Source organism: Pectobacterium cacticida, assembly GCF_036885195.1.
Classification (GTDB): Bacteria; Pseudomonadota; Gammaproteobacteria; order Enterobacterales; family Enterobacteriaceae; genus Pectobacterium; species Pectobacterium cacticida.
The window spans coordinates 1-57671 of the sequence record NZ_CP133656.1 but is presented as its reverse complement, the minus strand read 5'-3'; the positions used below and the strand labels follow the sequence as shown (position 1 = coordinate 57671).

Sequence of the window (57671 nt, the reverse complement as noted above, 5' to 3'; positions counted from 1 at the left end):
GATACACCGCCTCGATGATGGCAGACTTGTTGACCGCATAGTTCAGCGCCTGGCGAATCTTAACGTTATCCAGCGGTTTCTTTTCCACATTGTAAGACAGATAGCCGACGTTCAAGCCGGGCTTTTCCATCAACGTGATATCTTTGTCTTCTTTCATACGAGCAAGATCGGCCGGGTTTGGATACGGCATAATCTGGCATTCATTTTTTTGCAACTTGGCGTAACGCACGGATGCGTCAGGGGTGATCGAGAAGACCAGACGATCAACGCCCGGCTTACTGCCCCAATAGCCATCAAAAGCTTTGTACAAAATACGGGAGTCTTTCTGGTATTGCTGTAACTGGAACGGCCCGGTGCCAATAGGATTCAAGTCGATCTTCTCTGGCGTCCCAGCTTTCAGCATATTATCCGCGTACTCCGCTGACATGATAGAAGCGAAGTCCATCGCCAGATCGGCCAGGAACGGCGCTTCGGGGCGATTCAGCACAAAGCGCACCGTATAATCGTCGACTTTTTCGATTTTGCTGATTAAATCCGGCATGCCCATACCTTGATAGTATTCGTAGCTGCCGCCAGACACTTTATGGTACGGGTGGTTAACGTCTTGCTGACGCATGAAGGAGAAAATCACGTCATCGGCGTTGAATTCACGCGAAGGTTTGAAATCCTTGCTGGATTGCCATTTCACGCCTTTACGCAGATGGAAGGTATAGGTTTTACCGTCTTCGCTAATATCCCATTTTTCAGCCAAACCTGGGATGGTATCCGTAGTGCCGTCTTTAAATTCCACCAGGCGGTTATAGATTGGAACCGAGCTGGCATCAAACGTTGTGCCCGAAGTGAACAACTGCGGGTTAAAACCTTCCGGGGAGCCTTCTGAACAGTAAACCAGCGTTTTGGCCTGAACACCTGCCGCGACGGACATCGCGAGCAAGCCTAAGCTGAGCCTCAGCACCCTTGATTTAAATAGGGATTTTTCCATTATATGCTCCATTGTGGATGATGTTGTGTGCTATACCGATTAATTCCAGACAGCGGAGGCGTTTTCACACTGCGGCATGAACACAGTGGACGTAGTGCCTGTTCCGCATTTTGTAATCAACGAGGTAGAGATGGTCAGATCGTTATTTTACGTGCGGCGATCTGTACCCGGCGGCCCGAAGGCAAAATCAAAATAAGAGCGAGAGAAAGGGCAATTGCTACAACCAAGCGGCACCACACCGTTATTAGCGTGATAACCACAACCGCATGGACCTTGCAGCACCCTACCCCATTCACAGACGCTAAATGAAGATGCGATCCTTCAACCACATCGCACTTTCCGCGTTAGTTTCTCTCTATGACGCTCTCAATTTCTCAACTGATGGCTGTAACGTCAATATAAGCTGTAAGGATTTACAAAATTTCCTTACACTTATCAACAAAACAAAAAACCATTAAAACACAAAAATTTAGATTTATATGCTATTTGTGTCATCGTTATTGGTTTAATTTCAACAAACAAAGCAAAAAAAATAGATATTACGACCGATAAAAAAACTATTGAAAACTGGTCTCGGATGTTCAGGATATGAGCACTATTCTTTGTTATAAACGTTAAGAACAGGTGAAAATCCTGATTAGGGATAAGAAATTATAATATTTGACGCAATGCCATAAGAAAACCCATAACTATCTACGCTACATAAAAAAACATCACTTTTCCCTTTCACTGACGTCAAAAGCGTACACTGAGTAACGGATTTTGCAGGAGCAGACGCATAACCAGCGATTTCACTAATGAATAACGAATAAAAAACCGAGAAAACAGGAACGAGGTAAATTCTCGCTGCGATATATTCATCACAGCATTAACCGAAAAATAAGCAGGTCTTCCGACGTTTAACTAATTAAGTTAATTAATGATTTTTTTAAATTAAATAAACCATTAATTAAGGAAATATATAAATAATTAACCAACTAATAAAATGAGCATATTCCATGCTGACATTATCTTCACTCTCTCTGTCACTTTAAGAAGGTAATTTTAATTACAAAATAATAATACAAGTTATTTAAAATAGAGTTGCTAATAAGTTCACAAATACACAAATAACATATTATTTTTAACATTCACTCATGTTAGATTACTTCCTACCGAGATTCATTATCAAATCATCTCCGCCTTCTTTTGTTTTTTATTACTGATTGATAAAAGGCGCTTTTTTATGATTTTGACAATCAATCCTCGCGATTATTGACACAGTTGATACCCAATAAGCATACCAACGTCGATAAAAACAGAGCACTAAAACACGTCGACAAGGATGCACCATCTAAATCGCAATGGCATTACGCAGCATGTGGGCAATGTCTTTTTTATAATCATCATGGCTGAGTGAAAATAATGAAAAAAGTTGAAACAACGCTTCTATGTGAGAATGACCTTACGTCGGAAACGCAAACATCCTTTGTCAGAGATTTCTTTAAAAAGAAAATCGGCGCCGTTCCGATTGCGCTTTTCATCGCGATTGCCGCCATTGTCGCTCTCGCCGCCTATAAAGGATATTTACCTAAAAATATGATTGGTGGATTTGCCATCATCATGACAATGGGGTTTTTACTGGCGCACATTGGCAGCACCATTCCCGTATTTAAGGACATTGGCGGGCCGGCAATTCTATGCCTGATGGTGCCTTCCGTCATGGTGTACTTCAATCTATTCAACGATAACACCTTGAACACCGTTGACCTGCTGATGAAAGAAGCGAATTTTCTGTATTTTGTTATCGCTTGTCTGGTTGTCGGCAGCATTCTGGGCATGAATCGTAAAATCCTGGTGCAGGGGATGATACGCATGTTCGTGCCATTGGTCATCGGCACCATTACAGCGGTCGCCATCGGCTTACTGGTAGGTAAACTGTGTGGCTATAGCGTCTATCACACCTTTTTCTTCATCGTTGTGCCTATCATCGGCGGCGGCATCGGTGAAGGTATCCTGCCATTATCCCTCGCCTATTCGGCAATCCTGGGGCAGACGCCGGATACCTATGTCGCTCAGTTAGCGCCCGCGGCGGTAGTCGGCAATATCTTTGCCATTTTATGTGCCGGTATGCTGTCTCGTCTTGGCATGCGACGTCACGATCTGACCGGTGGAGGCCGGCTGATTCGTAGTGATGAAGATAATAAGATGTTTACCGAAAATGACGGGCCAAAACCCATTGATTTTCACGTGATGGGCGGTGGGCTACTGATGATTTGCGCCTTCTTCATCGTAGGTGGGCTGGTTGAGAAGCTGGTACACATCCCCGGTCCGGTCCTAATGATTCTGATCGCCGTCTTGTGTAAATACGGGCGCATTCTTCCTACTATTATGGAAACGGGCGCGCACAGTGTTTACAAATTTGTGTCCAGCTCTCTGGTTTGGCCGTTAATGATTGGGCTGGGCATGTTATACATCCCTCTGGAGAGCGTCGTTGCGGTATTCTCTGTGGGCTATATCATCGTCTGTGGTTCCGTGGTGTTATCCATGACGCTGGTGAGTTTCCTGGTGGCTCCTTACCTGAACATGTATCCGATCGAAGCTTCCATTGTGACCACCTGCCATAGCGGGCTGGGCGGCACGGGTGATGTGGCTATTCTGTCGGCGTCTAACCGGATGTCTCTCATGCCGTTTGCACAGATCGCGACCCGGATCGGCGGCGCCACCACTGTTATTGCCGCGGCACTATTGCTAAGTTGGGTTGTTTGATTGCTCGCGCCGCGCTTTAGGTTTCCTCGCTGTTAGAGGAAACCTTATCGATCATAGCGGGACTGCGCCAATAATACCTCTTCGATGTTTCTTTCCGCCCATGTGGCCAGCGGCTCGATGGCATCCGATAACGTTTTACCTAATGGGGTCAACGCATATTCTACCGTCACAGGCACGGTTGGGAATGCCTTGCGGGAAAGCAGACCATCTCGCTCAAGCCGCTTTAACGTTTGGCTTAACGCCTTCTGCGACACGCCCTCAATGCCTCGTCGCAGTTGATTAAATCTCATCGGCCCGGTTTTCAGCAAACCAACTATCAATAACGCCCATTTATCAGCCAAACGTTCGAGAATCATTCTCGCCGGACAATGTTGTAGATAAACGTTATAACGCGGCTCGTCTACCACTTGCTCGCCTTCAGCCACTGATATTGTATTCATAGTATATTCGGGTAAACCTAGTATATTAGGGGTAACTTCTTGTTATGTAGGTTTATAATATATACTTTATTACCACTAAAGCCTAACCTGAATCTGAATAAGGAAATGCCATGACGAATATTGCCGTTGTTTACTTCTCTGGATACGGACATACCAAACGCATCGCCGAAAACGTTGCCGAAGGTGCGAATGCCGTGCTCGTTGCCATTGATGCGGAGGGGAATGTCGATGAACAAGGATGGGAAACGCTGAATGCGGCGGACGCCATCATTTTTGGCGCGCCCACGTATATGGGTTCCGTGCCCTGGCAATTCAAGAAATTTGCCGATGCAACGTCCAAAGCGTGGTTTACACGTGCGTGGGAAGATAAGATTTTTGGTGGTTTTACTAACAGCGCGAGTCTAAATGGCGACAAGCAAGTCACGTTAATTTACCTGCAAACACTCGCGTCGCAACATGGTGGGATCTGGGTTAGCCTGGGGTTTGCGCCATCGAATACGCTTGCCGCTACGCGCAATGACGTTAATAACCTCGGCGGATCCGTCGGTCTCCTCGCTCAATCCCCATCGGATGCCGGTGCAGAGGCCATCCCTTCAGGCGATCTGGATACGGCGAAACAGTACGGCGCTCGTGTCGCAGAGATTACCCGTCGTTTCAAAGGCGAATAACACACCACAACGCCAACCTGAGATATCAGGGGCAAAAAAGCACGGTTTATTTATTACTGAGCGGCCTGCTGGTTTACATCACCACGGTTGCCGCTTAACAGGCCGTGTTCAATACGACTCAGCAAACGACCGAAATGAAATTACCCGGCGCACTCTATCATTTGTCTACTGGAACAGACGTTTATTCACAGTATTGGCGTAGTGAGTCCTGCTTTTCCGGTAACAGACGATACAGGTAAACCGGTCGCCCCGTTGAACCGTACAAAATATTGGTGGTTAGAATACGCGTATCAGAGAGGTAGATCAGATACTTACGGCAGGAAACACGGGAAATGCCAATCGCATTCGCCAACATTTCGGTAGAAAATTCGATCCCCTGATTACCTTCAATCCATTCGCAGACGGTACGCAACGTCAAACTCGTCAGCCCCTTTGGTAATTTTTTACGCTCACTCACGGTGTTACCGCCAGTACGGCGGATCAGATTATCAATATCCGATTGGGCGACAAAATCGCGATGATTGAACAATTGGGCCTCTTCGCGATAGGCCGTCAGCGCCTGCTCAAAACGCGAGAATTGGAAAGGCTTTATCAGATAGTCCACGACGCCATAATGGAGCGCTTTTTGATGGTATAGACGTCACTGGCGGAAGAGATAATGATAACGTCCGTCTTCTCACTAAATTCACGGATGGTCGGCAGCAGATCCAACCCATTATCCTGCTGCATGTAGATGTCCAGCAGAACTAAATCGATTTCCAGGTCGGGTTGCATCAGCAGGTTACGCGCCTGCTGCAACGTGGGAACGGTCGCATAGCAGCTAAACCCGGAAACCTGGTTCAGATAAGATTTGTTAAGCTCCGCCACCATGGCATCGTCATCAACAATCAGTACATTAATCATGGTCAAACAGCCTTGCTTACTTGATAAGGAATAGTGACGAAAAACTGGGTGTACACTTCCGGTTCCGATTCAAACTCGATAGTGCCGCCAATCTTCTCCAGACTCTGTTTAGTGAGGTATAGACCAATACCACGCCCACTGCCTTTGGTTGAGAACCCCTGCTCATAAATACGCGCCTGATTCTCCAGAGAAATACCTGGGCCGTCATCGCCCACGGTACAGTGAAGGCGGCCATGCTGGTGATGAAAACTGACGCTGATTTCGCCGTTTTCCTGCCCATCTATCGCGTCCATCGCATTCTCAATCAGGTTACCCAATACGGTAATCAACTCATTCGTGGCATCAATGTCATCGGTATCCGGCAATAGGCTATCCTCACTGATAGTGAGCGTAATACCGAGATCGCGAGCGCGGTTGATTTTACCTAGCAGGAAACCCGCAATGACCGGCGATTTCACCCGGCGAATAATCGAGCCAATCTCCGCCTGATAATTATTGGCGGTCTTCAGAATATAATCTTCCAGTTGCGAGTAATACTTTAGGTGTAACATTCCCAGTATGACATGGAGTTTGTTCATGAACTCGTGCGACTGCGCACGCAGGGCATCCGCATAATAGGACATCCCGCTCAACCTTTGCAGCAACTGGCTGATCTCCGTCTTATCACGGAACGTCGCAATCGCACCTATGATATTGCCTTTGACAAAAACCGGCACGGTATTGGTCAGCAACAGGTGACCATTAACGTTAATCTCTTCATCGCGCCGCGGCATACCGCTCTCCAACACCTGTTTCAGATGCAAATGTTCTAGCCACTGCTCGCCGACGCATTCGGCTGGTTTTGACGCCGATGATTCATCGCTTCTGCCCCTGTTCTGGCGAAATAACCGTTGCGCCTCATCATTGATTACCGTCATACGCCCATTGTGGTCGACAGCGATAACGCCCTCTTTAATGTGTTTCAGCATCGCGTTACGCTGTTCAAACAGGTTCGAGATTTCAAACGGCTCGAATCCCAACATGATACGTTTAAGCACTTTTACCAAAATCAATGTACCCAGCCAGCCGACCAACGCTCCGGCTAGCAACGGCCACGGGATCATCCAGCGATTATCGCTGATCACCTTCTGTACGCTGGTCAAGGCAATCCCCAACGCGACAACGCCAATCTGCCTGTGGTTGTTGTCAAATACCGGGGTGAACACTCTCAGGGCGGGATCGAGCGTCCCCCTGTTGATGGACGAGTTTTCCATGCCTAGCAGCGCCGGGTAAATATCCCGCCCGGCAAAACGTTCGCCAATTCTTTCTGGTTCAGGGTGGCTATGACGTACCGCATCCATATCCGTAACGGTGACAAAGAGCAATTGATTACGTAGCCGGATGGTTTCCGCAGCGCGTTGCACCGCTTGCGGCTGACCAATGCCTTTCAGTTCATCAATAACCACGGGAGAGGCGGCAAACGTGCGAGCGATGGCAAAGGCTTTTTCTCGCAGGTGATCCTCTGAGAGCTGATTAATACGGAAAAACAGGAGGGAATACACCACCAGCAGCACCGCACCCAGCACAACAGACACCATCAGAAACATCGAGGTGCCCAGCTTTAGCGGTGTCTTTTTTTTACCCATGTCATTCTCCGAAGCCACCATAATCATACCGCCATCTTATACTGTTTCATTACGTGCTGTGAGGCTTCGACCCTGTCATAAGGGCAGGGTCGGTGTATGAACGAAGGGATCGGGATTCAATTTTCCGTCTCAGTAAAGCCTGATTTACCAGAAACCCAGCAGTTTCCACCACAGACTGCCTACGCCAAGCCAAATAGGGATGACGACCAGGCTGGACAAGAAGCCGATCTTCCACCAGGTTCCCAACGACATATAGCCCGTACCGAACAATATTGGGGCCGGGCCACCGGAATAGTGCGTCGTGGACATAAACAGGCTACTAAAGATACCGAATACCAGTACCGTCAGCATCGGGGGCGCGCCGGCAGCTAGCGCAATAGAGACGAAAATAGCGTACATCGCGCTAATATGGGCAACCGCACTCGCCATCATATAGTGACTGTAGTAGTAAACCAGCAACAGCAGACCCAACATCGGTAGCCAGTACATTCCGCTAACCGCATTAGCGGCCAGCCCGCCAAACCAGGCAATCAGACCCATCTTGTTAAGCTGACCGGCTAGCGTCATCAGCACAGCAAACCACACTACCGTGTGCCAGGCTTCTTTCTCTCCGATCACATCGTCCCAGGTCAATACGCGACTAAGCAACAGTAAGCTCAAACCGGCCAGCGCGGTCAAGGTAGCGTCGATATTCAGGGTTGAGCCCAAAACCCAGAACGTCACGAGCCCTAAAAACACGATCAATACTATCCACTCATCGCGGGTCATTTTGCCCATCTCATGTAACCTTTCGATGGCAATCGCCCGCATTTCTGATGTTTTCTTAAGTTCTGGCGGGTAAAAACGGTAGAGCAAATAGGGGATCAGCGCCAAAGACAACACGCCCGGCAGCAATGCTGCCAGCGCCCAACTCGTCCAACTGATATGAACACCAAACTGAGAAGCCAGTTTCACCACCATGGGATTACCCGCCATGGAGGTCATGAACATCGCCGAGGTCACGGCGTTACACTGGAAAATGGTCTGCACCAGAAATGCACCAATGCGATTCTGTGTGCCTTTCTCCGGTGTAGAGTCATAGGCTTCAGCAATCGACCGAAATAGCGGCGTGATGATCCCGCCGCATCGGGCGGAGGTAGACGGCATCGCTGGAGCAAAGAGCAGGTCGGTAAACACCAAACCATACGCCAGGCCGAGAGAGCTATTCCCCAGTTTGCTAATGAACAATAGGCCGATACGTCGACCAAAACCGGTTTTAATGAAGCCGCGCGAGATAAAGAAAGCACAGGCGATCATCCAAATGGTGGGGTCGCTAAACCCCGCGAGCACCTCTTTTATGGATAGCAGACCTAATAGGGCGACCGAGGTGAGGCTGAACATCGCCACCGCGCCAAGCGGATAAGGAGAGAGAATCAGACCGACAACCGTAGCAATAAAAATCGCCATGAGGTGCCAGGCATCGGGTTTAACGCCATCGGGAACCGGCAGTAACCATAATCCGCCAGCGATACAAAAGATAATCAAAAGCTTCAGCAACCTGCTGTTATTCGCAGACATAAAAACACCACTCTACATTAAAACGGAATACTCATTTACGACGGATGATCTGGCGGAAGCGTTGGGGCGGTAATATTCTTCCTTCACTACCCTGCTGAAACAACGCAACAGAAATCATCTGCGGGGAAAAGACAAGAAAACAAGAACGCAGGATGGCTCTCGTTGGTTAATATCAAGAGATTGATATATAAATAGTATTATATTATGCAGGGAAAATAGCATTAGTTTAGTTACTAAAGTGGTTCATTAACTTATTTAAATAGCTATCTCGAACGAAACATGCCGTTAAACATTTGATTAGATTTAATAACAACTGACGCTTATCGAACATGAAATTAACGAAAAGCACTAATAATAAATATCCGTGATTAATGATAATATTCTTATTTAGTGCGTGGCGAATTACCTATTCCTGATTTATTTACTCGGGTATTTCTCTATTCATAGGCAAACCACTATTAGCCAATGATGAATTATATTTTTCATTTAACTGATAACATATTGCGCGGTGAGGACGTCAATTAAAAAAAACCGCGCCCGTCTTGAAACGAGCGCGGAGGAGAATCAGGTTAAGATGGCGTTATGATGCATCTTCAGCAGGTTCCTGGCTCAATGCCGGACGACCACCGCCAATGGCAATACGTTGCGGCTGCAGCGCTTCCGGCACTTCGCGGATCAGATCAATATGCAGCAGACCATTTTCAAAATGCGCCTCGGATACATGCAGATGCTCGGCCAGCGTAAAGCTTAGCGTGAAAGGTTTAAACACCAGCCCTTGGTGCAGATATTCTACGTCTTTATCCGTCGGCGCAGGCGTCCCTTTTACGTTCAGACGCGGGCCTTCTACTTCAATGTCCAGATCGCTCTGACGGAACCCGGCCAACGCAAGCGTAATGCGATAGTGGTTATCGTCTTTCTTTTCAATATTATACGGAGGAAAATCAATCGATTCCTGGCCGCCTTGCATTGAGCTGGCTAATTTGTCAAAACCGATCCATTGACGCAATAAAGGTGATAAATCGTAGTTACGCATGATATGACTCCTTCTAAGAAGCGAGATAATAATGCCCATGCGGGCGTACTCTATGCCAGCCACGGCAAGCTGGCTGGCATCGTCCCCATTCGGCAGACGAGATTTTCATTCGCAGTGCTGCCGTTCAGCCTTGTACGCATGTCACGGCGTTGATTTACTTAATTTCAATCCGGCGCGGTTTCATCTCTTCCGGCACGATGCGCTCAAGATCGATGTACAGCAGCCCGTTTTCCAAATTAGCGCCTTTTACCTGAATATGTTCAGCAAGTTGGAATTTGCGCTCGAAATTACGTTCGGCAATCCCCTGATAGAGATAGTTACGGGCAACCGGTTCGCCGGCATGAGCGCCTTTCACACTCAAGAGGTTATCGTGTGCAGTAATGTCCAGTTCCTGCTCGGAGAAACCTGCCACGGCAATCGTAATACGGTATTGGTTCTCGTCAATTCGTTCGACGTTATAGGGAGGATAGCCGCCGTTACTCTGTGTCTGCCCGGCTTCCAGCAGATTAAACAGGCGATCAAAACCAATAGCAGAACGGTACAGGGGCGAAAAGTCGGGGTTACGCATAAAAAAGCCTCCTAAATATGCAGCGAGGATTTACTTTACCTTCCCTAAGGACAGGCTCACTGCCGGAAGAGACACCCTGACGGCGTATCCTTTTCTTCCGGCTTACCATTCATATGGTGACCCTTCTCAGACTTTCAAGACGCAAAAAATGAAAAAAATTTGCGTTTCATGCAATATTCACTCACGCGACAGGCGTTATCACACACACTCAAGAAAGGTGAATTCTGGAACCCGCGATGGCAGCAGGTTATTAATGGATAGGTCATATGGCTATACTAAAGAGCGCATTGTTGTCATTCATCATTACCAGTAGCGGCGCGGCCATGACCAGCGGCTGCTCCAGCGTCATGACGCACACCGGAGGGGATCAGGGCTACTATTCCGGCACACGAGCCAGCGTAGATATGCTGCATGACGACGGTACGAGTTGGGCAATGATGCCGTTAGTCGCTATTGACCTACCGTTTTCAGCCGTTGCCGATACATTACTGCTGCCGTATGACTACTATCGTGCAAAGCGCGGCGAGAATAACTTGTCAACGCGCGACCGTGTTGCACGCAGCGAAGAACAAAATCAGACGGTCAGTACCCAGCTAGCTACTATGCCGACGCCAAAAACGCAGTAAACCGTTCGTTCTCTCGTCAATATGTGCACCCGTCGCAAAACGACGGCATCCACAAACGCCCTCTATTTATCCCTTTCCTCATTAACCGTCAGTTCTGTAAATAGAGATTGATAAGTTTTTATAGCAATAAACGGCCTTTATTTATTTCTATAAAGATTATTATTCTTTATTTTAAACCATATGTGGTGTTTTATTTCATAAATTTTTGCAAGAAAGACATACAACACCAGATATTCAAATTTAGTCAACAGTTCGTAAATAAATATCAGATATCTGTATAACGCATTGTTTAATAATGTGAAAATTAATAATTACACGAATATTTTTATTCAAAAAAATAGAAAGAGTCTCTCAATAACATCCGTTTTTTAATTAATTAGCATAGGTGTAACATTCTTGTCATCGAAAGGGCAATCCCTTTCACCTATCAATTAGTAAAGGATAAGACATCATGAAAAACGTAAAAACCATCGCCGCTGCTATCGTTCTTGCTACCGCTACTTTTGGTGCTTCTGCTGCTGAATATGTGTCTCCTTCTCAGGCATACAATCTGGAAAAAGCGGGCGTCATTACCGCGACGGCCAACTCTCTGGATTCACTGCAAGCGAAACTGGCGCAGAAAGCAGATAAAGCAGGCGCCAAAGCGTATACCATCACGACAGCAACCGGTAACAACCAGTTGCGTGGTTCCGCGGTAATCTATAATTAATTATTCCTAATAGAGCACGTTGTAAGTGCCCCTGTGTTACCCTCTTTCCGGCTTGCCTCTTCATCAGGGCACGCCGGTTTTTTTTTATTTCACTATGACGCCAGCATTTAAACTTCTCTGGACTGAGCCAAGACTCGATACAGCAGTTTTATCAATAAATTAGGCGAGTTCATCATATGCCGGTGCTTTCCGAAACTTGACCCGGCCCAACCTTAACATCCAGCCCACGCTGACACTTTTCTACAACAAGGGGACTTCACGATGACGAGCGCAAGCTGTGGTTGGGACCGCCCCCGAAAACAGAATCCACGAAACTGACCTTTGCCTGCCCGATCAGCCTGAAAGACGACCTTGATCGCTATGCGCAGCTTCATTCGCAGACCCATAGCGAGGCGGTCGATGCGGTAACGCTGATCCCACACTTGCTGGAGACATTCATGACAGGAAAGGGGATTCAAGAGGAAGGATGTAGCTCGCACTGTTCCGCACGTATAGCGCGGACCATACCTGGCAGATGCACCGCTCCTAGGAGGTAGGGACATCAGTCCGATCGTTGGAATAGGTGAAACCTGGATTCAGAGGTCGGGACCAAACCCGCTCAAGCACGGTGCAGAACAGGCTTTAGCCAGCACTACATACAGGTGCCAGGAACCCCATACAATTCCGGTTGATCCAACATTTCTTGCAGGCGTTATCATCAACGATGATGCATTCATTCTATTATGATCAAATTCTGGTTAACGCTGAGGCAAACCGCTCCGCCAGCCATTGTGTGAAGACACGCACTCGCAACGATAACTGACGACTCTGTGGGTATAACACCGAGACAGGCAATGGTGCTGGCGGGTACTCAGCGAGCAGGACCACCAGCCGCCCTTCCGCGATTTCCTGGCTGATCCGATAGCGTGGTACTTGGACCAATCCAAGCCCCGACAGTGCAGCTCCGGTATATAAGTCCGCGCCAGTGACCGAAACCCTTGAAGCTAACGGGCATTCGATCCATTCCTTCCCAACACGGAATTCGAGGCTTGAGACCCGTCCATGCGGGCGAGCGATGTAGTCCACGGCCCAATGGCCCTTCAAATCGGACAGGTCTCTGGGCACTCCATGTTGATTCAAATAGGCTGGGCTGGCCACGGTAACCTGTTCAAGCTCGGCGACACGGCGCGCGATCAAGGAAGAGCTTTCTAGATTCCCAGCGCGCAGCACGCAATCGACACCTTCCCTGACCAAATCCACAAGTCGGTCATCTTCTTCCAGGTGCAGAGAAAGTTCGGGATATCGGGACAAGAATTGATCCAGTGCCGGTACAACAAAATGCTTTGCGAGCGTGCCTTGCAGATTAGCCCGCAGTACGCCTTTGGGTTGCGCCTCTCGAAAGGCGCTGTCTGCCTCTTCCAAGTCTGCAAGCAGACGTACACAGCGCTGGTAATAGGCTTCACCGTCATGCGTAAGACGAACTTGTCTCGTCGTGCGCTCCAAAAGCCGTGCGCCTAGCCGTCTCTCCAATCGCTTGATGAGATTGGTGACGGTAGCTCGCGGTATTTGCAGGTCATCGGCAGCCAGCGAGAAGCTGTGCCGCTCAGCGATCCGCACGAAAACTTGCATTTCCTGGAAGCGATCCATTGGCTAATTATTAATGTGAATGGAATAGTTATGGCAATTTACGCTGGATTATCTTTTATTTCAATTAATGCAAAGTAGCGCCTTCACATCAAAAGGAGTCAGCCATGAACAATTCAACCAAAGTCGCTCTGGTGACGGGCGCGTCGCGCGGTATCGGTGCAGCAATCACCCGTCAGCTTTCGCGCGACGGTTTCGCCGTCGCCATCAACTACGCGTCCAACCAAGCCGAAGCCGAATCGCTAGCGGAGGACATCAAGCAGCTTGGAGGAGCGGCGATCGCTATCCGGGCCGATGTCTCCAAGTCAGACCAGGTGCGCGGCATGTTTGATGCGGTAGAACAGCAGCTTGGAAAGGTGGACGTACTGGTCAACAACGCGGGCATCCTCAAAACCGTGCCTCTGGCACAAGCCAGCGACGAACTGTATGCCCAACACTTTGCCATCAACACCCAAGGCGTGTTCAACACCTTGCGCGAAGCCAGCACGCGGTTGAACTCAGATGGCCGCATCATCAATGTCTCGAGTACGACGCTGGCGCTGAACATGCCTGGTTACGCCATCTACAACGGCACCAAGGCAGCAGTGGAAGCGTTCACCCGTGTCTTTGCCAAGGAACTGCGAGGCCGGAATATTTCCGTCAACGCTGTGGCACCAGGGCCGGTGGCAACCGAGTTGTTCTTGCATGGCAAGAGCGATGCACAAATTCAGACATTCGCCAATATGCCGCCCCTCGAACGCCTTGGGCAGCCAGATGATATCGCTGCGGTGGTTGCCTTCCTGGCCAGCGCGGGTGGTGCTTGGATCAATGGCCAAGTCTTGCGTGCTAACGGCGGCATTGCCTGATTGGAGAAATCATCATGACCACACCTTCTCAAAACCAGCACCGTGCCGGGCACATATCGCCTCGCTATTTGACCGTCACCTTCATCGCTGCGGCGACTGCATCTATCGCTGCGGGCGTTTCATTGGCTCTACAACTGCCTATTTGGGCCATGTTCATTGGCTGGATTGCCTTCTTCTCTCGAGGGCTGGACACGCGCTCAGCGTTCGAAAACTTCGGTTGTGTATGGCTGGGGCTGGTGATCGGAGCGTTAGCAGCGACAGGCATCGCTAGTTTGGTGCCAGCTATGGGTTTAATGATTGCGATGCCGGCGGTGGTATTCGTGGTCGCACTCATCGTCGTGAGTTTGCGCGGCTTGCCCCCGCTCAATAATTTGTTGGGCTACTTCCTGGGGCTCGTCGCCTGGTTCGCTGCGCATCTGGAGCCTTCAGTTGCTGCGGTAGGCCAACTGGCAGGTGCAAGCGCTATTGGCTCGTTGGCGGGCTGGATATCACACCATCTGCCGCGTCGTATGAGCGCCAGTTGAAGCCCAATACTCAGATCCGTCCTAGGGTGTGTCCCGTAACTGTTTTTGTACAATCGGGGACATGATTTCACCACAAAAGGTTCTTTCATTTGGCTCGTTACGATTTCCCCGATGAAGCATGGATGCTGATTCCTCCTATGCTGCCACCTGAAAGGGGTTATTCCACAGGCGGTCGTCCTTACTTTGCGCATAGGCGTGTCATGAATGGTATATTCTGGGTGCTTTGCTCTGGTGCGCCGTGGCGGGATTTACCTGAGCGTTATGGTCATTGGAAAACCATTTACAACCGCTTTAACCGGTGGTCTAAAACCGGAGTGATGAACAGTATTTTCAATAAATTACTTCAGATTTTGGACGAAAAAGCGTTGATTGACTGGGATGTTATCGCGCTGGATGGCAGTAACGTTCGCGCCCGAAAGCAGTGCTGGCGGATAAGGGTTACTCAAGTAACAGCCTCCGTATTCGTTTGAAAAAAAGAATAAAAGTGGTAATTCCGTTTAAATCGAATGAGAAAGCCAGTCAGGACAGACGTCGGTGCCTCAATAGGGCTTGTACAAAAAACGCAATGTCGTGGAGCGTTGCTTTGCGATACTTAAAGAAAATCGTCGTATCGCTACATGATCGGAAAAAACAGCCAGAAACTACCTGAACATGCTAAAGCTGGGGCGATCAGGAGACTGTAATTTAGATTGTGTATCTGCCTGTTTTTGATATGTTCACTCCAACAACAGAGACAGGCTAATTATGGACGAAAAGAAACTCAAAGCACTCGCTGCTGAACTGGCTAAAGGCCTTAAAACCGAAGCTGACCTGAATGCGTTTTCTCGTATGCTGACAAAGCTTACCGTCGAAACAGCACTCAATGCTGAGTTAACCGAGCACCTCGGGCACGAGAAAAATGCCCCAAAATCAGGCTCGAATACCCGCAACGGCTATTCATCTAAAACCCTGCTGTGCGATGACGGCGAGCTTGAAATCAACACGCCACGTGACCGTGAAAGCACCTTTGAACCGCAGTTAATAAAGAAAAATCAGACTCGCATCACGCAGATGGACAGCCAGATTTTATCCCTCTATGCCAAGGGCATGACCACGCGGGAAATTGTCGCCACGTTCAAAGAAATGTACGATGCCGATGTCTCTCCCACGCTGATATCTAAAGTGACCGACGCCGTTAAAGAGCAGGTTACTGCATGGCAAAACCGTCCGTTAGACTCACTGTATCCCATTGTTTATCTTGACTGTATTGTGGTGAAAGTTCGTGATGGCGGCAGTGTCATCAATAAAGCGGTGTTCCTTGCGCTGGGCATCAACACCGACGGTCAGAAAGAACTGCTGGGCATGTGGCTGGCGGAAAATGAAGGGGCGAAGTTCTGGTTGAACGTGCTGACAGAGCTTAAGAACCGGGGGCTTAAGGACATTCTCATTGCCTGCGTGGACGGTCTGAAGGGCTTCCCGGAGGCCATCAACAGCGTCTATCCGCAGACCCATATTCAGTTATGCATTATCCATATGGTACGCAATAGTCTGAAATACGTCTCATGGAAGGATTACAAAGCAGTCACCAGCGGGTTGAAAGCCGTGTATCAGGCACCGACAGAGGAAGCGGCGCTGATGGCGCTGGACAAATTCTCCGGCATCTGGGATGAGAAATACCCGCAAATCAGTAAGAGTTGGCGCACGCACTGGGAAAATCTCAATACATTCTTTGGCTACCCGCCCGATATCCGTAAGGCCATCTACACGACGAATGCCATCGAATCGTTGAACAGCGTCATCCGTCAGGCGATAAAGAAACGCAAAGTGTTCCCAACGGACGATTCGGTGCGGAAAGTGATTTATCTGGCGATCGAGTCGGCCTCGAAAAAATGGAGCATGCCGATACAGAACTGGCGGCTGGCGATGAGCCGTTTTATTATCGAGTTCGGTGACCGCCTGAGCGATCACCTTTAATACGGTGGCAGTTACACAGAATTATTTACAGGGTCGCGATCAGGTTATTTTTGAAACGGTTGTTAAGTTAAGGGACACAGCCTAGTTTTTCATCAAAAATCAGATATTCATTTCTATAATAGATAGTTAATTATAAAAAATAACCCTGTAATATTTTACATACTGCTATTTTATAAACCTGAAAGAATCTTAGCTTTTATCCTATCTATTATTAACCATACGAAGATTTATTGAGTGCTCTACAAAATCACAATCCGATAAACTCGTCTTAACACCTCATGAACTGACTCCTTTCGCCTATAAAATTAGCCAGCTAACTAATTAGCCCATTGAAGACAAAAAGCATAACTATGCTGTCAAAAAACATGATTTTAGTAAAACAACCAGTAAATTTTCTCATAGAAAACTGGATTGAATGAATATTGAAAAGCTCGTCATTAATCTGTACCATTGAAACGTGAGAACCAAAGTCAATTCGCATAAACCATCAGTCCGCATTTTATACCCTATTTGGGATGGTCGATTTTAATTTAAAAACAGTGAATTAACACATGGAGAGAAAATATGGGAAGTAAAGAGGAATTAACCACTCAACTTAATGAACAATTAAAAAGTAGCCTTCTTAATAGTTCATTACCTCCGGAAGAAATATTAGCATTGATGTTGAGGTTATGTCTTTCTTTGATGCAAGTAACCCAAAATAATCTCGTTGAAATGAAAACATCAGATGGACGAAAACTTTCACTCAAGCTTGATACACCATCAATGCATTAATAAATTTACTTCTTGAGGTTATAGAAAAATGTCTAGCATTATTTATTTAGAACTTACAGGTGATAAGCAAGGATTAATTTCTTCTGGTTGTTCATCACTGCAATCAATTGGTAATAGAAGTCAACTCGGTCATGAAAACCAAATACAAGTATTGAGTCTCAATCACTCAATGAGTTATGATGATAACCTGTCTTGCCATCCTGTTGAATTAGTTAAGTTTATTGACAAGTCGTCACCTTTGCTTGGTGTTTCAACCTCTTCAAATGAACGGTTAACGGCTAATTTTTTCTTATATAGAGTAAATTCTGTTGGTCAACTGGAGCTTTTTTACGAAATTAAATTAACAGATGCGCGTATTGTTGACATCTCCTGTAATTACCCACATTCAATAAATAACAATGAAATGATGCCATATGAAAAAGTTTTATTAAAATACGGTTCTATATCATGGGAACATAAAGTAGCAGGAACATCTGGCTATAGTATCTGGAATGATAGTATTTTATAATTTTTCTGATGCATTTAGATACGGCCACCGACAATATATTTTTGTGGCCGTATTTCACCTTAATTTATCAGCCAAACAATCACCAAACCAAAATGAAAAGAGTATTCCTAATCCAACAAAAGGCAGCATAAGAGAATCGGGGAAATGAGCACTTATAAAAACAAAGATAATTGAGAAAATTAATTTAATAAAAATAGCTAAAATATCAAACAGAACAGGTTTGATAGATTTTAACATGACATCACCAGTCGTAGAAAATATCAGCAAGTACATTTATAAGATCATCGGCATTAGTGTGATCGTTTAATTTTGTCATAACAATTAAAGGATCTATTTTTCTCTACGATGAAGTAGAACATCTCAGTATTTTTTGATTAAAGAATATTATATATTGCTCGATCATTACGTCTTAATTTTCGTGCGGATTGAGCGGCTTTCTCAATATAACTATATATTTTAATTTCTGTTATTGCTCTTTTGATAATTGACTGACGGATAAATTTACATCTGGATTATTTAATATCTTTGTTTCTATGGAGACACAGGATTAATTCTGCCGGATTCATATTATTTAACAAAGAATGTGTTCTTTCATGATTATATTCCATTCTACACTGACTTTATTGGTGGCTATAGTTTATCTGATAAATACTCACTAAAAAAAATATGAATTATAATGTATATACTGGGAATAAAAACCTCATAATAGTAAATGGCGAAAAATGTAAGAAATTATAATTACCTCAGTTTATCCACTAAGTGGTGGCTTAACCAAAATGACAAAATGAATCCGATGCCAGCAAATGGCAAAACAATACTCTCTGGCATATATCCACATAAGTAAATAATAACAATTGAAAAGATACCAGTTAAAATAATAGCCAGAATATCAAAAAAAACAGACTTTACGTTTTTTAACATAATGATTACCAATCATAAAAAATATCAGCCAATACGTTGATAAAATCATCAGCATTAGTATGGTCGTTAGATCTAGTTACCACGATAAGGGGATTGATTTTTTTTGCTATAATGAAATATAACATCTCTGTACCTTGCGAATAAATCATATTATATATGACTTTGTCATCGCGCCTTAATTTTCGGGCAGCACGAGATGACTTTTCTACATAACCATATATTTGAAATGCTGTAATAACCCCTTGAGATAATCTTTTAGCTATACGGTTTACTTCTGGATCATTAAATATTCTTGACGCAATTAGTTGTGATAATGCCTCTATTAAAGCAATTTTTGTTGCTTGTTTAACTACTTGATCTGTTATAGCATTAGAAAACTTATACCCTATATCTTTAAATTTTTCCGATAATTCTTTTTTCTCTTTTTCAGGCATTTTGGAAAATAAATAATCTACAATTTCTTTCACCATGTCATAAATAATAGAGGGTTTCCTGACCAAGAAAGACAAACAGTATAGCATCCTTTTATCTTCATTAATTATCAAAGATCTGTATTCAGTCATTGCTTTTACGTAGTTAGGATTCAAATGTGCGATTGAATATGGTGATATCCACACTGACATTCTCGCTGCACCTGTGCCAATGTCTTCTGCTGTTTCCTGAATGATACCACTAGCTCGTTTAATAAAGGCATCATAATATCTGGCAAGCACTCTATCAGATGATCCGATATATTCCATTTTCACCATTCTCCATGTAAAAACAACTTCACTACTTATTGATTTCTCTATCATTGAGTACTCAGGCTAAATTATATAACACATCTCTCGGTTTTATAAAATAGTATAAATAATCAACAGAATAAATATTCATAAATAATTATTTCAATACCAATAATTAGACTGATATTTTTTCTCGATTCTAATGATTCTCTACAGCCAGCAGGAAAAACATAGAAAGGTAAAAGATTTTACTTTAATGACTCATTTATTCTCACAAAACACAACAGCGATCTTAAGCCTATCAACAGCTTGAGATAACGCCTCATAGAGATCGCCCTCCATCTCATGCTCGAACTCACCGTTCCTGAACATTACCACATAGCCATCAGTCAGATCTCGCATATGGGTAAGGTTTATCGGCTCGATAGCTATTCTGATGTCTGTACCTTTGTATTCAGCTACTGGATAGCCCATGTCAGCATGAAGTACGATACCGCCAAAGGCTTCCAATTCGGATAAGAAGATATCTTTTGTTATGACTTCACGCAGATCCTGTAGGCCAAGAGCATTCATCAATGCGGGTTAATTGATCCTTGCCTGCCCGGCCAGCTTGGAAACCGACCTAGATAGCTATGCCGCGCTAGAGGCGTTCATGGCTGGAGATTGAGGATTCAAGAAAGGGACCGCCAGCAAAACCGCGCCACCTACGCCCACATGTTGACTAACCCTTTAGCGTGAACATCGCCTGCCCATTCAGTTTTTTTTAATGGCATACCATAAAAATGGTAATAGACGCCCCGCATCAAAACCGCAACAGTATGTAGATCGGGCAGTCATCAATCCAAACGGAGACCACACCAGATGCGCGATCTCATCATGTCCCTCCCTAAAGCAGAGTTGCATATGCATATCGAGGGCTCATTACAGCCAGCGCTTTTCTTCAAGATCGCCAAGCGCAACAAGATACATTCCCGCTGGGGGAGCGTTGACGAGTTAAGCGATTCCTATCAGTTTGCAAACCTACAAGACTTCCTGAACCTCTACTACGAAGGGGCAGCTGTGTTGCAAAAGGAAGAGGATTTCTATGATTTGACGTGGGAATATCTGATTAAATGCAAAGAGCAAAACGTTGTTCATACTGAAATTTTCTTCGATCCTCAGACGCATACCCACCGTGGGATTCCCTTTGGCGTCGTGGTCGATGGCATCAGCGCAGCGCTGGAAGATGGCAGAAAAAAACTGGGTGTGTCGAGCGGGTTGATCCTAAGCTTTTTGAGACATCTTTCGGAAGAGTCCGCTTTCGAGGTGTTTGAACAAGCGCGTCCTTTTTTGGACAAGTTTGTGGCCGTGGGTTTGGATAGCTCGGAGAAAGGTTTTCCCCCACGCCTGTTTGAACGCGTGTTTGCTAAAGCGCGGGCTGAAGGTTTACCGGGCGTTGCGCATGCCGGTGAGGAAGGCCCGCCGGAGTATATCTGGGAAGCGCTGGATAAGCTCAAGGTCATTCGTATCGATCATGGCGTACGCGCTAGTGAAGATGAAACGCTCGTACAGCGGTTAATTGATTCTCAAATTCCCCTAACGGTTTGCCCTCTTTCAAACGTCAAACTGCGCGTATTCGATAATATGAATCAACATAACATACTGTCATTACTAGACAGAGGAATGAACGTCACGGTGAATTCCGACGACCCGGCGTATTTTGGCGGCTATGTTTTAGAGAATTTCATGGCATTACATGAAAGTCTGGGCATGAATGAGAACCAGGCGCGAAAACTTGCGGCAAACAGCATTAACGCCGCCATATGTCGGTAAGCAATGCAGCCAAAATCATAAATTACTCATGTTTGCTGAATGACCATCACATTATTGCTGGCCATCGTTATTAATTAAACCGCAGGTACAACAGTCATGAGCATGCCTTTGATTATCGATACCGACCCAGGGATCGACGATGCCATCGCGCTGATGGTCGCCCTGTCAGATAAAAACCTGGATGTCAGGTTAATTACCACGGTTTCAGGGAATGTAAGCGCTCACCAAGGGGCGATCAACGCACTGGCTATAGCTGAGTATTTAAACGTGAAGGTAGCCGTTGCCTGCGGGTGTGAAAGTCCCATTTTGGGGAAAACACGCAACAGCAAACATATCCATGGCACATCAGGGCTTGGCAGTGTCAATTTACCGGCACCTGCCTCCAGCTATATGAAATGCAGCGCCGTTGAAGCTATACGTCAGGCACTTGAAAACAGCGAAGAAAAAGTCACGATATTGTGCCTGGCCGCGATGACCAATATTGCCCTTTTCATCAGACAATATCCTTCACTGCTGGAAAAAATTGAGCGGATAGTTTTTATGGGCGGCAGTCTTGGGCTAGGAAATACGAACAGCGCGGTAGAGTTTAACCTGTTTGCCGATCCCTACGCCGCCCAGATGGTTATTGAGGCGCCAGTAAGAAAAGTTATGGTGGGATTAAATACCACCAATCAGGCGATTGTAAGAGCCGATACCATAAACCAAATTCGTGATTCAGGGCTTGCGGGCGACTTAATTTATCGGTTACTCGCCGGGTATAACACACGATCCGGATCGGTCATCAATGGTATGCCGATACATGATCTCTGCGCACTCTATTATGTCGTAAAACCACATAGCTTTATTGTCAGCAATTATCACGTTGACGTTGCACTGAGTGGCCCGGCAGCGGGTGCAACTGTCATCGATATCCGATCGCTTAACGCCCTATCCGCAAGCGTCAGTGTTTGTACAGAAGTAGCAAAAGTAAATTTCAATGAATGGTTTTTTACCTCGGTCAGGAATATGGGTCACTAAGCCTTCAATTTTAACGTTCATCTGAAAACCCGCCCTGCGCCTGATACGTGAAAAGAGCCACCCTCTGGTAGGCTCATGTGAGAATGAGAAGTGAGATATGAGCAATAATCAAAATACGCACCGACCTAACGCTTTATCTGTCCTTATATCTATTCTGATCGCTACCGGTCTATGGCAGGTTGTTTATCTACTGGGGATCTTCAATCCCATTTTTCTGCCATCACCGCTGGCAACCTTCAAAGCATTTTTAGTCATGGCGGAAAGTGGGGTAATGCTCAGCGATCTTTCCATTTCACTGATGCGAGTCGTTAGCGGTTTTATTCCCGGCGCATTGCTGGGTCTGATCGTTGGCCTGCTAACCTCCCGTATTCGTATCGCTAATTTATTGCTTAATCCATTACTTTCAATTCTGCGTCCTATTCCTGCTATTGCACTGGTCCCTATCGCAATTGTGTGGTTTGGCATTGGTGAAGCATCAAAATCCTTCGTCATCGGATATACCGTGTTTTTAGCCGTATGGCTCAACACTCACCATGGCATGGTGCTAGTACCGGATGTGTATATCAAGGCATCTCGAACATTCGGCGTCAGCAGGCTGACTGAATATCTTCAGGTCGTTGTACCCGCGGCGGCGCCGCATATTATGGCCGGTTTTCGTATTGCGGCGGCGGTTGCCTTTCTCAGTCTTGTTGCGGCTGAGTTAACCGGAGCCACAGGCGGCATCGGCTACAGATTACAAGAATCGCGCCAATACATCCGCGTTGACAGGATGTTTGTAAGCTTGATTGAGCTAGGCGTACTGGGCGCTCTGCTGGATGCCGCGTTTGTTTATATCGGTCGTAAGATCATTCACTGGGAATCAATCTGATGCGAGAGAAGAGTCGTAATCTGCAAGATATTATCAATATCGACCAGGCTGAAATGAGATTCACGAATAAATCAGGTTCTTTCCTGGCATTACAGCACACCAATCTGACAATCGGCGAGGGCTCTTTTACTGCACTGGTCGGCCCCTCAGGGTGTGGAAAATCCACCCTCCTGAATATGATTGCAGGCTTCCAGCCGCCATCGGAGGGACGCGTCTTAGTCAACGGTAATGAAATGAAGGCGCCGTCACCTGACGTCGGCGTTGTTTTCCAGCAGTATGCGTTATTCCCCTGGTTCAACGCGCTTGGCAATGTGATGTTTGCCATGAAGAGACTGCGTATCAGCAAGGAGCAAAAGATCAATCGTGCCTATCAGATCCTTAAAGATGTCGGGTTGGCGGGCAAGGAGAAGTTATATCCCCATCAACTTTCGGGAGGGATGCGTCAGAGGGTGGCGATCGCCAGAACCTTTGTTAATTCTCCGAGCGTGCTGCTGATGGATGAGCCTTTTGCCGCTCTTGATGCCATTACCCGTAGCGCAATGCACCAGTTATTAATGGCTATATATCAGAAATACAAAATCACCATCATTTTCGTTACGCATGACATTGATGAAGCCATCTTTCTTGCTGACAGAATCTGCGTCATGCAAAGCACGCCGGGAAGAATCGTTAAAGATATCAATATTGGCGCAATTAAAGCGCAAAACACCAACGACGCGACGCTGGAATTAATGAAGATACGTAACAAAATACTCGAAACGCTCGTTCATCTTTAATACATAACGCTCAGGAATGAAAATTTTATGAAAAAGATCAGTATGTACTTCAAAGCCATCACCATAATTTTATGCAGCTTTGGCTTTAACTCCGCGTTCGCCGATGAACCGGTGAAGCTAGCATGGACGCCCGGTCCATCCGCGCCACAGGTAGCGATTGCTACCGAGGATAATCTCTGGAAAGAAAGCGGCGTCGCGGTGACGCCGGTGTCGTTCACTTCAGGGAGAGAAGCGCTTGAGGCGCTGATTGGCCAGGGTGCTGGCTACGCCATCGTCTCTGAATTCTCCGCGGCGACAGCGCTGGCGCGAGGGCAAGATCTCGTCATTTTAGCCTCACTGGCAACGTATAACGGCAATAAAATCATCATCAATAAGAAATCTGGCGCCAATGATATTGCCGGACTAAATGGGAAAAAGGTCGGCCTCACTATTGGTACTCAGATGCAGTATATATTTGAACAAGTAATGGGAAATACCAAAGTCACTTACGTCAATGTGGCACCTTCAGATATGCCGCTGGCGCTTATTAGAGAGGATATTGATGCGGCCTTGATGTTTGATACTTTCTATAATCAGACTCAGCTAATGCTCGGTGAAGATTATGCTGAAGTCCCAATGTTGGATCAGGTAAATCAATTCCTACTCGTATCCACGTCGAATTATCTCAAAGAACATCAGGACGAAACGTTTAAACTTATTGCCGCGCTCAAAAAATCCGACGCTAAAGTTAACGATACCCATCAGGTTGCGCGTTACATCAATAGCGCTCTTCAGGATGCCGTTTCGACAGACAATATCGTTAAAATGTTACCGGCTTACCATTATGGTGTGAAATCTGCCGACAGTGCGCTTCCTATTATGTTGAAAGAGCAGAAATGGATGTCAGATAAACAACTCATAAATAATCAGGATAAAAAAGTTAATTTCGCAGATCATATTGATTCAACTTACCTTAATAGTCACTAAGAACCTATCCTATTAGGGCTATTTTACTTGCCAATAACGCCTACTTAGATAGGCTCTAAATAATATATTACAGGACGACTAATTCATGAGAAGTTTTCAGACTGGCCTTGTTTATGTTGATAAAGAGAAAGCCTTCCCAACAAATATTAACTTCAGCTCACTGGATGGAAACACGCATCTGGTGGGGTTCGACGGACAAGAGCGTCATCGCTGGAACTATCTTGGTTTGCCTGGCAATATTATTGACCCCAATCTTATTAATGGAAAGAAAGGCCATGTACTTCTGCAGAAAAAAATGGACCCAAATGAAGGGCCGGGTATTTTCAACAATATTACGGTAGGCGAATTCAACTGGGACGGCGATTGCGTCTGGGAATGGGGCGAAGAGGCGCCATTGGGCGCCGCACGGCAGAATCATGATTGGCAACGCCTCGCTAATGGCAATACGCTTTTATTGGTTACCGAGCCGGTGATCGTTAAAGATCTTTGTGATTCAGAAATCGGCGATCAGGGTATTTATGAAGTATCACCCGATGGGAAGATTGTTTGGTCTTGGATGGCTCGCGATCATTTTCACGAATTCGGTTTTTCGCCAGAAGGCGTTTCTTACCTTAAACATCTTCTCAGCAACAACGATCGCGATAGCTGGGGTTATCTCGAAATCAACCATATGCAGACCCTGGGTGAAAATAAATGGTATAGGGCAGGACACACTGCGTTCCACCCGGACAATATCATTTTGGATTCCCGCAAGGGCAATTTCATCATTATTATTGATAAACAATCCGGCAAGGTTGTCTGGCGCATCGGCCCCTACCAGGACCAGCCTTACAGCAACGCGGACCGCCGACTGGTTACTCGTCATCTCCCGCGTAAAGTGGATCAGCTTGCCGGTCAGCACCACGCCCACATGATCCCTGAGGGTTTGCCGGGAGCAGGACATATTCTGATGCTTGACGATCAAGGCGGCGGTGGTTATCCCCCCGTGCCGCTTGGCGTCTACGCTGGGTCACGCGTACTCGAAATCGATCCCATCACGCATGACATCGTCTGGCAGTACACTGCTGAGGATTCCGGGCTGCCTGTCTGGACGTTCTTTACCTCTTTTGTCGGCAGCGTCCAACGCCTCCCGAATGGCAATACCTTAATCAATGAGGGCATGAATGGAAGAATCTTTCAGGTGACAATGTCTGGAGAGATTGTCTGGGAATACATCAATCCCTTCCCCGGCGTCTTTCCCTTTGAGGATAAGCTCATGACTAATCCCATGGTCTACCGGGCACAGGCCGTACCGGATTCATGGCTTCCAGGATAAGCTTGGTCGATTCAGGCTGAAGAAGTCTAGCGCTGCTCGCGTAGAGCGGCGGCAACGTCTCTCTACGCAAGATAAAATATTATTTAAGATTTTCAATATGCTCCCCCAAAATCTTCAGAACCAGTTGCGCCGCTTGGGAAAGCTGCATTTTCGCCGCCACACAAAGCCCGATGGTCAGCGGGCGTATCGTTCTGTCCTTTAGCGGGATAAAACACAGCGAGCCATCCTTCAGTTCGTTGAGGACGTCGATCTTAGAGAGTATGGAGAGGCCATATTTAGCCTTCACCATGCTTTTTATCATTTGTGTATCATTACACTGCACGCTGACTTCGGGCTTGAAGTGGTGCCTGCGGTAAAGTTGCATAACCCTGTCATGCACGATAAGCGGGCTGGCGGGAATAATATTGCGATACTCAAGAGCCTGGCCTATCGATATCGACTCCAGCGTTGATAGCGGATTCTCTGGATGGGTGACAAACCCTACGGGCATCTGGGTAAATGCGGTCACCTCTAGCCCAAGACTTTCAAGGGGATCGATAAGAATCCCCATATCCAGATCGGCTTTTGCCGTTTTCTCTCCCACAATGTGGCTATCGTGGATCTGGACATCAAACGTGATCCAAGGATAAGTCTTCGTTATTTCCTGAATAGTATCAATGACGAGTCCCGAACTCAGAGCCTTGATGATACCAATAACCACATGGCCGCGCTTCATGCCCCTGAACTCGTCAAAGTACTCCTGCGTGATAAGGCTTTCCTTTTCCCATTTCTGTAGCGTCGTATATAAAAGCTCACCCGCTGTCGTCAACCGCATTCCCGATGAAAGGCGGTCGAAGAGTAAAACGCCATAGTGTTGTTCGCCCAATTGAATCTGTCGGTGAATGGCTGGCGTTGAAACGCAGAGGATCTCACTGGCTTTACGCAGGTTTCCCGTCCTGGCGACGGTAAGGAAATAACGGGAGAAGCGTGATAGTAAATCCATAAGTACCTAAAACTCATTGAATGGATACTGTAGCTGACCATACAGAAAACACCGCGGGCATCAACATGATTCGCATCTTCACCTTTGTCGCGCTGTGCTTTGTCGACTAACCATAACATAAACGAAGGAAACGATTGATTATCGCTGTTCTTCACTACCGCGTTGGCCCGATCTCGGCCATTTCCTCTTTTTGGCTATAAAAACGACAAATTGATATTTAAAAAGTCAGCCACCCCCCTGTAATGTTTATCTCTCAATGTTGCATTTCCTGAATGTTTTTTAAATTTTAGTTATAAGGGAGCGCGCGTAAGTATGTCGTTAATCACGAAGCGATCGATCATGGAACAGCGCGGGAAAAGTTCAGTGCGGTGGAAAAGGCTGGCAATGTGGTTACATCAACTTTCAACAGTATTGGCAGCCAGCGCCATTCTGTTTATGTCGACCGCTTATGCGCAAGATAACATCCCCTCGCAACTGCGCATTGGCTATCAGAAAGGTTCGGTCAGTCTGGTGCTGGCGAAATCGCACCAGCTACTGGAAAAACGCTTCCCTAACACCAAAATCAGTTGGGTTGAGTTCCCCGCTGGGCCACAGATGCTGGAAGCGCTAAATGTTGGCAGTATCGATCTGGGCGGTACTGGCGATATCCCGCCTATTTTTGCGCAGGCCGCCGGAGCCGATCTGCTGTATGTCGGTATGGAACCGCCTAAGCCGCAGGCCGAAGTAATTTTGGTGCCAGAAGGCAGCCAGGTGAAAACCGTTGCCGACCTGAAAGGTCGTAAGGTCGCGTTCCAGAAGGGCTCCAGCGCGCATAATACGCTATTGCGAGCACTGCAACGCGACGGCCTGAAATTCACCGATATTAAACCGACCTACCTGACTCCTGCCGATGCGCGCGCGGCTTTCCAGCAAGGTAACGTCGATGCATGGGCCATCTGGGATCCCTACTATTCCGCCGCGTTACTGGAAGGTGGCGTGCGCGTGCTGGTTGATAGTAGCGGCTTGCAAAAAACCGGTTCTTTCTATCTGGCAGGCCGTCCCTATGTTGAAGCACACGGTACCTTTATCCGCCAGGTACTGGACGATCTAACGCGAGCGGATGCCCTAACGATCGGCGACCGCGCGCAGAGCATCACACTGTTGGCCAATGCGGTAGGGCTGCCGGAGAAAGTGATTGAAACGGCGCTCGACCATCGCCCGCCGACCACCATAGAACCGCTGGATGCCGCCACGATCAAGGCACAGCAATCCACGGCCGACCTGTTTTATGAAAATCGGCTCGTGCCGGTGAAGGTCAATATCGCAGAGCGCGTTTGGCATCCTCAAACGCCTTAACGCACTCATCCTAAACCTTTTTCATCCCGAACAGCGCTATTCAAGGAGTTAACACCATGAGCCTTAACGTATTTTGGTTTTTGCCTACTCACGGAGACGGACGCTATCTCGGCAGCAGCGAAGGGGCGCGTCATGTTGATTACCACTATCTGCAACAGGTGGCGCAAGCGGCGGAACGGCAGGGATTTGGCGGCGTACTGATACCTACAGGCCGTTCCTGCGAAGACTCCTGGCTGGTCGCCGCATCGCTTATTCCTGTAACGCAGCGGCTAAAATTTCTTGTCGCTCTACGCCCCGGCGTGATATCCCCCACCATCGCCGCCCGTCAGGCCGCTACGCTGGACAGGCTGTCGAACGGTCGGGCGCTGTTTAATCTGGTGACCGGCGGCGACCCTGAAGAGTTGGCTGCGGAAGGGCTGTTCCTCAGCCATGAGGAACGCTATGAAGCCTCAGCGGAGTTCACCCATATCTGGCGCAGACTGCTGGAAGGCGATACCGTCGATTTCAACGGTAAGCATATTCAGGTAAAAGCGGCCAAATTGCTGTTTCCGCCCGTGCAGCAGCCGCGTCCGCCACTCTATTTTGGTGGGTCGTCTGAGGCGGCGCAGAACCTGGCGACAGAGCAGGTCGATCTTTATCTCACATGGGGCGAACCGCCTGAGCAGGTTAAAGCCAAGCTGGCGGAAGTCCGTGCCAAAGCGGCGGCACAGGGACGCGAAGTCCGCTTCGGCATTCGCCTGCACGTTATCGTGCGGGAAACCACAGAGGAAGCCTGGCAAGCGGCCGAGCGATTGATATCCCATCTGGATGACCAAACCATTGCCGATGCGCAGGCGGCGCTGGCGCGTTTCGATTCGGTGGGCCAACGCCGTATGGCAGAACTTCACGGCGGTAAAAAGGACAATCTGGAGATTAGCCCGAACCTGTGGGCCGGCATCGGTCTGGTACGCGGCGGCGCTGGCACCGCGCTGGTCGGCGACGGCCCGACGGTCGCCGAACGTATTCAGGAATACGCGGATCTCGGAATTGATACTTTCATCCTGTCTGGGTATCCGCATCTGGAAGAAGCCTATCGCGTAGGGGAATTACTGTTCCCGCACCTCGACCTGGCGCAGCAACCTACGCCGCTGCATGCCGTGAGCCAGGCGGGAGAAGTGGTGGCAAACAGCTATATGCCACGTAAAGTCTCGCAAAGCTGAGGAACCACGCATGGCTAACACCTACTCTTCACTGGCAATGCGATTAGCGCCCTTCCTGCTACCGGTAACATTACTCGCCGCGTGGCAGGTATCCGTCGAATTCGGCTGGCTATCCAATAGAATTCTTCCTGCACCCAGTTCGGTGATGACCGCCGCATGGTCGCTCATCATTAGCGGCGAGCTGTGGCAGCATCTGGCGATCAGCGGCTGGCGCGCCCTGATCGGGTTTGCTATCGGCGGCGGCATCGGGTTAGTGCTCGGCTTTATCACCGGGCTATCACGTTGGGGAGAACGTTTGCTGGACAGTTCGATTCAGATGATACGTAACGTCCCCCATCTGGCACTAATCCCCTTGGTGATTCTGTGGTTTGGTATTGACGAATCGGCCAAGATCTTTCTGGTCGCGCTGGGTACGCTGTTCCCGGTCTATCTCAATACCTATCACGGTATTAAAAACATCGATCGCGGGCTGCTGGAAATGGCGCGTAGTTACGGCCTGTCCGGCTTCAGCCTGTTCTCTCAGGTCGTGCTGCCTGGCGCGTTGCCATCCATTATGGTCGGCATCCGTTTTGCTTTGGGCTTTATGTGGCTGACGCTGATCGTCGCGGAAACCATTTCGGCCAACGCCGGTATCGGCTATCTCGCCATGAACGCCCGCGAGTTCCTGCAAACCGATGTGGTGGTCGTTGCCATCATCCTGTATGCCCTGCTTGGCAAACTGGCTGATGTCAGCGCTCAGGCGCTGGAGCGCTTTTGGCTACGTTGGAATCCTGCTTATCAAACCTCATTGGAGAATGCCTCATGACCGATTCCGTAATACAGGCTTATCCACCTTCACCCCTGACGAAAGGGACGCCGCTGGCGCTGAACGCCATCAGCAAACGCTACGGTCACCGCACCGTGCTGAATGACGTGCAGTTACGCATTCCCTCCGGGCAATTTGTTGCCATCGTCGGTCGCAGCGGTTGCGGGAAAAGCACGTTACTGCGCCTGCTTGCCGGGCTGGAGAGCGCCAGTAGCGGCGAACTGCGCACCGGAACGGCTCCGCTCAGTAGCGCGAAAGACGACACACGGCTGATGTTTCAGGAAGCGCGCCTGCTGCCGTGGAAAAAGGTGATCGATAATGTTGGGCTGGGGCTACGCGGCAACTGGCGTGAAAAAGCGCAGGATGCACTCACCTCCGTCGGATTAGCGGATCGTGCCAACGACTGGCCAGCGGCGCTATCCGGCGGTCAAAAACAGCGCGTGGCGCTGGCGCGTGCGCTTATTCACCAACCACGCTTACTCCTGCTGGATGAACCGCTGGGCGCGCTGGATGCCTTAACCCGTATTGAGATGCAAAGCTTGATCGAAAATCTGTGGCTCCGGCACGGCTTCACCGTGCTGCTGGTCACACACGATGTCTCCGAAGCCATTGCGCTGGCCGACAGGGTAATTCTAATCGAGGAGGGGCGCGTGGGGCTCGATATCACAGTCGATTTGCCTCGACCACGGCGGCGCGGATCGGCAAAACTGGCAGAACTGGAAGCTCGCGTGTTGGAACGCGTGTTAGCGCCTACGCCTCACCCCTTACCGCAACAGGCGGCGATATAATGTCGTACTCTGGCGATCCGAGTTGAAGCCTCCGATCGTCAGAATGTAAATCAAAAAAATTGATTGATATTCTCAAAACACTCCGTTATCTCTTCTGACTTCACCGGCGTAATATCCTTTTCATCGAAAGGCAATGACCTTTCATACCACAGAATACTGAATAGGATATCTCACATGAAAAACGTAAAAATCATCGCCGCTGCCGTTGTTCTTGCTACTACTACTGCTTTTGGTGTTTCCGCTGCTGAATATGTTGCGCCAGCACAGGCACAGGGTCTGGAAAAAGCGGGAGTTGTCACGGCTTCTGCCTACACGCTGGATTCGCTGCAAGAAAAACTGGCTCAGAAAGCGGACAAAGCAGGCGCTAAAGCCTACACCATCACAGCCGCTGCGGGTCATGATCAACTGCGCGGCTCTGCGGTAATCTATAAATAATGCCTGCGGTTAGACAATCAAAAAATTAAACGGACTTTCCTCACCCAAGAGGAAAGTCCGTTTTTTATGGCTTACGCTTAACGGTCAAATGACGTCGTTAGCATTAGCCTACGCGTTTCACTTCGCCCACCAAAAGGATGTAAGAGAGTGCGCCAACCAACGCGACGACAGCGATGTAGGTCAGTGCTGGAGCAAACCCATAATCCTGTGCCAGATAGCCAATAATCAAAGGCACCGTAATACCGCCCAAACCACCGACGAAGTTGAACACGCCACCCGTCAGACCAATCAAACGGATTGGGGCCAATGACGACACCAGAGACCAAGTGATGGACGCAAAACCATTGCCAAAGAACGCGATAGCCATCAGCGTCATAATCCACACCGGATCGTTCGTATAGTTCGCTCCCATGATACAGGTCGAAATTAGCAAGCCACAGATAATCGGTGTTTTACGCGCCAGACCGATCGATTTTCCGCTACGTACCAAGCGATCCGCAACATATCCGGACAGCAGCACACCAACAAACGCAGCCAGGAAAGGTACGGTGGTCATAAATCCTGCCGTTAGGGCGCTAATCTGTTTTTCCTGTGTCAGGTAGTTAGGGAACCATGTCAGGAAGAACCACAGTGTGGAGGTCACAGCAAACTGCCCGATATAGACACCAACCAATTTGCGGTTGAATACCAGTTTCCAGTCAGCAGCCGTCAGCGGTGTACGTGATTTCTTCTCGCTCGGCGCATCGCCATCGACAATACCGCCACCTTCGGCGATGTAATCCAGTTCAGCCTGGTTGATCCCTTTACTTTTCTTCGGCGGCTGATAGACAAAATGCCAGATCAACGCCCAAATAATCCCCACGCCGCCGGTAATGATGAACACCCAGTGCCAGCTCAGGATTTCCTGAAGCCAAATGAGTAAAGGGGTGAGAAATGCCAGACCAACAAACTGCCCTGAGGTAAAAAAACCTACCGCAGAAGCACGTTCCTGCTCAGGGAACCAGCTAGTCACCATACGGTTATTCGTCGGAAATGCCGGCGCTTCGAACATACCGGTGATGGCGCGTAAACCAATTAGCGATGCCAGACCCGTCGCAAAACCTTGCAGTAAGGTCGCAATTGACCATCCCATGATGGCGACAAAATAGGTGACTTTTGAGCCAACGCGGTCAAGGAACCAGCCGCCGGGTATTTGGAACAACGTATAAGTCCAGGCAAATGCAGAAAAGATATAACCCATTTGTGCTTTAGTAATGCCGAACTCTTCCTGAATATGTGCCGACGCTACAGCCAAGTTAGCGCGGTCCACATAGCAGATGACGACTGTAATAAAAATCATCAACAACGTTAAATAACGCCGTTTTGTAGGACGGGTAGTTAATGTCATGTCCATCTTATGTTCCTGTTATTTATCAAACCGACAATAAATTCATTGCCCGTTATTTTTGAACGTTTAACAAACACGAGCAGTGTGTTTGTTTTATGCATTTCTAATGAAATAAATAACCGCGCACAGCCAAACTTTTCCCCGATTGATCATGGCGTTTTTAATCATTCCAGTGATGGCGAAAAGGTGATTAATTGAAATTTAATTTCCCCGATGGAAAAAATAAAACAGCAACCTCTCACGAAATATTCGATTCGTGATAATCCATGATGGTTTTATTCCTTCACACCGGAGAAATTCGTTATGAATTACCGTTTACTCAACACTTATTTCGTGTAAAGTAAAAAAAGTATTACCACTCGGCAACTGCGCCATCGGCGTAACGCCATACCGGGTTACGCCAATCCGGTGCGTTTTTACTGCGCTCAATAACCAACTCTTCATTAATTTCCACGCCGAGTCCTGGTTTATTTAACGGGTAGAAATGACCGTCCGTCATGGCGAAGTCTTCTTTATTAATGACGTAGTCCAGCAGTTCGGCTCCCTTATTATAATGGATGCCCATACTTTGTTCCTGGAATACGGCATTACGCGCAACGAAGTCGAGGTGCAAACAGGCTGCCAATGCAATCGGGCCTAATGGGCAGTGCGGCGCCAGTGCGACATCATAGGCTTCCGCCATCGCGGCAATTTTGAAGCACTCGGTAATCCCGCCTGCGTGCGACAGGTCAGGCTGAATAATCGCCAACCCGCCATCGGCCAATACGCGTTTGAAATCAAAGCGTGAGAACATACGCTCGCCCGCCGCAATCGGCAGATGAGTTTGCGCCGCCAGACGAGGATAGTATTCCGCCTGCTCAGCCAGTACGGGTTCTTCAATAAACAGTGGGCGGTATTGCTCCAACTCTTTAATCAGGATTTTCGCCATTGGCGCATCGACACGACCGTGGAAATCCAGGCCGAATTCAATGCTGTTACCGAAGGCTTCGCGAATTTCGGCAACCACGGCTACCGTCGCGTCAACTTTGCGCGAATTATCGATAATGCCCATCTCTTCACAGCCGTTCAGCTTGAAGGTATCAAAGCCAATCTCGGTGAGCTTCTTGATTCCCGCGATCACTTCGGAAGGACGGTCGCCACCAACCCAACTGTAGGCTTTAATTTTATCGCGTACCAGGCCGCCCAGTAATTGATAAACCGGCACACCCAACGCCTTGCCTTTGATGTCCCACAGTGCCTGATCGATACCTGCGATGGCGCTCATCAGAATCGGGCCGCCACGATAGAAGCCCGCGCGATAAAGTACCTGCCAGATATCGTTGATACGTGCCGGATCCTGCCCGATCAGGTAGTCAGATAGCTCGTGAACGGCGGTTTCAACGGTACGGGCACGACCTTCGATTACCGGTTCACCCCAGCCGACGATACCTTCGTCGGTTTCAATTTTCAGGAACATCCAGCGTGGTGGCAGCCGATACGTGGTGATTTTGGTAATTTTCATTGAACAGCGTCCTTATAGGCGTTAACAAATGCGTGTGCTTTTTGCGCGGTAACCTCGACAGACTGACCGGCTCGATACAGATCGCTGCCTAATCCGGCACCGATGCAACCTGCACTCAGGTAATCTTTCAAGTTTTCTGGCGTGACACCGCCGACGGCAAAAACAGGAATCTCCTTCGGCAATACGGCTTTTAACGCCTTAATGTAGGCGGGCCCAAATGCCGATGAGGGGAACAGTTTCAATGCTCGCGCCCCTGCATCCAGCGCGGTGAAAGCCTCCGTCGCGGTGGCGCAGCCTGGGCATACTGTCATACCGTAGCTCACCGCACGTCGAATCACCTCAGGGGAAATATTGGGGGTGACCACCAACTTGCTGCCAATTTCCTGTAATTTATCGACATTGTCAGCGTTCAGCACCGTTCCCGCGCCAATCAGGGCGCGATCGCCAAAATGTTCTACCGCCAGTTGAATACTGTCGTACGGATTCGGCGAATTCAGCGGAATTTCCACCGCATCGAATCCCGCATCCAGCAGCGCAGCGACATGTTCCAACACCTCACCCGGCGTGATGCCGCGCAGAATCGCAATTAAGGGAAGATTAGTATTCCAACTCATTAACAATACTCCTTATTCCTGCCTGAAATGCCCGATCGCCATCCAGTTGCTGCCAGCGCAACCCAGCCTGTTGTAATGCTTTCTCGTAACGCGCCGTCAGCGCTGGAGAACCGATCAATGTGATGACGTCTCCCGCCGCTGCTTGATAGTGGCGTTGCATTTGTGAGACTTCATTGCCAATGAGTAGCCCGGAGAGCCAATCGCTCACGGCGCTTTTATCCAGACGCCCTAATACATGCGCTGCACGGGTTTCAAACAGACAGCGGATGATATTGTCGTCGGCAAAGCCAAGCTCCAGCCCGTGCTGGAAAGCCGCGGGAGAGGGCTGCTGCTCTGTCAGCCCGACGCCGATTAACGACTGCGTCATCAATAAGTGGTGCAGTTCGCCCGTCATCACCGTGCGGAAATCCAGCACATTGCTATCATCCGCACGCACCCATTTCGAATGGGTTCCCGGCATTAAATAGAGGGAAGAAGGACATTCGCTATAGGCGCCGATCAGCTGGGTTTCTTCACCACGCATCACGTTGCAATTATCATCCTGAGCAATACTCAGCCCCGGAATAATCCAGGCGGATAAGGGCTCTGCTTCTTCCACCCGCGTCAGACGGTGAGCAACCTCCGTCAGGCTGGTTGGGCAAGTCAAATAAGGCACAGAAAGCCAGCCCGCATTGCTGCCAATCATGCCCGCCATCACAACTGGCACGTTGTGATGCTGCCACGGCGCGACGATCTGCTGAAAAACCTGTTGCGGCGTCTGGCCGTTCAACCGCGTGACGCCCGCTTCAGACTTCACGCTGTCAATGCAGGCGCCGTCCAGGTATAACCAGGCCCGCAGGTTGGTCGAACCCCAGTCAACGGCGATATAGCTTTCACTCATGTAATATCCTTTAACCGTTTGGTTGAGCTAGCGATCATCATTAATGCCGCCCGCTCTGCTGCTTCGATATCCTGATGCCGAATGGCATCATAAAGATCCTGATGCTCACGCAATGTCCGTGGCATATTGTCTTCGTCCGGCATATAAGTGCGTTCAAACACCGCTCGCTGCAACGAACTAATCGCAACGCTCAACTGCTGTAGCACCGGGTTGTGCACCGCCGCTAATACCGCTTCATGAAAGCGAATATCCGCTTCATTGAATGCATCACGATCCTGATGATTCGCAATCATGTCGTTCAGCGCGGCCTCAATCACCGCCAATTCACTTGAGGTCGCCCGCTCGGCCGCCCAGCGAGCAATCGTCGGTTCCACTAAATTTCGCACTTCGCTCATCGCGCTGATTAAACGCGGGTCATAATCGCTGGACAGCACCCATTGCAACACGTCGGTATCCAGGTAATTCCACTGGTTACGCGCAGCGACAAACGCCCCGCGATACCGCTTCACTTCCACCAACCTTTTCGCCATCAGTGCTCTGAATACCTCACGAATGATGTTGCGCGAGGTTTGAAATTCTTCACACAGCTCTGCTTCGGCGGGCAACGGCGCGCCCGGCGCGTATTTACCACTAACAATCTGTTGGCCAATATCCAGAATGATGCGGTCGGTTTTGCTTAATACCTGCTTATTCATCATCACCTCAACGTAACAAAACGGATTGATATCACGGCACTTACTTTACCCGTCATACCGTCTGGCGTCGTCGAAGTGTTGCACAATAACCGCACGCGACCCTTCTTGATGGGGCACATTGTAGTACTATTTTAATTTCTTGTACTACAATCTGGATCACAAAACGGACAACAACTACAACTTAGCAACAAAATTTTTTACCGGATTTAAACATTCAGAAGCATTGAACGCATGAGACTGGGGTGTTACGGGGTAAGTGATAAGAAGAAAAAGAATGGCGGTTCAGGCAATCGCAAGTAAAGGAACCGCCATTAATGGCAAAGTAGATAAGGACAACACTAGCGCTGTTCCAGGACAAAATGCCCCTCGCCGACCTGCTGATAACGCCGCGCCGGGGGCTGGAAATCAGGCGCACGCACTGGGCTTGGCAACTCGGCGTGAGCGATATTACGCACTGGCCGCGTGTCCGGGTCAGGTACTGGCACCGCAGAAATAAGACGCCGGGTATAATCGTGCTGGGGGTTGTCAAAGATCGCCGAACGTGGGCCAATCTCTACGATTTCACCGAGGTACATCACCGCTACACGATGGCTGATGCGCTCAACAACCGCCATATCGTGCGAAATGAATAGGTATGACAGCCCTAGCGATTGCTGAAGATCCAGCATTAGGTTAATCACCTGAGCCTTGACGGAAACATCCAACGCCGACACCGACTCATCGGCAATAATCACTTTCGGTTCCAGCGCTAGCGCACGCGCAATACATACGCGCTGACGCTGCCCGCCGGAGAACTGGTGCGGGAAACGCACGGCCATTTCACCGGATAATCCCACCTGCTCCAGCAGCGCTTTTACCTTCGCATGTACATTTTGCCGGGTCGCCAAACCGTGCAGCAGCATCGGTTCGGCAATCGCTTCGCCGATCCGCATGCGCGGGTTCAGACTTTCATAAGGATCCTGAAATATCATCTGAATCTGCCGCCGTAAATCGGTTAGCGCATGCCTATCGGCCGTTAAAATATTTTTGCCTTGAAGTTCAATTTCCCCGCTAACGGCCTCTTCAAGACGAATAATTGACCGACCGGTGGTGGATTTACCACAGCCCGATTCGCCGACCAGCGCCAGCGTTTCACCTGGCCACAGCTCGAACGACACGTTCTCCACCGCATGAACCCGGCCGGACAGTCGCTGGAACACGCCCGATCGAATATCAAAGCGCGTGACCAGATTTTTCACCGCCAGCACGGGTTCTTTACCCGACACGGTGTTCACCGCCTCCGGCACCGGCTGGCGCTCGCCGGTTTTAAGATCCACTAACGGAAAGCGTTGCGGCCAAGCGCTGCCGGACATGGAGCCAAGTCTGGGGACCGCGGACAGCAACATGCGGGTATAAGGCCGCTGTGGATGATGAAAAATTTCCCGCGTGACGGCATTTTCCACCATTTCCCCCTGATACATCACCAGCGTGCGGTCAGACACTTCCGCCACCACGCCCATATCATGGGTGATAAACAGCACCGACATGCCCTCTTCTTCCTGAAGCGTTTTGATCAGCGTCAGAATTTGCGCCTGAATGGTGACGTCTAACGCCGTTGTGGGTTCATCAGCAATCAACAGCTTCGGGTGGCAGGCCAATGCAATGGCAATCACTACGCGCTGGCGCATCCCGCCGGAAAAACTCTGCGGGTATTCGTTCAGCCGTGATTTCGCCGCGGGAATGCGCACTTTCTCCAGCAGTCGTACTGCCTCGGCACGCGCCTCGGCTTTGCCCATGCCACGATGACGACGCAGCACTTCCGTAATCTGGTAGCCAATCGGCAAGACCGGGTTCAGGCTGGTCATCGGCTCCTGAAAAATCATGCCGATGCGGTTGCCGCGCACATCCTGCATCGCTTTTTGCGGGAGCGACAGCAGTTCGGTGTTATCAAAATGAATCTGCCCTTCAATTCGGCTTTGGCCGGGTGGCAACAGGCGCATAATGGATTTGGCCATCACGCTTTTCCCGGAACCGGATTCCCCCACCACGGCGACCGTTTCTTTCTCGCCAATGGTGAAAGATAAGTCCCGCACCACATTCAACCACGCGTCGTTCACGCGAAAAGCGGTCGTCAGATGCGAAACGGACATGATCGGCGCTGTCATGTGTTCATTACCCCTTATTCTCATGGCGTTCCCACAGACTAATTTCGTGGGTTAAGGATATCGCGCAGCGCATCCCCAACCAGATTAATTGCCACAATTAACAGCAGCAGCGTCAGACCTGGAAAAAAGCTGATCCAGTAATCACCCGACATGAGGTACTCGAAACCGTTCGAGATCAGCAACCCCAGCGACGGTTCCGTCACGGGCAATCCAAGCCCCAGAAACGAGAGCGTAGCTTCCAGCATAATGGCGTAAGCAATGCGCATGGTTGCCACCACGATCAGCGGCGCCAGGCAGTTCGGTAAAATGTGGCGAAACAGGATGCGCCGATTGGACAACGCCATGCTGCGCGCCGCATCCACATAACTACGGCGACGCTCCACCAGCGCCGAACCACGAATCGTCCGCGCGTAGTACGCCCACTGCGTAACCACCAGCGCCATAATGATCTTGTCAACCCCTTGCCCCAGTACCGCCAGCAGGATCAGCGCAATCAGGATCGGCGGGAAGCTAAGCTGGATATCAACGATACGCATGATGGTCGCGTCTGTTTTTCCGCCGACGTAGGCGCTAATCAGCCCCAGCGAAGCGCCAATCAACAGTGCGCAGACTGCGCTGGAGAAGCCGACCATGAGGCTGATACGGGTGCCGTACAGAATCGCGCTCAACAGATCGCGCCCCTGATCGTCCGTACCCAGCCAATACGTCATACCCGCCATGCTCTGGGCGCCGGGCGCGAGTCGCCCGTCCATAATATCGAGCTGCATCAAATCGTAAGGATTCTGCGGCGACAACAGTGGAGCAAACAGCGCCAGCAGGACAAAAAACGCCAGTAAAATGAGCCCACATAACGCCAGCCGGTCGTGGATCAAGGCCATTACCACGCGCATCGCCGGATGCAGATTTTTTTGCGCCGCGGCAGGCTGGTGTATCGTATTCTCTGTCATCCCTTGTCTCCTCCCAGCCGCACGCGCGGATCGACCATGACATACAACAAATCGACCAGCAGGTTAATCACACTAAACATGACCACGGTAATCATCAGGTAGGCCAGAATCACGGGGCGGTCGAGCACGGCGATCGCATCGATAATCAGCTTGCCCATGCCCGGCCAGGCATAAATGGTTTCCGTGACGACGGCAAACGCGATCAGCGACCCCAACTCCAGTCCTAGCACGGTAATCAATGGAATCAACGTGTTGCGCAACACATGTACCAACACGATGCGGGTTTCCGACAGCCCTTTCGCGCGGGCAAATTGCACATAATCCTGTTGCAGACACTCCATGACCCCGGCGCGCATCAGGCGGATCACCAGCGAAATTTTAAACAGCGCAAGGTTGAACGCGGGTAAAAGAAGGTGTTCAAGGCCATCGCGCGTCAGAAAGCTAAAGGGAATGCCGAAAAGGTCGTGCGTATCCCCCCGACCCGACGACGGAAGCCAACCTAACTTGACGCTGAACAGCATAATCATCACCAGACCAATCCAGAACGTGGGCAAACTAAAGCCCAAAATGGAGAAGGTCATGATGGATTTGGACACGGCGCTGTCCGGCTTCAGGCCAGCGTAAATCCCCAGCGGAATACCGACAACCAGCGCCATGACGAATGCCACCATCGCCAGTTCGAGCGTCGCGGGCATGCGCTGAAAAATTAACGTTAGGGCGGGCTGGTTAAAGATAAAAGAGTTGCCCATATCACCCTGGAAGGCGTTCCAAACGAACAGTCCGTACTGCTCCCAAACCGGCTTATCCAGACCAAAAGACTGAATGACTGCCAACCGTTCCGCTGGCGTGGCAGTCGCGCCCAACAGCATATCAACCGGGTTCCCTACCAGATAAACGCCCACAAATACCAGCACCGACATCACGGCCAGCGTCAGCAGCGTTTGTCCGATTCGGCTCAGCAGGTAAGCGATCATGAATGCGCCTCCGAATCCGTTGAGGTTGCCGCATCATAGCGACGTAGACGATCGGCAATCAGCCCGAGGAATCCGGGTTCGTCGATGTTCCGCATGACCCGCGCGTTCTCAGGTTTGCCCAATTTGTGATAAAAATCGGCAAATACGTAACCCGCCGTTTTACCGCCCACCGCCGCGCCAATGTGCGCGCATTTTGCCGCGAAGAGTTCCGGTTTCAACAGCCATGCGATGACGGCGGCATCATGAATTGGCCCACCTTCACGACCAAAGCGTGCGACTTCGCTGCGGTCAAACCGTCGCAACAGCGCCGCCATCGCTTTCCCCGGCGCACCGCCGCTGCGTTCGATATCGTCGATCTGCTCCTGTTGAATCAAGGCTTGGAACGTCACATCCAATGGCATGACGACGATGGGGACACCGGAAGAAAACACAATTTCCGCCGCATGAGGATCGGCATAAACGTTAAAATCGGCCCAGGGTACACGATTGCCCAATGCGGTAAAGGCGCCGCTGATGGAGACAATCTGTTTAATTCCACGCGCGACATCGGGGTGGAAGCACAGTGCCAAGGCCAGGTTGGTCATTGGGCCAATAGAACAAAGGGTGATCGGGTTATTGTCAGCGGTAGCCTGACGCGTCATCCGCACCAGAAAATCGACGGCGTGTTCTTGTTCCGGCGTCAGCGAACTCGCGGGTACGCAATCATCGGAGAACGCGCCGATATGAGCGTATTTGCCAAAAACCTGCTCGCGGATAAGCGGGCGCGCAGCGCCAGCAAAAATAGGGACATCGGTTCTGCCCGTCACGCCAACGACGTTGCACGCGTTTTGCAGCGTGGCCTCAAGCGGCACATTACCCGCCACCGTGGTGATACCAAGCACGTCCAGTTCGGGCGACGCCAATGCCAGCCAGATGGCGATGGCGTCGTCAACGCCAGGATCGGTATCAATAATAATACGTTCTCGCGCCATGTCAGGCACCCTCTCTGTAGCGGCTCAGTAGATCGGAAAATAGCGCGATAACCCGCTCGACATTAACGCCGGTCACCACATCCACATTCGGCTGGCGCTCGGTTTTTCCGTACCAGTCAGCAACGGTTTGTCCCATGCACAGTTCACTGTCCTGTTCAATATAGACGCAGGCTTTTTCCGTCGTGAAGCAATCCGGCGCCAGCACCCAGGCGATGACTAATGGATCGTGCAACGGGCCGCCGCGTGAGCCATAGCGACGAATATCGTTACGATCCCAAAACGCCATCATTTCATCGAGCGGCGCAGAGATTCGCCCCGCTAGCGCCACAAAACGCGCCACCCGTTCTGGTGTTAAAATTACCTGGTGCGTGGCGTCCAGTGGGAGCGCAACGATAGCAATCGATGAGTCAAACACGATCTTCGCCGCCTGCGGGTCGGCAAGCATATTGAATTCCGAGGTCAGGCTGCGATTGCCCGCTTCACGATAGGCGCCACCCATCATCACAATACGCGCAATACCATCGGCAATGTCCGGCGCCATACGCAACGCCATCGCCACGTTAGTTAATGGCCCTAACGTACACAGCGTGATCGGCATGCCGTCAGCGATAGCTTGTCGACACTGGTTAATGATAAAACTCACCGCATGTTGCGCTTCGGCCTGTTTTTGTGGCGCAGGCAGTACCGTCTTACCCAGCCCGCTTTCGCCATGAAACTGACCGTGGATAGGAGGACGCAACAGCGGACGATGGCAGCCGGCAAAAACGGGAATATCGGTACGATGGCCCAACTCCACAATTTGCAGCGCGTTACGCACTGTTTTTTCCAGCGGCTGATTGCCGCATACCGCGCAGATGCCGCGAATATCCAACGCTGGCGCGACAAATGCGCTCAATAACGCAATGGCGTCATCTATCCCCGGATCGCAATCAATTATAATCGGTAACGCGCTCATCCCCTGATAGTTCCTTTTCGCTTAATAATGGATGCTGCCAAATTTAAGATGCAAAAAACCCCACACCACGATGCGTGCAAAATAACAAATCGTTTTTCTTTAGAGGGCGTCGACGGACGCCAAAACGTCAGCGATCGCTTTTCGCGCCGTTTCATCCAACGGTTGTTGCGGCGGTAACGGATCGCCTACCGCAAACCCTTGCAACTGCAATGCCGCTTTAATACAGCCAGCAATGGAATAGCGGGCAAAAATTTCGTTGATACGCCACAGAGGACGCTGCAACGCCATTGCTTGATCCCAGTCTCCCGCGCGAGCGGCTTCGTACAAGGCAATACTCTGTTTAGGAACGATACAGGCCGGGCCGGCCATCCAGCCCACGCCGCCAATCAGCATCACACAGGCGGGAATATGGGCAGAGGCGGAAAACACCTCCATCCGGCCACGGGTGCGTTCGATGATGGAAAGCAAGCGCCCGGTATTCGTTGAGGCGTCTTTGATATAGCGGATATTACTGACATGACTTAGGCGTTCAATGACGGGCAGGCTCAAGTCGGAACGCTGGAACTGCGGGTTAGTGTACAGCACCACCGGTTTACCCTGTGCGGCATCGGCAATGGCGCGAAAATACTGTTCTACGCCCTCATCTTTCAACGGGAAATAGGCTTCCAGTATCGCAAGAATACCGTCCGCACCTAATTCAACGTAGCGTTTGGTTTGCTCAACGGCATCCTGGATTGTGGTTGATGCGACACCGGCAATCACCGGCACGCGGCCCGCCGTCGTCTCAATCACCGTTTTGACGACATCCAGACGTTGAGCCGCGGAGAGATAAGCAAATTCACCGGTGCTGCCTAATGGCACGACGCCATGTACGCCGCACTGAATCAGATGTTCGGTGAGTTGCGCCAGAACCGGCGTATCCACCTGACCATCAGGCTTAACGGGTGACACCAGATAGGGAAAAACGCCGCTGAACGTATTCACACCGCTCTCCTTGTTATCAGTGGTAGGGGTGAAAACCTCACCCCTTTGGAATCGTAACGGAAGGGCAACTATTTGGCGGAACGGACGAAATACGGCAGCGTGTAGGCATCGGCACGCCCCACATAGGTATACTGCTTTTTCATCGCCCAGGTGTTGGACAGGAACATCATCGGAATAACGCCTACATCGTTCATACCGATGTTCATCGCCTCAGCCAGCAACGCGTCACGCTTGGTTTCATCCAGCGTCGATCGTGCTTCGCTCAGCGTTTTGTCGAAAACAGGGTTAGAATAGCGACCACGATTACCCTGCCCTGCATTAGGGCCAAACGTTTCTAACAACGGCCCCAATACGCCAGAAGCTTCCCCGGTTTCAATCGCCGCACCGCCCATAATCAAACTAAAATCCTGACGGGAGGCGCGTGAAAAATACACACTGCCGGGCATCGTAACCACTTCAGTTTTAATGCCGACGCGTGTGAACATTTGGCCAATGGCCTGAGCAATTTTAGCATCATTAGGATAACGATCGTTCGACGCGTGGAAGGTCAGCGTGAAGCCGTTGGGGTAACCCGCCGCTGCCAGTTCCTGTTTGGCCTTCTCCGGATTATAAACCGGCGCAGGAATGGAAGCGGAATAACCGGGATACCCCTTCGGGACAAGCTGAGAGGCAACAACCGCCTTCCCCTCCATCACTCGGTCAACGATTGCCTGACGATTAATTGCTAAAGACATCGCCTGGCGAACTTCTTTTTTTAGTAATGGGTTTTTACCATCAGGACCTTTAGCAAACGGCGACTCGTCTCGCTGCTGATCCATGTGAAGGTAAATAACACGATTCCCTGGTGTTGAAATCGTTCTTAACTGCTGATTCTTTTCAATATTACGGCTATCGGCGGTGGGTACGTTTTCAATCATGTCCACATCACCGGATAATATAGCCGCGACGCGTGCGCTACTGTTTTTAAATACACGGACAGTTACATTGTCCCACTCTGCTTTCCCTCCCCAGTAATTATCATTACGAGCAAGGACTACCTTGTCGTCCGGCACCCAGGAAACAAATTTGAATGGCCCGGTGCCAATCACGTCTTTCCCCGAATTCAACGTTTCCGTCGGGACGTTCTCTAATCGAGCTGGTAAAATGGAAATCCGGCTTAAATTATTCAACAGCAGCGGCGATGCCTCTTTTGTCTTTATCCGCACCGTGAGTGGATTGACTTCTATTACGTCAGTAATGTCGCTGACGTAAGGTGCATAAGAGCTAGGGCTGTTTTTCGATGCCAGCGCAACACGCTTAATGCTGGCAATCACATCTTTCGCCGTAAAATCACTGCCGTCGTGAAACTTAACGCCAGGACGCAATACAAACTCCCACGTCTTGTCGTCAATCACTTTCCAACGGGTTGCCAGGGCAGGGACAATCTGCTGTTTCTCATCCTGTACAACCAAGCCGTCAAAAATATTACGCGCCATCGCGCTATTCGCTCCCCCCACATAAAATTGCGGATCCATTGAGGTTGTGGAGGAGGCCAAACCAATATTCAGGTCGGCACTGTAAGCCAAAGGTGAAGATGAAAATAAAACGGTAAATAATAACGCCAGCGTTGATTTCTTCATTCACTAACCCTCTATTCCATGATTGAGTACTCATGAAGGGTATTAGATTTTATAACTGTGAGTCTATGCACCAGATTGAATAATGAAAAATTGTATTTTGTGTTAAATTGATAACTAAATGTTATGGTTCAGGTGATAAATATGCGTATTAATCCACGTCAGGTTGAAGCCTTTCATAAAGTGATTCTTACCGGAAGCATCACCGCAGCGGCCAACATGATGTACATCACTCAGCCTGCGGTGAGTCGGCTGATCAAAGACTTTGAAGATGCTTTGAATCTGAAACTATTTGATAGAGACGGACGCGGCCTGATCCCACGCGCCGAAGCGATGAAGTTGTACCGGGAGGTCGAGCGACTCTACTTAGGGTTAGATCATATCGGGCTGATTGCCGATGAAATTCGTCACGCCAAAGGCGGTGTGTTGCGTGTCGCCGCCGTTCAGGCGCTCTCGTTTCTCTGTTCAGATCGGGTATTACCAGCGCTACTCAATAAATACCCCGATCTATCCCTGTTTCTGGACATCGAAAGCAGTCGCCACATTACGGATGCGATTACAGAAAATCATTATGATGTGGGGTTTATCTTTGGTCAGCCAGGCAGCAAGAGTCTGGAAGCCGAGCCATTGGCGGAAGCCAGTGCGGTCGCGGTCATCGCGGTGAAGCACCCATTGGCTACGGCGGATGAGATCACGCTGGCCGATCTGGCAGGCGCCCGTGCCATCCTGCCCGGAAGGACTACGCCGCTGCGGGCGCAGATTGATATCTCAGCCAGAAAAGAACAAATCTATTTACATAACCCCATCGAAACCTCGATGGTGAACTGTTGCGTATTGGCGTCAAGAAACGTTGGTATAGGCGTGGTCGATTTTATCACCGCGCTGAATAGCCCATCGCCCGTTATCGTTAAGCCTTTCAATCCAGATATAAAAATGACGTATTGCGCGGTTTATCCACCCCAGAATCCTCGCAGCCAGGTGGTTAATTACATCACACAGGTCATGGAAGAAAAAATAACGGAAAGTCTGGCGTTAAAATAAATTAAAAACAGCAAATTCTTTTTTAATGCGCTTTTTAATTCATGTAGTTATTTAACAATGCGTTTGGGAAAATAGATTTGTAAAAATAAATACCTTAATTGCCCTATTAAACATAACACAGCCATCAACGATGGCTGTGTTTGTACTATTTCCTTTGGGACAATCTTTTTTGGTAGAACCCCTTCGTAATTAGGCATTTAGCACAAATTTCTCGATCGCGTAGGCGACGCCATCTTCCGCATTCGTTTTGGTGACGAACTGGCTGGCAGCTTTCACCTCATCGATGGCGTTGCCCATCGCGACGCCGATACCCGCATAGCGAATCATCGCCAGATCGTTTTGCTGGTCGCCCAGCGCCAGCACGCTTTCGCGCGGAATATTAAGGTGTTCCGCCAGCATTTTTACGCCTTCGCCTTTGTTGACGCGCTTATCCAGAATTTCCAGATAGTATTCTGCGCTCTTCATGATGGTATAGCGTTCAAAGGCTTCCGCAGGAATCTGGCTGATGGCGCGATCCAATATCTCTGGCTCATCAATCATCATTACTTTCGGGAATGTCAGACGAGGATCCATTTCCTCTACCGCACGATACTTTAGCGGCATCCCTGTCAGGTGAGACTCATGAACGGTATAGGCGCTGATGTCTTTATTCGCGGTATAGACGAAATGGTAATCCAGCGCATGAAAGTGGACGCCCAATTTTCGGGCCAATGCCTCACAATACAGGTAATCATCAAAGCTTAGGGCCGTTTGCGCTACACATTCACCGTCGTCCGCCCGCTGCACCAGCGCGCCGTTATTGGTGATGCAGTAACCGCCTTCCTGCTGCAAATCAAGCTCTGCCAAATAGCGCGCAACGCCGACGTAAGGTCGGCCGGTAGCCAGCACCACCTGCACGCCTTTCTCTCTCGCAGCGGCTATGGCGGCTTTTACCGCCGGGGAAATTTGATTCTGGGGCGTCAGCAACGTCCCATCCATATCAATTGCGATCAGTTTTACAGACATAGTTTTTCCAACATTGGGTTACCGGTTTTCATGCTATCGCGATTCAGCCATGAAGTCGTTAGTGAAATACGACAAGGTTTATGTTCTGACGCAGACTTGTGACAATTTAGTGAACCATCTAAAGAGATATTGTTTCTCGCCGATAATTTACCTAGACCTAGGGTTACATGATAAATAATGGTGAGTCTCAGAAGGGAATGACCATAAAACATAAAGGAAAACTATTGATTGATATTTTATAAAAAAAGTGCCTGAGGGCGCTTATATCCCAGGGGATATTACGCATATGTCGACAACCTCGTTATCCGTTAGTCACAGCAACGCCTCTACTCAAACGTCGTTTCCAACCTTAAAAAGAAAGCTCAGTACGCGCATGCTCATGCTTCTGGCGGGCATCACAACCATCGCGCTCGGTTTTATTCTCACCATCGGCCTACTGATCTGGCAATCCGGCCAGCAACAAAAAAAACTCGCGCAGCAATATCTTGAACAAACGGCGTATACCAACAGTTATCTGATTCAACAAAAGCTTGATCTCGCGCTCCACGCGGCTCGTAATCTGGTACAGGGCGTTGTGAGCCTGCAAGAGGCTGGCGATGCCGACCGGAAAACCGCAGAGACGTTGTTGAAAAATGCATTGAAGAGCCATCCTGATTTCCTTTCGATGTCGTTGGCGTGGGAACCCGATGCGTTTGACGGCAAAGATCGAGAATACGCTGGTCAGCCCGATCAGGATCCCCAGGGCCGGTTCGTCCGTTATGTTGACCGCGATACCGCGGGCAACGTCGTCCTGCATAATCTGGTGGACTATGAAACGCCCGGCAGCGGCGATTACTATCTGCTGCCCAAGAAGCTCAAGAGGGAAGTGATTCTTGAGCCATATAGCTATCCTTATAACGGCGTCGATGTCCTGCTGACCTCCATTGCCGTGCCCATCATTATCAACAATCAATTTTACGGTTCCGTCACCGCGGATTTTTCGTTAGATACGCTGCAACAGCTAACCAACCATATCAAACCCTATCAAGGCACTGGATACGCCCAGTTGCTGTCCCACACCGGCGCTTACATTGCCCATCCGGATAGCGCCAGGGTGACGCAAAAAATCGAAAATGATCCCGCGCTGCTTGAGCATGTCACCACGGGTAAACCCTATATGCACGAACGTGATGATGCTGTACTCAATGCAGCGACATTTAACGTATACGTGCCGATTATTATTGGCGATACCGGTACGCCCTGGATGCTCGGCCTGTCCGCCCCAGCCAATGTAGTTATGGCAGAAACGGTGCGGCAACGTAACATAGGCCTGTTGCTGATGATCCTGAGTATCGTGGTCGTTTCCAGCGTACTTGGCGTCATTTTTACCCGTAAGGTCGCTCGTCCCATTGGCGGGGAACCGTCTCAAGCCGCACAGATTGCCCTGTCGGTCGCGCAAGGCGATTTAACGCAAACCATTCCCGTGCAGCCAAAAGATGACGGCAGTATTTTTTTCGCGATGAACGCCATGCAGTCCCAGTTGCGGGACATCGCTGAACAATTAATTAGCGCCAGCGAATCCGTCAGCCACGGCGCCACGGAAATTGCGGCAGGCAATACCGATTTGGCCTCTCGCACCGAGCAACAGGCGGCGGCGCTGGAGGAAACCGCCGCCAGCATGGAACAAATTACGGCAACGGTAAAACAAAATGCCGATAACGCCCATAGTGCGACAACGTTGGCGCAAAACGCTGCGCTCATCGCGCAAAAAGGCGACAAAATAGTCGGGCAGGTTGTTAACATTATGAGTGAAATTGACGACAGTTCGAAGAAGATTGCCGATATTACGAGTATTATCAGCAGTATTGCGTTCCAGACTAATATTTTGGCACTCAATGCGGCAGTGGAAGCGGCCAGGGCGGGGGAAGAGGGGCGCGGTTTTGCGGTGGTAGCCAACGAGGTGCGTAACCTCGCGCAGCGCAGCGCCAGTGCAGTAAAAGACATCACCTCGCTCATTACGGAATCCGCTAGCCGCGTTGACAGCGGCGTTACGCTGGTGCAAAACGCTGGCGCGACGATGCAGGAAATGCTGCAAGCCGTCACGTCGGTAAAGGACATCATGGATGAGATCGTCTCAGCCTCGGATGAACAATCACGCGGCATCAGTCAGGTCACTCAGGCGGTTCACGAGATGGACAGCGTTACTCAGCAAAACGCCGCACTGGTGCAGGAGGCGACAGCCGCCGCCGCATCGTTAGAGGAACAAGCCCGGTTGCTGGCCCAAACTGTACTCGTGTTCAAACTCTCTTAATCGCTTCCTTTTCCACATCGCTTACAGGCCAACGACAACCTGTGAGCGATGCCCTACTCCAGCAAGCTATCCCCATACGAATGTGACACTGATTTCAGTTAAGCACGAAGGAAATCCATAATATGGTAATCTTGTGATTCTCCGATCTGAGTATGACGCGCTACCTGTAACGGCAACGCTCACAATAATCAACTCCACCGACCCATAAGTTGCAACAATAAGATGAAATTCATAAGACTACCGCTACTGGCACAAATCTCATCAGCGCATCTGGTGAGCCACTTTCACATGATGGTGCTGCCTGCGCTTATTCCGTTGTTGTCAGCCCAACGCGGTATCAGTTTTGTCGAACTCGGGTTCGCGCTTAGCGTGTTCAACATTGTCTCCGCCTGTGTACAGACGCCGATTGGCTTTGTCGTTGATCGTATCGGCGCACGCCGCACATTAACTGCGGGGCTCACGCTCGGAAGCCTTTGTTTTCTCTCACTTGGTTTTTCAGGCAGCTATGCCTGGCTAGTCACCGCGATGGCGTTGGCGGGGGTGGCGAACGCCGTTTATCATCCAGCGGATTATGCTTTGCTGTCGCGCGGAATTGATGAAAAACGCATGGGGCGCGCATTCTCAGTACATACGTTCTCCGGCTTTCTGGGCACCGCTATTGCCCCCGGCATTTTGCTGTTCATCGCCGCCTTTTCTGGCATTAACAGCGCCTTCATCGTTTCCGGCGTTATCGGTTTGCTGACGGTTCCACTACTTTTGACGGATCGTGATGAGCCTTGTCGAGTGGATCCTGTGACGACGACGAGCGCCTTGCCGAAGAAACCACGCGCCCCCGTGTTTACATTGCCGATACTGGCGCTGTTGATTCTGTTTCTGCTGCTGAATTTAAGCACCGGTTCGATTCAGAATTTTTCGGTGACGGCGTTTGTTACAGGCTACGATTTATCGCTTTCACAGGCTAATGTAGCGCTGACCGCTTTCCTGTTCGCCAGCGCCTTTGGTGTACTCGCAGGCGGTTCGCTGGCGGATAAAACCAAACGCCACGGACTGGTAGCGACAGCGGCGTTGGCCGTAACCGCCGTGCTGGTCAGTATCGTTGCCCTGTATTCCTTGCCTACCCTCGTACTGGTGCCGCTGCTGGCTACCGCCGGTTTCCTCTCCGGGATGATAGCCCCCTCACGGGATATGCTGGTGCGCGCCGCTTCACCTGCGGGGGCGGAAGGGCGGGTGTTTGGCATTGTTTCCACGGGGTTTAATTTGGGTGGCGCGGCGGGGCCGGTCCTGTTCGGCTGGCTACTGGATAACGGCCATCCTCAGGCTATTTTCTGGTCTGCCGTCATTTTTATGTTGATCACCGCTTTCATCACGTTGCTACAGGAAATGCGCGGTGCCAAACGTCGTGCATTGGCCTGATAAAACGTTTTTCAACGTCACGGTAAGCGAAACAGTCGTCATAAAAAAGCCAGCTCCGCAGGGAACTGGCTATTGCTGATAATGGCGAGATCGTAAAGGCGCTGTAGGCATATCCCTGTGCGCTCGGATTGCGCAGATATGAATCTATCTACATCAAATATCGATATTCATCGCCTTCAGGGCATTTTCTTCAATAAACGCACGGCGCGGCTCAACGGCATCGCCCATTAAGGTCGTAAACAGTTCATCGGCGGCAATAGCGTCTTTTACCGTCACACGCAGCATGCGGCGACTGGTTGGATCCATCGTGGTTTCCCACAGCTGTTCCGGGTTCATTTCCCCCAAGCCTTTGTAACGCTGAACGGTCAGGCCACGACGGGATTCTTTCACCAACCACTCCAGCGCCTCTTCAAAGCTCGACACCGGCTGACGGCGCTCGCCGCGTTCAACATAAGCATCTTCTTCAATGAGATCCCGCAGTTTCTCACCCAGGTGATTCAACTTGCGATACTCGCCGCCCGCAATGAAGCTCGCGCCGAGCAGATAATCGGTATCCACACCGTGTGTACGCACCCGCAATACCGGCTCAAAGAAATCATGCGCTTCATCATGATTGATCACAAAGCTGTAGGCGCTGCCATGCTCTTCGTTCTCGTTGAGGCTACTCACCAGTAATTCGGCCCACGCCTGCACTTTTTCACGTTCACTTAGGTCGGCTTCAGACAGTGTGGGTTGATAGATTAAACGATTGAGCAACGCGCGTGGGAAGCGACGTTCCATACGGCCAATCTGTTTTTGCACGGCATAGTGTTCAGAAACCAGTTTCTCCAGCGGTTCACCCGCCAGCGCCGGTGCCTGTGCATTGGTATGCAGCGTCGCGCCATCCAATGCCAGCATAATCTGGTACTGATCCATCGCGTCATCATCTTTGATGTATTGTTCTTGCTTGCCTTTTTTCACTTTATAGAGCGGCGGCTGCGCAATATAAACATGACCACGCTCAACGATTTCAGGCAGTTGGCGATAGAAAAACGTCAGCAACAGGGTACGAATGTGTGAACCATCTACATCGGCATCGGTCATGATGATGATGTTGTGGTAGCGCAGTTTGTCCGGGTTGTACTCATCACGCCCAATACCGCATCCCAACGCCGTGATTAACGTCGCGACTTCCTGCGAGGAGAGCATCTTATCAAAACGCGCCTTCTCCACGTTCAGGATTTTCCCCTTCAGCGGCAGGATCGCCTGATTCTTGCGGTTGCGCCCTTGCTTGGCTGAGCCACCCGCGGAGTCACCTTCCACCAGGTACAATTCAGACAATGCTGGATCGCGTTCCTGGCAGTCCGCCAGTTTGCCCGGTAAACCCGCCAGATCGAGCGCGCCTTTACGACGCGTCATGTCACGCGCTTTACGCGCTGCCTCACGCGCACGCGCGGCATCAATAATCTTACCGACCACAATTTTGGCATCCGATGGGTTTTCCATCAGATAATCCACCAGCTTTTCGTTGACCAGCGATTCGACCACCGTTTTCACTTCGGAAGAAACCAGCTTGTCTTTGGTCTGCGAGGAAAACTTCGGATCCGGAACTTTCACGGAAACCACGGCGATCAGCCCTTCACGCGCATCGTCGCCGGTAGCGCTAATTTTGGCTTTCTTGCTGTAGCCTTCTTTGTCCATGTAGTTATTCAGCGTGCGGGTCATCGCGGCGCGGAAACCAGCCAGATGGGTTCCCCCGTCACGCTGTGGAATATTATTGGTAAAGCAATAAATATTTTCCTGGAAACCATCATTCCACTGCAACGCCACTTCCACGCCGATGTCATCTTTTACCGTCGAGAAATAAAACACATTGGGGTGAATCGGCGTTTTATTACGGTTCAGGTAATCAACAAATGCCTTGATGCCGCCCTCATAGTGGAAGTGGTCGGCTTTATCTTTCTCGCGCTCGTCGCTCAGGCGGATAGAGACGCCGGAGTTCAGGAACGACAACTCGCGCAAGCGTTTGGCCAGAATCTCATACTCAAATTCCAGCACGTTGGTGAATGTCTCATGGCTCGGCCAAAAGCGCACGGTAGTACCCGTTCTATCGGTTTCCCCCGTTATCGCCAGCGGCGCCTGCGCCACACCGTGTCGATAAACCTGGTGGTGAATTTTACCGTCACGATAAATGGTCAGCTCCAGCTTTTCCGACAGGGCGTTCACCACGGAAACCCCAACACCGTGCAGACCGCCGGAGACTTTATACGAGTTATCATCGAACTTACCGCCGGCATGCAGCACCGTCATGATGACTTCCGCAGCGGAAATCCCTTCTTCTTCATGAATACCGGTCGGTATGCCGCGGCCATCATCCTGCACCGATACCGAATTATCGGCATGTATGGTGATGACAATATCTTTACAATAGCCAGCGAGTGCCTCGTCGATAGCGTTGTCCACAACCTCGAATACCATGTGATGCAGGCCAGTACCGTCATCCGTATCGCCGATATACATCCCTGGGCGTTTACGCACCGCGTCCAGCCCTTTCAATACCTTGATACTTGAGGAGTCATAAGAATTCGACATCAACGTTTCTCGCTCATTTTAGTCCTGTGATTGAACCGTTATTTTACCCTGTTCTACGCGGAACATCTTGCCCTTTTCACCCACCATGTCCTCTATCTGCTGCGCGCTAACCGCGCTGACAAAAACCTGTGCATGGGTGGCTTTTAACCGTTCAGCCAGCAAACGGCGGCGGGTACTATCCAGTTCGGAAGCAAAATCATCGATCAGATACAGGCAGCGCAGCCCGTTCTGACGGGTGAGAAACTCACCCTGAGCCAGCCTCAGCGCACACATCAGCAGCTTAAGCTGACCGCGGGACAGCATATCTTCAACCGCCACGCCGCTAGCGCGGATACGAAAGTCGGCTTTATGCGGCCCCAGCGCCGTATAACCTAACATACGGTCGCGTTCGAACTGCCGTTCCAGCAGTTCACCATACTCACTTTCTTTATCCCAGCCGCGCTGGAAAGAGAAACTGAGAGAAAATTCTGGCAAAAATTGCATACAGGTCGCGGAGATATCACTGCCAATCGCCGCACTGTATTGCGCCCGCCATTCGCTGATGCGCTCCGCCAATGGCACTAATGCCTGATCCCAGGCTTTGAGTTGTCCGTAATGACTCACTTGACGCAACGCCGCATTCCGCTGGCGTAGCAGGCGCTTCATACTGCTCCAGGCAGCAAAAAAGCCGGGTTCATTATGGAAGCAACCCCAGTCAAGAAAGGCGCGCCGATATTTCGGGCCGCCATTGAGTAGCGAAAACCCTTCCGGGGTAATCAACTGTATTGGCAGCAGATGCGCCAGTTCAGCCACTTTATGACCATCGCTACCGTCGATACGCACCTTGCTGTCGCCCTGACGGTTTTTGCTTAATCCGACGGAACGCTCGGTTTGCATGCCATCGATCCGACCGTGCAGCACAAATTCAGGTTGATCGTGGCGGATCACGCGCCCTGCCTGAACGCTACGGAACGCTCGCCCGTGCCCAAGCGTGTAAATCGCTTCTAGCACGCTGGTTTTACCACTGCCGTTAGCGCCGACCAAAAAATTAAAGCCGGGAACCAGCGCCAAATCGGCCACTTCAATATTACGGAAATCTTTAATCAGAAGACGAGTGAGGGCCATGTTGCAGTGATCTTAGTGATAAAAGGGCAAGGAAACTTGCCCGATAATTCTACAACCGCATGGGCATGACGACATAAGCCGCCGCACGGCTGGCGCTATCTTCTATCTGCACGCTGGAGACGGAATCGGTCAACAGCAAACGGACATCTTCGCACTTCAGCGCGTTTAGCACATCCAATACATAGCTGACGTTAAAACCGATCTCCATCTCGGTGCCGTCGTATTGCACATCGAGAATCTCTTCCGCCTCTTCCTGCTCAGGGTTATTGGCAGTAATTTTGAGCTGATTCTGGATCAGATGCAGACGCACGCCGCGAAATTTTTCATTGGACAGAATCGCCGCGCGGGAAAAAGCCTGTTTGAGCAAATCACAACCGGCCTCCAGCACTTTATCGGGGTTTTTCGGCAATACGCGGCGGTAATCAGGAAAACGGCCATCGACAAGCTTTGAGGTAAAAATAAAGTCGCCGACATGCGCGCGGATGTTATTGCTGCCTATTTGCAATTGCAGCGGCGTATCGCCCGCCTCCAACAACCGCACCAGTTCCATCACGCCTTTACGCGGCACGATCACCGAATGTGACGGTAACGCTTGCCCAACCGGCATCGAGCAGACCGCCAGACGGTGGCCGTCGGTTGCGACCGTGCGTAACTCCTCGCCTTCGGTTTCAAACAACATGCCGTTAAGATAGTAACGCACATCCTGATGGGCCATCGAAAACTGCGTCGCTTCGATCAAACGTTTCATCGTCGCCTGCGGCAGAGAAAATTCGACATCGCTTTGCCAATCATCCAGATTAGGGAAATCCGCCGCGGGTAACGTGGACAACGAGAAGCGGCTGCGGCCAGAACGCACCAACATGCGATCGCCATCCAGCATGATGGTGATCTCTGCGCCTTCCGGCAGACCTCGGCAAATATCAAACAGTTTACGGGCGGGAACCGTCGTCGCACCCGGCTCATGCGGCTGCGTCAACGCCACCTTCGCCACCATCTCCATTTCCAGATCGGTACCGGTCAGTGACAGTGCGCCTTCCGTCACTTGTATCAACAAGTTACCCAGAATCGGTAACGTCGGCCGACCACCAAGCGGACTGCTGACCTGTTGTAATGGCTTTAACAGACGTTCGCGTTCAACAATAAATTTCATCATGTTATGAAGATAGTGTTCTGATTAGATTAGAGAAATCTTCTTTGATGTCGTGGCTTTCTTCACGCAACTGCTCGATTTTTCGGCAAGCGTGCAACACCGTCGTATGATCGCGCCCGCCGAAAGCATCGCCAATTTCCGGCAGGCTGTGATTCGTCAGTTCTTTCGCCAACGCCATCGCCATCTGGCGCGGGCGCGCCACCGAGCGAGAACGTCGTTTAGACAGCAAATCGGCGACTTTGATTTTATAGTATTCCGCCACTGTCTTTTGAATATTGTCGATAGTCACCAGCTTTTCTTGCAACGCCAGCAGATCGCGCAACGCTTCGCGCACAAAATCAATGGTGATCGAGCGGCCGGTAAAATTGGCGTTGGCGATAACGCGGTTCAACGCCCCCTCCAGCTCACGCACATTAGACCGCAGGCGTTTGGCGATAAAAAAAGCCACTTCGCCAGGCAGACGAATATCATTTTCATCGGCCTTTTTCATCAGAATCGCCACTCGCGTTTCCAGTTCCGGCGGTTCAATCGCGACGGTTAACCCCCAACCAAAGCGGGATTTCAGGCGATCCTCTACACCGTTGATCTCTTTTGGATAGCGATCGGACGTCAGGATAATTTGCTGATTGCCTTCCAGCAGCGCATTAAAAGTATGAAAGAACTCTTCTTGCGAACGCTCTTTATTCGCAAAGAATTGGATATCATCGATCAGCAACGCGTCAACAGAACGATAGTAGCGTTTGAATTCCTCAATCGCGTTATTCTGTAAGGCTTTTACCATATCCTGTACGAAACGTTCAGAATGCATATAAACCACTTTCGCATTCGGCTTGCGGGTAATAATTCCGTTCCCAACCGCATGCAACAGGTGCGTTTTACCCAGGCCAGTGCCGCCATAAAGAAACAGCGGATTATAGGCGCCGCCTGGATTATCGGCCACCTGCCGTGCGGCCGCACGTGCTAACTGGTTGGATTTACCTTCAACGAAATTGTCAAATGTGTGCTTGGGGTTCACGTTGGAACGGTAGGTATGCTCTGCCTGTACCGGCGAGTTGTCCCAACTTGGGCGCACCGGCGCCGCGCGCACGGGTTGTTGACGCGCCACGCTGACAGCGTTGTGATGTGAAGGCGCCGACGGGCTAGCCGCCTGAACCAACGGTTTGCTCCCTACTTCGAAACGCAGCAAAGGTGCGTCTACTCCGCAGAAATCATTTAGTAATACATTGATATTATTTAAATATTTATCACGAACCCAATCCAGGACAAAGCGATTAGGGGCGTAGAGCGCCAGAGTGTTATCACTCAGCTCAGCCTGCAATGGGCGTATCCACATACTGAATTCTGTGGCAGGTAACTCATCCTGCAAACGGGCAAGACACTGCTGCCAAAGCGAAAGTGACAC

The 57671-nt window shown here is 49.8% G+C and carries 51 protein-coding genes and 4 pseudogenes (1 of these 55 running past the window's edge); 26 read left to right on the top strand and 29 right to left on the bottom strand.

What is annotated here, in order from left to right; all coding sequences use genetic code 11:
• On the bottom strand, positions 1–982 hold the 5' portion of the coding sequence (gene dppA / locus RFN81_RS00270; protein WP_264497279.1) for a dipeptide ABC transporter periplasmic-binding protein DppA. 626 nt of this gene lie to the left of the window's left edge; only the first 982 of its 1608 coding nucleotides appear in the window; it begins with the start codon at positions 980–982; its stop codon lies off the left edge, out of view.
• 1404 nt (positions 983–2386) lie between these two features.
• Here dppA and RFN81_RS00265 point away from each other — a divergent pair.
• Complete coding sequence (locus tag RFN81_RS00265) at positions 2387–3730, top strand: 2-hydroxycarboxylate transporter family protein (protein WP_264497278.1); 1344 nt, start codon at positions 2387–2389, stop codon at positions 3728–3730.
• 44 nt (positions 3731–3774) lie between these two features.
• Here the strand turns inward: RFN81_RS00265 and RFN81_RS00260 are convergent, their stop codons facing one another.
• Complete coding sequence (locus RFN81_RS00260) at positions 3775–4170, bottom strand: winged helix-turn-helix transcriptional regulator (protein WP_264497277.1); 396 nt, start codon at positions 4168–4170, stop codon at positions 3775–3777.
• A gap of 110 nt (positions 4171–4280) precedes the next feature.
• Between RFN81_RS00260 and RFN81_RS00255 the strand changes: the two genes are divergently transcribed.
• The gene (locus RFN81_RS00255; RefSeq protein WP_264497276.1) at positions 4281–4838 is read left to right on the top strand and encodes a flavodoxin family protein; all 558 of its coding nucleotides are present in this window, start codon (positions 4281–4283) and stop codon (positions 4836–4838) included.
• Positions 4839–5019: 181 nt separating this feature from the next.
• Here RFN81_RS00255 and dcuR read toward each other — a convergent pair.
• From dcuR to ibpA, 5 genes and pseudogenes are all read right to left on the bottom strand, one after another.
• Positions 5020–5741: pseudogene (gene dcuR, locus RFN81_RS00250) on the bottom strand (two-component system response regulator DcuR).
• A gap of 2 nt (positions 5742–5743) precedes the next feature.
• Positions 5744–7366, bottom strand: a complete 1623-nt coding sequence (locus RFN81_RS00245) for a sensor histidine kinase (protein WP_264497275.1) — start codon at positions 7364–7366, stop codon at positions 5744–5746.
• 144 nt (positions 7367–7510) lie between these two features.
• Positions 7511–8923, bottom strand: coding sequence for an anion permease (locus RFN81_RS00240; protein WP_264497274.1), 1413 nt, complete (start codon positions 8921–8923; stop codon positions 7511–7513).
• 580 nt (positions 8924–9503) lie between these two features.
• The gene (gene ibpB / locus RFN81_RS00235) at positions 9504–9956 is read right to left on the bottom strand and encodes a small heat shock chaperone IbpB (protein ID WP_264497273.1); all 453 of its coding nucleotides are present in this window, start codon (positions 9954–9956) and stop codon (positions 9504–9506) included.
• Between the two features lie 154 nt (positions 9957–10110).
• Positions 10111–10524: a small heat shock chaperone IbpA gene (gene ibpA / locus RFN81_RS00230; protein WP_264497272.1), complete on the bottom strand. Its 414-nt coding sequence runs from the start codon at positions 10522–10524 to the stop codon at positions 10111–10113.
• Positions 10525–10790: 266 nt separating this feature from the next.
• On the opposite strand from ibpA, the gene RFN81_RS00225 reads away from it, so the two are divergent.
• The 3 genes and pseudogenes from RFN81_RS00225 (at position 10791) to RFN81_RS00215 (ending at position 12354) form a co-directional block, all read left to right on the top strand.
• Positions 10791–11150, top strand: a complete 360-nt coding sequence (locus RFN81_RS00225; RefSeq protein WP_264497271.1) for a YceK/YidQ family lipoprotein — start codon at positions 10791–10793, stop codon at positions 11148–11150.
• A gap of 451 nt (positions 11151–11601) precedes the next feature.
• Positions 11602–11859 (top strand): multiple stress resistance protein BhsA, encoded by a 258-nt coding sequence (bhsA, locus tag RFN81_RS00220; protein ID WP_264497270.1) that lies wholly within the window; start codon positions 11602–11604, stop codon positions 11857–11859.
• 275 nt (positions 11860–12134) lie between these two features.
• Positions 12135–12354: pseudogene (locus tag RFN81_RS00215) on the top strand (DUF2274 domain-containing protein).
• A 231-nt stretch (positions 12355–12585) separates the two neighbouring features.
• Here the strand turns inward: RFN81_RS00215 and RFN81_RS00210 are convergent.
• On the bottom strand, positions 12586–13467 hold the full coding sequence (locus RFN81_RS00210) for a LysR family transcriptional regulator (RefSeq protein ID WP_264497269.1): 882 nt from the start codon (positions 13465–13467) through the stop codon (positions 12586–12588).
• Between the two features lie 122 nt (positions 13468–13589).
• Here RFN81_RS00210 and RFN81_RS00205 point away from each other — a divergent pair, with 122 nt between their 5' ends.
• From RFN81_RS00205 to RFN81_RS00180, 6 genes and pseudogenes are all read left to right on the top strand, one after another.
• The gene (locus RFN81_RS00205) at positions 13590–14327 is read left to right on the top strand and encodes an SDR family oxidoreductase (RefSeq protein ID WP_264497268.1); all 738 of its coding nucleotides are present in this window, start codon (positions 13590–13592) and stop codon (positions 14325–14327) included.
• A gap of 14 nt (positions 14328–14341) precedes the next feature.
• Positions 14342–14851: a DUF1097 domain-containing protein gene (locus RFN81_RS00200; RefSeq protein WP_264497267.1), complete on the top strand. Its 510-nt coding sequence runs from the start codon at positions 14342–14344 to the stop codon at positions 14849–14851.
• A gap of 89 nt (positions 14852–14940) precedes the next feature.
• Positions 14941–15469 (top strand): annotated as a pseudogene (locus tag RFN81_RS00195) (IS5 family transposase); the annotation flags it as partial.
• A 126-nt stretch (positions 15470–15595) separates the two neighbouring features.
• Complete coding sequence (locus RFN81_RS00190; RefSeq protein ID WP_264495962.1) at positions 15596–16804, top strand: IS256 family transposase; 1209 nt, start codon at positions 15596–15598, stop codon at positions 16802–16804.
• A 564-nt stretch (positions 16805–17368) separates the two neighbouring features.
• Positions 17369–17578 carry a hypothetical protein gene (locus tag RFN81_RS00185; protein WP_264497266.1) on the top strand — a complete coding sequence of 70 codons (210 nt, stop codon included), beginning with the start codon at positions 17369–17371 and terminating at the stop codon, positions 17576–17578.
• A gap of 28 nt (positions 17579–17606) precedes the next feature.
• Positions 17607–18086: an Hcp family type VI secretion system effector gene (locus RFN81_RS00180; RefSeq protein ID WP_264497265.1), complete on the top strand. Its 480-nt coding sequence runs from the start codon at positions 17607–17609 to the stop codon at positions 18084–18086.
• 54 nt (positions 18087–18140) lie between these two features.
• On the opposite strand, the gene RFN81_RS00175 is transcribed toward RFN81_RS00180, so the two are convergent.
• The 3 genes from RFN81_RS00175 to RFN81_RS00165 form a co-directional block, all read right to left on the bottom strand.
• On the bottom strand, positions 18141–18323 hold the full coding sequence (locus tag RFN81_RS00175; protein WP_264497264.1) for a hypothetical protein: 183 nt from the start codon (positions 18321–18323) through the stop codon (positions 18141–18143).
• 689 nt (positions 18324–19012) lie between these two features.
• Positions 19013–19801: a hypothetical protein gene (locus tag RFN81_RS00170; protein ID WP_264497263.1), complete on the bottom strand. Its 789-nt coding sequence runs from the start codon at positions 19799–19801 to the stop codon at positions 19013–19015.
• Positions 19802–19990: 189 nt separating this feature from the next.
• Complete coding sequence (locus RFN81_RS00165; RefSeq protein WP_264499045.1) at positions 19991–20302, bottom strand: hypothetical protein; 312 nt, start codon at positions 20300–20302, stop codon at positions 19991–19993.
• A 13-nt stretch (positions 20303–20315) separates the two neighbouring features.
• On the opposite strand from RFN81_RS00165, the pseudogene RFN81_RS18685 reads away from it, so the two are divergent.
• From RFN81_RS18685 to RFN81_RS00135, 7 genes and pseudogenes are all read left to right on the top strand, one after another.
• Positions 20316–20393, top strand: a pseudogene (locus RFN81_RS18685) (DUF2274 domain-containing protein); the annotation flags it as partial.
• A 197-nt stretch (positions 20394–20590) separates the two neighbouring features.
• Positions 20591–21541, top strand: coding sequence for an adenosine deaminase (locus tag RFN81_RS00160; RefSeq protein ID WP_264497262.1), 951 nt, complete (start codon positions 20591–20593; stop codon positions 21539–21541).
• Between the two features lie 96 nt (positions 21542–21637).
• Positions 21638–22558 (top strand): nucleoside hydrolase, encoded by a 921-nt coding sequence (locus RFN81_RS00155; protein ID WP_264497261.1) that lies wholly within the window; start codon positions 21638–21640, stop codon positions 22556–22558.
• Positions 22559–22655: 97 nt separating this feature from the next.
• Complete coding sequence (locus tag RFN81_RS00150; protein WP_264497260.1) at positions 22656–23426, top strand: ABC transporter permease; 771 nt, start codon at positions 22656–22658, stop codon at positions 23424–23426.
• Positions 23426–24202, top strand: coding sequence for an ABC transporter ATP-binding protein (locus RFN81_RS00145; RefSeq protein ID WP_264497259.1), 777 nt, complete (start codon positions 23426–23428; stop codon positions 24200–24202). Before RFN81_RS00150 ends, RFN81_RS00145 begins: the two co-directional genes overlap by 1 nt.
• 27 nt (positions 24203–24229) lie before the next feature.
• Positions 24230–25168, top strand: a complete 939-nt coding sequence (locus tag RFN81_RS00140; RefSeq protein ID WP_264497258.1) for an ABC transporter substrate-binding protein — start codon at positions 24230–24232, stop codon at positions 25166–25168.
• An 85-nt stretch (positions 25169–25253) separates the two neighbouring features.
• On the top strand, positions 25254–26483 hold the full coding sequence (locus tag RFN81_RS00135; RefSeq protein ID WP_264497257.1) for an aryl-sulfate sulfotransferase: 1230 nt from the start codon (positions 25254–25256) through the stop codon (positions 26481–26483).
• A gap of 79 nt (positions 26484–26562) precedes the next feature.
• On the opposite strand, the gene RFN81_RS00130 is transcribed toward RFN81_RS00135, so the two are convergent.
• Positions 26563–27465: a LysR family transcriptional regulator gene (locus RFN81_RS00130; protein ID WP_264497256.1), complete on the bottom strand. Its 903-nt coding sequence runs from the start codon at positions 27463–27465 to the stop codon at positions 26563–26565.
• 384 nt (positions 27466–27849) lie between these two features.
• Here RFN81_RS00130 and RFN81_RS00125 point away from each other — a divergent pair, with 384 nt between their 5' ends.
• From RFN81_RS00125 to bhsA (RFN81_RS00105), 5 genes are all read left to right on the top strand, one after another.
• Positions 27850–28800: a sulfonate ABC transporter substrate-binding protein gene (locus RFN81_RS00125; protein WP_378929259.1), complete on the top strand. Its 951-nt coding sequence runs from the start codon at positions 27850–27852 to the stop codon at positions 28798–28800.
• Between the two features lie 56 nt (positions 28801–28856).
• Positions 28857–29999: an FMNH2-dependent alkanesulfonate monooxygenase gene (gene ssuD, locus RFN81_RS00120; protein WP_264497254.1), complete on the top strand. Its 1143-nt coding sequence runs from the start codon at positions 28857–28859 to the stop codon at positions 29997–29999.
• Positions 30000–30009: 10 nt separating this feature from the next.
• A complete protein-coding gene (ssuC, locus tag RFN81_RS00115; RefSeq protein WP_264497253.1) occupies positions 30010–30804 on the top strand; it encodes an aliphatic sulfonate ABC transporter permease SsuC in 795 nt (264 codons plus the stop codon).
• Positions 30801–31592, top strand: a complete 792-nt coding sequence (gene ssuB / locus RFN81_RS00110) for an aliphatic sulfonates ABC transporter ATP-binding protein (RefSeq protein ID WP_264497252.1) — start codon at positions 30801–30803, stop codon at positions 31590–31592. Before ssuC ends, ssuB begins: the two co-directional genes overlap by 4 nt.
• Before the next feature lie 174 nt (positions 31593–31766).
• Positions 31767–32027, top strand: coding sequence for a multiple stress resistance protein BhsA (bhsA, locus tag RFN81_RS00105; protein WP_264497251.1), 261 nt, complete (start codon positions 31767–31769; stop codon positions 32025–32027).
• Between the two features lie 103 nt (positions 32028–32130).
• Here the strand turns inward: bhsA (RFN81_RS00105) and RFN81_RS00100 are convergent, their stop codons facing one another.
• The 12 genes from RFN81_RS00100 to RFN81_RS00045 all read right to left on the bottom strand — a co-directional run bounded on the left by RFN81_RS00100 (position 32131) and on the right by RFN81_RS00045 (position 45698).
• Positions 32131–33420: an MFS transporter gene (locus RFN81_RS00100; RefSeq protein ID WP_264497250.1), complete on the bottom strand. Its 1290-nt coding sequence runs from the start codon at positions 33418–33420 to the stop codon at positions 32131–32133.
• A gap of 346 nt (positions 33421–33766) precedes the next feature.
• Positions 33767–34915, bottom strand: coding sequence for a galactonate dehydratase (gene dgoD / locus RFN81_RS00095; RefSeq protein WP_264497249.1), 1149 nt, complete (start codon positions 34913–34915; stop codon positions 33767–33769).
• Positions 34912–35529, bottom strand: a complete 618-nt coding sequence (locus RFN81_RS00090) for a 2-dehydro-3-deoxy-6-phosphogalactonate aldolase (protein ID WP_264497248.1) — start codon at positions 35527–35529, stop codon at positions 34912–34914. Before RFN81_RS00090 ends, dgoD begins: the two co-directional genes overlap by 4 nt.
• Positions 35513–36409, bottom strand: a complete 897-nt coding sequence (locus RFN81_RS00085) for a 2-dehydro-3-deoxygalactonokinase (RefSeq protein WP_264497247.1) — start codon at positions 36407–36409, stop codon at positions 35513–35515. Before RFN81_RS00085 ends, RFN81_RS00090 begins: the two co-directional genes overlap by 17 nt.
• Complete coding sequence (gene dgoR, locus RFN81_RS00080) at positions 36406–37104, bottom strand: D-galactonate utilization transcriptional regulator DgoR (RefSeq protein ID WP_264499044.1); 699 nt, start codon at positions 37102–37104, stop codon at positions 36406–36408. The genes RFN81_RS00085 and dgoR overlap by 4 nt, the downstream gene beginning before the upstream one ends.
• 338 nt (positions 37105–37442) lie before the next feature.
• Positions 37443–39248 (bottom strand): ABC transporter ATP-binding protein, encoded by a 1806-nt coding sequence (locus tag RFN81_RS00075; protein ID WP_264497246.1) that lies wholly within the window; start codon positions 39246–39248, stop codon positions 37443–37445.
• Between the two features lie 38 nt (positions 39249–39286).
• On the bottom strand, positions 39287–40195 hold the full coding sequence (locus RFN81_RS00070; RefSeq protein WP_264497245.1) for an ABC transporter permease: 909 nt from the start codon (positions 40193–40195) through the stop codon (positions 39287–39289).
• Positions 40192–41169: an ABC transporter permease gene (locus tag RFN81_RS00065; protein ID WP_264497244.1), complete on the bottom strand. Its 978-nt coding sequence runs from the start codon at positions 41167–41169 to the stop codon at positions 40192–40194. The genes RFN81_RS00070 and RFN81_RS00065 overlap by 4 nt, the downstream gene beginning before the upstream one ends.
• Positions 41166–42140 (bottom strand): nucleoside hydrolase, encoded by a 975-nt coding sequence (locus tag RFN81_RS00060; protein WP_264497243.1) that lies wholly within the window; start codon positions 42138–42140, stop codon positions 41166–41168. Before RFN81_RS00060 ends, RFN81_RS00065 begins: the two co-directional genes overlap by 4 nt.
• Position 42141: 1 nt before the next feature.
• Positions 42142–43095, bottom strand: coding sequence for a nucleoside hydrolase (locus RFN81_RS00055; RefSeq protein WP_264497242.1), 954 nt, complete (start codon positions 43093–43095; stop codon positions 42142–42144).
• A 99-nt stretch (positions 43096–43194) separates the two neighbouring features.
• Positions 43195–44079 (bottom strand): dihydrodipicolinate synthase family protein, encoded by an 885-nt coding sequence (locus tag RFN81_RS00050; protein ID WP_264497241.1) that lies wholly within the window; start codon positions 44077–44079, stop codon positions 43195–43197.
• A 68-nt stretch (positions 44080–44147) separates the two neighbouring features.
• Positions 44148–45698 carry an ABC transporter substrate-binding protein gene (locus tag RFN81_RS00045; RefSeq protein WP_264497240.1) on the bottom strand — a complete coding sequence of 517 codons (1551 nt, stop codon included), beginning with the start codon at positions 45696–45698 and terminating at the stop codon, positions 44148–44150.
• 141 nt (positions 45699–45839) lie between these two features.
• Between RFN81_RS00045 and RFN81_RS00040 the strand changes: the two genes are divergently transcribed.
• On the top strand, positions 45840–46736 hold the full coding sequence (locus tag RFN81_RS00040) for a LysR family transcriptional regulator (RefSeq protein ID WP_264497239.1): 897 nt from the start codon (positions 45840–45842) through the stop codon (positions 46734–46736).
• Between the two features lie 189 nt (positions 46737–46925).
• Here RFN81_RS00040 and yidA read toward each other — a convergent pair whose 3' ends face one another.
• Positions 46926–47741: a sugar-phosphatase gene (gene yidA / locus RFN81_RS00035; protein ID WP_264497238.1), complete on the bottom strand. Its 816-nt coding sequence runs from the start codon at positions 47739–47741 to the stop codon at positions 46926–46928.
• Positions 47742–48027: 286 nt separating this feature from the next.
• Here yidA and RFN81_RS00030 point away from each other — a divergent pair, with 286 nt between their 5' ends.
• Entirely contained in the window at positions 48028–50031 is a 2004-nt protein-coding gene (locus RFN81_RS00030; protein ID WP_422394734.1) for a methyl-accepting chemotaxis protein, read from the top strand.
• Positions 50032–50253: 222 nt separating this feature from the next.
• A complete protein-coding gene (locus RFN81_RS00025; protein WP_264497237.1) occupies positions 50254–51444 on the top strand; it encodes an MFS transporter in 1191 nt (396 codons plus the stop codon).
• Between the two features lie 153 nt (positions 51445–51597).
• On the opposite strand, the gene gyrB is transcribed toward RFN81_RS00025, so the two are convergent.
• From gyrB to dnaA, 4 genes are read right to left on the bottom strand one after another with little or no spacing between them, the layout of a single operon-like run.
• Positions 51598–54015, bottom strand: coding sequence for a DNA topoisomerase (ATP-hydrolyzing) subunit B (gene gyrB / locus RFN81_RS00020; RefSeq protein WP_264497236.1), 2418 nt, complete (start codon positions 54013–54015; stop codon positions 51598–51600).
• Between the two features lie 18 nt (positions 54016–54033).
• Positions 54034–55119: a DNA replication/repair protein RecF gene (gene recF / locus RFN81_RS00015; RefSeq protein WP_264497235.1), complete on the bottom strand. Its 1086-nt coding sequence runs from the start codon at positions 55117–55119 to the stop codon at positions 54034–54036.
• A 49-nt stretch (positions 55120–55168) separates the two neighbouring features.
• Positions 55169–56269, bottom strand: coding sequence for a DNA polymerase III subunit beta (gene dnaN, locus RFN81_RS00010; RefSeq protein ID WP_264499042.1), 1101 nt, complete (start codon positions 56267–56269; stop codon positions 55169–55171).
• Between the two features lie 4 nt (positions 56270–56273).
• Complete coding sequence (dnaA, locus tag RFN81_RS00005) at positions 56274–57671, bottom strand: chromosomal replication initiator protein DnaA (protein ID WP_264497234.1); 1398 nt, start codon at positions 57669–57671, stop codon at positions 56274–56276.

Coding starts and splice junctions, on each gene's coding strand:
- RFN81_RS00055 (WP_264497242.1), bottom strand. CDS start 43,095: ATGAGCGCGTTACCGATTATAATTGATTGCGATCCGGGGATAGATGAC.
- dgoD (WP_264497249.1), bottom strand. CDS start 34,915: ATGAAAATTACCAAAATCACCACGTATCGGCTGCCACCACGCTGGATG.
- RFN81_RS00245 (WP_264497275.1), bottom strand. CDS start 7,366: ATGGGTAAAAAAAAGACACCGCTAAAGCTGGGCACCTCGATGTTTCTG.
- RFN81_RS00160 (WP_264497262.1), top strand. CDS start 20,591: ATGCGCGATCTCATCATGTCCCTCCCTAAAGCAGAGTTGCATATGCAT.
- RFN81_RS00130 (WP_264497256.1), bottom strand. CDS start 27,465: ATGGATTTACTATCACGCTTCTCCCGTTATTTCCTTACCGTCGCCAGG.
- RFN81_RS00240 (WP_264497274.1), bottom strand. CDS start 8,923: ATGTCTGCGAATAACAGCAGGTTGCTGAAGCTTTTGATTATCTTTTGT.
- RFN81_RS00070 (WP_264497245.1), bottom strand. CDS start 40,195: ATGACAGAGAATACGATACACCAGCCTGCCGCGGCGCAAAAAAATCTG.
- RFN81_RS00145 (WP_264497259.1), top strand. CDS start 23,426: ATGCGAGAGAAGAGTCGTAATCTGCAAGATATTATCAATATCGACCAG.
- ssuD (WP_264497254.1), top strand. CDS start 28,857: ATGAGCCTTAACGTATTTTGGTTTTTGCCTACTCACGGAGACGGACGC.
- RFN81_RS00065 (WP_264497244.1), bottom strand. CDS start 41,169: ATGATCGCTTACCTGCTGAGCCGAATCGGACAAACGCTGCTGACGCTG.
- RFN81_RS00260 (WP_264497277.1), bottom strand. CDS start 4,170: ATGAATACAATATCAGTGGCTGAAGGCGAGCAAGTGGTAGACGAGCCG.
- gyrB (WP_264497236.1), bottom strand. CDS start 54,015: ATGTCGAATTCTTATGACTCCTCAAGTATCAAGGTATTGAAAGGGCTG.
- dgoR (WP_264499044.1), bottom strand. CDS start 37,104: ATGAATAAGCAGGTATTAAGCAAAACCGACCGCATCATTCTGGATATT.
- dnaN (WP_264499042.1), bottom strand. CDS start 56,269: ATGAAATTTATTGTTGAACGCGAACGTCTGTTAAAGCCATTACAACAG.
- RFN81_RS00185 (WP_264497266.1), top strand. CDS start 17,369: ATGGGAAGTAAAGAGGAATTAACCACTCAACTTAATGAACAATTAAAA.
- RFN81_RS00085 (WP_264497247.1), bottom strand. CDS start 36,409: ATGAGTGAAAGCTATATCGCCGTTGACTGGGGTTCGACCAACCTGCGG.
- RFN81_RS00225 (WP_264497271.1), top strand. CDS start 10,791: ATGGCTATACTAAAGAGCGCATTGTTGTCATTCATCATTACCAGTAGC.
- RFN81_RS00170 (WP_264497263.1), bottom strand. CDS start 19,801: ATGATAGAGAAATCAATAAGTAGTGAAGTTGTTTTTACATGGAGAATG.
- RFN81_RS00265 (WP_264497278.1), top strand. CDS start 2,387: ATGAAAAAAGTTGAAACAACGCTTCTATGTGAGAATGACCTTACGTCG.
- yidA (WP_264497238.1), bottom strand. CDS start 47,741: ATGTCTGTAAAACTGATCGCAATTGATATGGATGGGACGTTGCTGACG.
- RFN81_RS00190 (WP_264495962.1), top strand. CDS start 15,596: ATGGACGAAAAGAAACTCAAAGCACTCGCTGCTGAACTGGCTAAAGGC.
- ssuB (WP_264497252.1), top strand. CDS start 30,801: ATGACCGATTCCGTAATACAGGCTTATCCACCTTCACCCCTGACGAAA.
- RFN81_RS00175 (WP_264497264.1), bottom strand. CDS start 18,323: ATGTTAAAATCTATCAAACCTGTTCTGTTTGATATTTTAGCTATTTTT.
- RFN81_RS00205 (WP_264497268.1), top strand. CDS start 13,590: ATGAACAATTCAACCAAAGTCGCTCTGGTGACGGGCGCGTCGCGCGGT.
- ibpB (WP_264497273.1), bottom strand. CDS start 9,956: ATGCGTAACTACGATTTATCACCTTTATTGCGTCAATGGATCGGTTTT.
- RFN81_RS00150 (WP_264497260.1), top strand. CDS start 22,656: ATGAGCAATAATCAAAATACGCACCGACCTAACGCTTTATCTGTCCTT.
- RFN81_RS00125 (WP_378929259.1), top strand. CDS start 27,850: ATGTGGTTACATCAACTTTCAACAGTATTGGCAGCCAGCGCCATTCTG.
- RFN81_RS00060 (WP_264497243.1), bottom strand. CDS start 42,140: ATGGCGCGAGAACGTATTATTATTGATACCGATCCTGGCGTTGACGAC.
- RFN81_RS00255 (WP_264497276.1), top strand. CDS start 4,281: ATGACGAATATTGCCGTTGTTTACTTCTCTGGATACGGACATACCAAA.
- RFN81_RS00040 (WP_264497239.1), top strand. CDS start 45,840: ATGCGTATTAATCCACGTCAGGTTGAAGCCTTTCATAAAGTGATTCTT.
- ibpA (WP_264497272.1), bottom strand. CDS start 10,524: ATGCGTAACCCCGACTTTTCGCCCCTGTACCGTTCTGCTATTGGTTTT.
- RFN81_RS00090 (WP_264497248.1), bottom strand. CDS start 35,529: ATGAGTTGGAATACTAATCTTCCCTTAATTGCGATTCTGCGCGGCATC.
- RFN81_RS00075 (WP_264497246.1), bottom strand. CDS start 39,248: ATGACAGCGCCGATCATGTCCGTTTCGCATCTGACGACCGCTTTTCGC.
- bhsA (WP_264497251.1), top strand. CDS start 31,767: ATGAAAAACGTAAAAATCATCGCCGCTGCCGTTGTTCTTGCTACTACT.
- RFN81_RS00200 (WP_264497267.1), top strand. CDS start 14,342: ATGACCACACCTTCTCAAAACCAGCACCGTGCCGGGCACATATCGCCT.
- RFN81_RS00030 (WP_422394734.1), top strand. CDS start 48,028: ATGTCGACAACCTCGTTATCCGTTAGTCACAGCAACGCCTCTACTCAA.
- bhsA (WP_264497270.1), top strand. CDS start 11,602: ATGAAAAACGTAAAAACCATCGCCGCTGCTATCGTTCTTGCTACCGCT.
- RFN81_RS00025 (WP_264497237.1), top strand. CDS start 50,254: ATGAAATTCATAAGACTACCGCTACTGGCACAAATCTCATCAGCGCAT.
- RFN81_RS00210 (WP_264497269.1), bottom strand. CDS start 13,467: ATGCAAGTTTTCGTGCGGATCGCTGAGCGGCACAGCTTCTCGCTGGCT.
- RFN81_RS00135 (WP_264497257.1), top strand. CDS start 25,254: ATGAGAAGTTTTCAGACTGGCCTTGTTTATGTTGATAAAGAGAAAGCC.
- recF (WP_264497235.1), bottom strand. CDS start 55,119: ATGGCCCTCACTCGTCTTCTGATTAAAGATTTCCGTAATATTGAAGTG.
- RFN81_RS00180 (WP_264497265.1), top strand. CDS start 17,607: ATGTCTAGCATTATTTATTTAGAACTTACAGGTGATAAGCAAGGATTA.
- RFN81_RS00045 (WP_264497240.1), bottom strand. CDS start 45,698: ATGAAGAAATCAACGCTGGCGTTATTATTTACCGTTTTATTTTCATCT.
- RFN81_RS00140 (WP_264497258.1), top strand. CDS start 24,230: ATGAAAAAGATCAGTATGTACTTCAAAGCCATCACCATAATTTTATGC.
- ssuC (WP_264497253.1), top strand. CDS start 30,010: ATGGCTAACACCTACTCTTCACTGGCAATGCGATTAGCGCCCTTCCTG.
- RFN81_RS00165 (WP_264499045.1), bottom strand. CDS start 20,302: ATGAATGCTCTTGGCCTACAGGATCTGCGTGAAGTCATAACAAAAGAT.
- RFN81_RS00100 (WP_264497250.1), bottom strand. CDS start 33,420: ATGGACATGACATTAACTACCCGTCCTACAAAACGGCGTTATTTAACG.
- RFN81_RS00155 (WP_264497261.1), top strand. CDS start 21,638: ATGAGCATGCCTTTGATTATCGATACCGACCCAGGGATCGACGATGCC.